Annotated in this window: 41 protein-coding genes and 2 pseudogenes (2 of these 43 only partly in view); 20 read left to right on the forward strand and 23 right to left on the reverse strand. The window is 48.6% G+C overall.

The features are described 5' to 3' along the window. The 3 genes and pseudogenes from BFO_RS14010 to BFO_RS04210 all read left to right on the forward strand — a co-directional run. A pseudogene (locus BFO_RS14010) lies at window positions 1-92 on the forward strand (biopolymer transporter ExbD) (it extends 501 nt beyond the left edge of the window). Between the two features lie 15 nt (window positions 93-107). Further along, window positions 108-575 (forward strand): ExbD/TolR family protein, encoded by a 468-nt coding sequence (locus tag BFO_RS04205; RefSeq protein ID WP_014224382.1) that lies wholly within the window; start codon window positions 108-110, stop codon window positions 573-575. Between the two features lie 180 nt (window positions 576-755). Beyond that, window positions 756-1,250 carry an Lrp/AsnC family transcriptional regulator gene (locus tag BFO_RS04210; protein WP_041591112.1) on the forward strand — a complete coding sequence of 165 codons (495 nt, stop codon included), beginning with the start codon at window positions 756-758 and terminating at the stop codon, window positions 1,248-1,250. 243 nt (window positions 1,251-1,493) lie between these two features. On the opposite strand, the gene BFO_RS04215 is transcribed toward BFO_RS04210, so the two are convergent. The 6 genes from BFO_RS04215 to pyrH form a co-directional block, all read right to left on the reverse strand. Continuing rightward, complete coding sequence (locus BFO_RS04215; RefSeq protein ID WP_014224384.1) at window positions 1,494-2,657, reverse strand: sodium ion-translocating decarboxylase subunit beta; 1,164 nt, start codon at window positions 2,655-2,657, stop codon at window positions 1,494-1,496. 8 nt (window positions 2,658-2,665) lie between these two features. Next, window positions 2,666-3,097, reverse strand: coding sequence for an acetyl-CoA carboxylase biotin carboxyl carrier protein (locus BFO_RS04220; RefSeq protein ID WP_014224385.1), 432 nt, complete (start codon window positions 3,095-3,097; stop codon window positions 2,666-2,668). 46 nt (window positions 3,098-3,143) lie between these two features. Further along, the gene (locus tag BFO_RS04225) at window positions 3,144-4,028 is read right to left on the reverse strand and encodes a lamin tail domain-containing protein (protein ID WP_014224386.1); all 885 of its coding nucleotides are present in this window, start codon (window positions 4,026-4,028) and stop codon (window positions 3,144-3,146) included. 21 nt (window positions 4,029-4,049) lie between these two features. Beyond that, entirely contained in the window at window positions 4,050-5,603 is a 1,554-nt protein-coding gene (locus BFO_RS04230; RefSeq protein WP_014224387.1) for an acyl-CoA carboxylase subunit beta, read from the reverse strand. Window positions 5,604-5,639: 36 nt separating this feature from the next. Then, window positions 5,640-6,041 (reverse strand): methylmalonyl-CoA epimerase, encoded by a 402-nt coding sequence (gene mce / locus BFO_RS04235; protein WP_014224388.1) that lies wholly within the window; start codon window positions 6,039-6,041, stop codon window positions 5,640-5,642. A 184-nt stretch (window positions 6,042-6,225) separates the two neighbouring features. Next, the gene (gene pyrH, locus BFO_RS04240) at window positions 6,226-6,936 is read right to left on the reverse strand and encodes a UMP kinase (RefSeq protein ID WP_041590666.1); all 711 of its coding nucleotides are present in this window, start codon (window positions 6,934-6,936) and stop codon (window positions 6,226-6,228) included. Between the two features lie 276 nt (window positions 6,937-7,212). Here pyrH and BFO_RS04245 point away from each other — a divergent pair, with 276 nt between their 5' ends. From BFO_RS04245 to BFO_RS04265, 5 genes are all read left to right on the forward strand, one after another. Next, window positions 7,213-7,749 carry an RNA polymerase sigma factor gene (locus tag BFO_RS04245; RefSeq protein WP_014224390.1) on the forward strand — a complete coding sequence of 179 codons (537 nt, stop codon included), beginning with the start codon at window positions 7,213-7,215 and terminating at the stop codon, window positions 7,747-7,749. Window positions 7,750-7,849: 100 nt separating this feature from the next. Next, window positions 7,850-9,043: a FecR family protein gene (locus BFO_RS04250; protein ID WP_014224391.1), complete on the forward strand. Its 1,194-nt coding sequence runs from the start codon at window positions 7,850-7,852 to the stop codon at window positions 9,041-9,043. A gap of 132 nt (window positions 9,044-9,175) precedes the next feature. Continuing rightward, complete coding sequence (locus BFO_RS04255) at window positions 9,176-12,622, forward strand: TonB-dependent receptor (RefSeq protein ID WP_014224392.1); 3,447 nt, start codon at window positions 9,176-9,178, stop codon at window positions 12,620-12,622. Between the two features lie 27 nt (window positions 12,623-12,649). Further along, entirely contained in the window at window positions 12,650-14,539 is a 1,890-nt protein-coding gene (locus BFO_RS04260; RefSeq protein ID WP_014224393.1) for a RagB/SusD family nutrient uptake outer membrane protein, read from the forward strand. Between the two features lie 22 nt (window positions 14,540-14,561). Continuing rightward, window positions 14,562-15,476 (forward strand): DUF4959 domain-containing protein, encoded by a 915-nt coding sequence (locus BFO_RS04265; protein ID WP_014224394.1) that lies wholly within the window; start codon window positions 14,562-14,564, stop codon window positions 15,474-15,476. Window positions 15,477-15,585: 109 nt separating this feature from the next. On the opposite strand, the gene BFO_RS04270 is transcribed toward BFO_RS04265, so the two are convergent. From BFO_RS04270 to BFO_RS14855, 3 genes and pseudogenes are all read right to left on the reverse strand, one after another. Beyond that, a complete protein-coding gene (locus BFO_RS04270) occupies window positions 15,586-16,560 on the reverse strand; it encodes a type I phosphomannose isomerase catalytic subunit (protein ID WP_041590667.1) in 975 nt (324 codons plus the stop codon). Between the two features lie 80 nt (window positions 16,561-16,640). Then, window positions 16,641-18,743: an alpha amylase C-terminal domain-containing protein gene (locus BFO_RS04275; RefSeq protein ID WP_014224396.1), complete on the reverse strand. Its 2,103-nt coding sequence runs from the start codon at window positions 18,741-18,743 to the stop codon at window positions 16,641-16,643. Between the two features lie 630 nt (window positions 18,744-19,373). Continuing rightward, window positions 19,374-20,132 (reverse strand): annotated as a pseudogene (locus tag BFO_RS14855) (hypothetical protein). A gap of 219 nt (window positions 20,133-20,351) precedes the next feature. Here BFO_RS14855 and BFO_RS14370 point away from each other — a divergent pair. From BFO_RS14370 to BFO_RS04305, 4 genes are all read left to right on the forward strand, one after another. Continuing rightward, window positions 20,352-21,521: a leucine-rich repeat domain-containing protein gene (locus BFO_RS14370; RefSeq protein WP_014224397.1), complete on the forward strand. Its 1,170-nt coding sequence runs from the start codon at window positions 20,352-20,354 to the stop codon at window positions 21,519-21,521. Between the two features lie 1,099 nt (window positions 21,522-22,620). Further along, a complete protein-coding gene (locus BFO_RS04295) occupies window positions 22,621-26,010 on the forward strand; it encodes a TonB-dependent receptor (RefSeq protein ID WP_157755290.1) in 3,390 nt (1,129 codons plus the stop codon). Between the two features lie 2 nt (window positions 26,011-26,012). Further along, a complete protein-coding gene (locus tag BFO_RS04300; protein ID WP_014224402.1) occupies window positions 26,013-27,800 on the forward strand; it encodes a RagB/SusD family nutrient uptake outer membrane protein in 1,788 nt (595 codons plus the stop codon). 37 nt (window positions 27,801-27,837) lie between these two features. After that, complete coding sequence (locus BFO_RS04305) at window positions 27,838-28,200, forward strand: BACON domain-containing protein (protein ID WP_014224403.1); 363 nt, start codon at window positions 27,838-27,840, stop codon at window positions 28,198-28,200. 599 nt (window positions 28,201-28,799) lie between these two features. Here BFO_RS04305 and BFO_RS04310 read toward each other — a convergent pair. Together BFO_RS04310 and BFO_RS15515 are read right to left on the reverse strand one after the other, a co-directional pair. Beyond that, a complete protein-coding gene (locus BFO_RS04310) occupies window positions 28,800-29,129 on the reverse strand; it encodes a heavy-metal-associated domain-containing protein (protein WP_041591116.1) in 330 nt (109 codons plus the stop codon). Between the two features lie 36 nt (window positions 29,130-29,165). After that, window positions 29,166-29,372, reverse strand: coding sequence for a hypothetical protein (locus BFO_RS15515; protein ID WP_141729104.1), 207 nt, complete (start codon window positions 29,370-29,372; stop codon window positions 29,166-29,168). Window positions 29,373-29,783: 411 nt separating this feature from the next. Here BFO_RS15515 and BFO_RS04320 point away from each other — a divergent pair, with 411 nt between their 5' ends. The 4 genes from BFO_RS04320 to BFO_RS04335 all read left to right on the forward strand — a co-directional run bounded on the left by BFO_RS04320 (window position 29,784) and on the right by BFO_RS04335 (window position 37,302). Next, a complete protein-coding gene (locus BFO_RS04320) occupies window positions 29,784-31,844 on the forward strand; it encodes an acetate--CoA ligase family protein (RefSeq protein WP_014224407.1) in 2,061 nt (686 codons plus the stop codon). Window positions 31,845-31,858: 14 nt separating this feature from the next. Further along, the gene (locus tag BFO_RS04325) at window positions 31,859-33,049 is read left to right on the forward strand and encodes an exonuclease SbcCD subunit D (RefSeq protein WP_080561841.1); all 1,191 of its coding nucleotides are present in this window, start codon (window positions 31,859-31,861) and stop codon (window positions 33,047-33,049) included. Window positions 33,050-33,111: 62 nt separating this feature from the next. Beyond that, window positions 33,112-36,207 (forward strand): AAA family ATPase, encoded by a 3,096-nt coding sequence (locus tag BFO_RS04330; RefSeq protein ID WP_014224409.1) that lies wholly within the window; start codon window positions 33,112-33,114, stop codon window positions 36,205-36,207. 123 nt (window positions 36,208-36,330) lie between these two features. Further along, window positions 36,331-37,302, forward strand: coding sequence for an ROK family protein (locus BFO_RS04335; RefSeq protein WP_014224410.1), 972 nt, complete (start codon window positions 36,331-36,333; stop codon window positions 37,300-37,302). 156 nt (window positions 37,303-37,458) lie between these two features. Here BFO_RS04335 and meaB read toward each other — a convergent pair whose 3' ends face one another. The 8 genes from meaB to polA all read right to left on the reverse strand — a co-directional run bounded on the left by meaB (window position 37,459) and on the right by polA (window position 46,796). Continuing rightward, window positions 37,459-38,547, reverse strand: coding sequence for a methylmalonyl Co-A mutase-associated GTPase MeaB (gene meaB, locus BFO_RS04340; protein ID WP_014224411.1), 1,089 nt, complete (start codon window positions 38,545-38,547; stop codon window positions 37,459-37,461). A 73-nt stretch (window positions 38,548-38,620) separates the two neighbouring features. Further along, on the reverse strand, window positions 38,621-40,069 hold the full coding sequence (locus BFO_RS04345; RefSeq protein ID WP_167536501.1) for a DUF1573 domain-containing protein: 1,449 nt from the start codon (window positions 40,067-40,069) through the stop codon (window positions 38,621-38,623). Window positions 40,070-40,073: 4 nt separating this feature from the next. After that, window positions 40,074-40,475: a DUF1573 domain-containing protein gene (locus BFO_RS04350; protein WP_041591118.1), complete on the reverse strand. Its 402-nt coding sequence runs from the start codon at window positions 40,473-40,475 to the stop codon at window positions 40,074-40,076. A gap of 73 nt (window positions 40,476-40,548) precedes the next feature. Further along, on the reverse strand, window positions 40,549-41,040 hold the full coding sequence (locus BFO_RS04355; protein ID WP_014224415.1) for a dihydrofolate reductase: 492 nt from the start codon (window positions 41,038-41,040) through the stop codon (window positions 40,549-40,551). Between the two features lie 21 nt (window positions 41,041-41,061). Further along, entirely contained in the window at window positions 41,062-41,856 is a 795-nt protein-coding gene (locus tag BFO_RS04360) for a thymidylate synthase (RefSeq protein ID WP_014224416.1), read from the reverse strand. Between the two features lie 112 nt (window positions 41,857-41,968). Further along, entirely contained in the window at window positions 41,969-43,255 is a 1,287-nt protein-coding gene (gene uraA / locus BFO_RS04365; RefSeq protein ID WP_014224418.1) for a uracil permease, read from the reverse strand. Between the two features lie 25 nt (window positions 43,256-43,280). Next, window positions 43,281-43,910 (reverse strand): uracil phosphoribosyltransferase, encoded by a 630-nt coding sequence (gene upp, locus BFO_RS04370; protein WP_014224419.1) that lies wholly within the window; start codon window positions 43,908-43,910, stop codon window positions 43,281-43,283. Window positions 43,911-43,991: 81 nt separating this feature from the next. Further along, window positions 43,992-46,796 carry a DNA polymerase I gene (gene polA / locus BFO_RS04375; RefSeq protein ID WP_014224420.1) on the reverse strand — a complete coding sequence of 935 codons (2,805 nt, stop codon included), beginning with the start codon at window positions 46,794-46,796 and terminating at the stop codon, window positions 43,992-43,994. Between the two features lie 90 nt (window positions 46,797-46,886). Here polA and BFO_RS04380 point away from each other — a divergent pair, with 90 nt between their 5' ends. After that, window positions 46,887-47,861, forward strand: coding sequence for a polyprenyl synthetase family protein (locus BFO_RS04380; protein WP_041591119.1), 975 nt, complete (start codon window positions 46,887-46,889; stop codon window positions 47,859-47,861). Window positions 47,862-47,935: 74 nt separating this feature from the next. Here BFO_RS04380 and BFO_RS04385 read toward each other — a convergent pair whose 3' ends face one another. After that, a complete protein-coding gene (locus BFO_RS04385) occupies window positions 47,936-48,421 on the reverse strand; it encodes a VanZ family protein (protein ID WP_046472578.1) in 486 nt (161 codons plus the stop codon). 164 nt (window positions 48,422-48,585) lie between these two features. Between BFO_RS04385 and BFO_RS04390 the strand changes: the two genes are divergently transcribed. The 3 genes from BFO_RS04390 to BFO_RS04400 all read left to right on the forward strand — a co-directional run bounded on the left by BFO_RS04390 (window position 48,586) and on the right by BFO_RS04400 (window position 53,957). After that, the gene (locus tag BFO_RS04390) at window positions 48,586-49,926 is read left to right on the forward strand and encodes an IS1380 family transposase (protein ID WP_014223539.1); all 1,341 of its coding nucleotides are present in this window, start codon (window positions 48,586-48,588) and stop codon (window positions 49,924-49,926) included. A gap of 146 nt (window positions 49,927-50,072) precedes the next feature. Further along, window positions 50,073-53,336 (forward strand): protein O-mannosyl-transferase family, encoded by a 3,264-nt coding sequence (locus tag BFO_RS04395; protein WP_014224423.1) that lies wholly within the window; start codon window positions 50,073-50,075, stop codon window positions 53,334-53,336. A 6-nt stretch (window positions 53,337-53,342) separates the two neighbouring features. Continuing rightward, a complete protein-coding gene (locus tag BFO_RS04400) occupies window positions 53,343-53,957 on the forward strand; it encodes a polysaccharide deacetylase family protein (RefSeq protein WP_014224424.1) in 615 nt (204 codons plus the stop codon). Window positions 53,958-54,087: 130 nt separating this feature from the next. Here the strand turns inward: BFO_RS04400 and BFO_RS04405 are convergent, their stop codons facing one another. The 3 genes in view from BFO_RS04405 to BFO_RS04415 are tightly spaced (at most 30 nt apart) and all read right to left on the reverse strand, a layout consistent with a single transcriptional unit that may run on beyond the window. Further along, window positions 54,088-56,265 carry a S9 family peptidase gene (locus tag BFO_RS04405; RefSeq protein ID WP_014224425.1) on the reverse strand — a complete coding sequence of 726 codons (2,178 nt, stop codon included), beginning with the start codon at window positions 56,263-56,265 and terminating at the stop codon, window positions 54,088-54,090. Between the two features lie 30 nt (window positions 56,266-56,295). Then, the gene (locus BFO_RS04410; protein WP_014224426.1) at window positions 56,296-57,633 is read right to left on the reverse strand and encodes a THUMP domain-containing class I SAM-dependent RNA methyltransferase; all 1,338 of its coding nucleotides are present in this window, start codon (window positions 57,631-57,633) and stop codon (window positions 56,296-56,298) included. A gap of 4 nt (window positions 57,634-57,637) precedes the next feature. Beyond that, a protein-coding gene (locus BFO_RS04415) for a hypothetical protein (RefSeq protein WP_014224427.1) crosses the window boundary here: on the reverse strand, window positions 57,638-57,671 show its end. 434 nt of this gene lie beyond the right edge of the window; 34 of the gene's 468 nt are visible here — the last part of the coding sequence; its start codon lies off the right edge, out of view; the stop codon is at window positions 57,638-57,640.

The raw sequence follows: 57,671 nt of genomic DNA on the forward strand, positions 1-57,671 counted from the left end.
ATCCGGAGCAGCAAAAGGCTGTTCAGACCATCTATCCGCAGAAGATATCGGAGGCAGAGCCGAAGAATTACGGTGAGAAAAAAACAAATTAAAAAAGGAGGAATATAATGGGAAAGTTTAATAAATCGGGAGGACGTGAGATGCCCGAATTGAACACGGCGTCATTGCCCGACTTGGTATTCGCCTTTCTGTTTTTCATCATGATGGTAACGACAATGCGTGAGGTGACGTTGAAAGTTCAGTTTCGTGCGCCACAGGCTACTGAGCTTCAGAAGCTGGAGAAAAAATCGTTGGTGACATTTATCTATGTCGGAAAGCCGATGCCGGAATATCAGGCTAAGATGGGTTCGGAAAGTCGCCTTCAGTTGAACGATGCATTTGCGGAAGTTTCTGAGGTAGGAAGTTATATTGGTCAGGAGAAATCGAGTATGAAGGAAGAAGATCAACCTTTCATGACCGTTTCTATTAAAGCCGACTATGACACGAAGATGGGACTTGTTACAGACCTGAAGCAGGCTCTTCGTGAGGCATACGCACTCAAGATCAGTTATTCGGCACGCAAGAAAGTCGATTGATCATGAATATTTGAGAGTGATTCGACAAAGGGTTGAACATCTTCTGTAAAAGGAGAATTTCAGCCCTTTGCCTATTTCTTCTCAAACGAATGACATAAAAAATGGGGAGATAAAATTAAATCGATAAAAAGATTCGCACTGTACTAAAGCATCATGCAAAACTCTAATATTGAAAAAACGATGGCATCATACGAATTAGACAAATTAGATGAAAAAATCCTTAAACTTATCATAGGAGATGCACGTAAACCGTTTCTTGAGGTTGCGCGGGTATGTAATGTTTCCGGAGCTGCAATTCATCAACGGGTGCAGAAATTGATCCATACAGGAGTGATTAGAGGCTCCGAATTTATGCTTGACTATCGTATGGTCGGGTATAAAACATGTGCTTATATGGGGCTTTTTCTTCAGGAACCGGGACAATTCACTTCGATCGTTGAGGCGTTAAAGGATATTCCGGAAGTTGTCGAGTGCTATTATACGACAGGTAAGTACGATCTTTTTATTAAAATCTATGCGCGAGATAACGAACATCTGCTTAAGGTTATTCATGACAGACTCCAACCGCTCGGACTAGCTCGTACGGAGACGTTGATTTCACTTAAAGAAGGGTTTCGCAGGCATTTGCCGATCGATTTTAACAGAGAAAACAGTAAAGAAAAAAAGGTAAAGTGAAAAGCTTGGCTGGGCATGTTGTAGCGATTAACGAGGTCCCCCAAAATACGGCTTTTTTCTTATCAATGAGGCATGTTGGCTAAATGATTATTTCCGGGACAGCCTGTTTTTAGCTAATCGCTGTTGATAACAATTTAAACGGTGGTGCATTGTATGTCGAAAAGCAGTTGTCATTCAAATAAAAGACCGTGGTCGAGCAGAATCGGCTACGGTCTTTTTTAGGATGAGGAAACAAGCAATCGATTATCCGCCGAGGAATCCCAGCAGGATACCGGCTGCAACAGCCGAACCGATAACGCCTGCCACATTCGGACCCATGGCGTGCATCAGCAAGTAGTTGCTCGGATCATACTCCAACCCGACGGTTTGCGAGATACGCGCCGAGTCCGGTACGGCCGATACCCCGGAGTTTCCGATCAAGGGGTTAATCTTGTTACCCTCTTTCAGGAAAATATTGAAGAACTTCACGAACAGGATTCCTGCACACGTAGCAATCACGAATGATAAGGCTCCCAGCATAAAAATCTTAATCGAGTCCAAAGTAAGGAATTGGGTCGCTTGTGTAGAGGCGCCGACTGTCACTCCCAACAGAATCGTAATCGTATCGATTAGCGGCCCGCGGGCGGTCTCTGCCAAACGACGAGTTACTCCGCTTTCTTTTAGCAAATTGCCAAAGAAGAGCATTCCCAAGAGCGGTAAGCCCGAAGGAACGAGAAAGCACGTGAGCAAGAGGCCGATGATCGGGAAGATAATCTTTTCGGTCTGTGATACGGCCCGCGGAGGTTTCATCCGGATCAGCCGCTCCTTTTTCGTTGTTAATATACGCATAAAAGGAGGTTGAATGATGGGTACGAGTGCCATATACGAATAGGCTGACACCGCGATGGCTCCCATCAGGTTAGGGGCTAACTTGGATGAGAGGAAGATGGCCGTGGGGCCGTCTGCGCCGCCGATGATGCCGATAGCTCCTGCCTGACTCGGTTCGAATCCCATTTGCAATGCAATGATATAGGCGCCGAAAATACCGAATTGAGCAGCTGCTCCGATCAACATCAGCTTTGGATTCGAGATCAATGCCGAGAAGTCCGTCATCGCGCCAATACCTAAAAAGATAAGCGGGGGATACCATCCTTTCACCACGCCCTGATACAAGATGTTGAGTACGGATCCTTCTTCGTAAATGCCCACCTGCAATCCCGCATCTTTGAACGGAATGTTTCCGATCAGGATACCGAATCCGATCGGGATCAGCAGCATGGGTTCGAACTCATATCTGATTGCCAAGAAGATAAACAGGAGTCCGACCAGAATCATGATCAGGTGTCCCCCGGTTGCATTGGCGAATCCTGTATAGGAGAGAAACGTCTGCATGTTCTCTCCCAAAAATGATAAGAAGCTTTCCTGCATGACTTTTCTTATTTAAGAATGATCAAATCGGTACCTTCCAGTACAGAATCGCCTTTGTTTACTTTAATTTCGGCAACTTCTCCGTCGCGGTCGGCCTGAATGGTATTTTCCATCTTCATCGCTTCGAGAACGAGCAATTTCTGACCTTTCTTAACGGTATCACCCGCCTTGCAGTCGATGCTCAGGATTACTCCCGGTAGCGGTGATTTAATAGCCCCTTTTCCTCCGCCGCTTGACGGACGCGCTACGACCGGTGCGCCGGTTGATGTCGTGGGGGCTTGTGCCGGGCGTTTAACGGCGGCTACCGTCTTTTTCGCCGGTTTGTCCATCACTACCTTGTACGGCGTACCATTCACTTCCACTTCTGCGATGTCATCTTCTACGCGGTTTACCGTCACGTTATAGAGGTTGCCGTTGATTGTATATTTAAATTGTTTCATTGATTTAATTGTTAGTAATTGTATAAAATAAGACCTTTTTTCTCGTTCACTTTTTATCCGGCAAACTGCGTAATCCGTAGATTTTAGAACTCCATGGCGAATAATTTCGTGTGACCCTGTGAATCGTCAGTACCGTATTCTCAAAGTCATGCGCATCTTCAGCCACCTCGTAGAGTGCCGTTGCTATGGCGGCAAATACGGCTCCGGGTTCGTTGGTGTTGTGGGTTACCGAACGTCCCCCGCTGACTTTCTCCGCTCTGCGGCGACTCATCTTAATCGCACTGCGTCCCACCTGTTTGAATATGAGGTAGAGCAAGAGCAAGCCGAGGAATACGACGGTCATAGCCGTGAGTGTCATGCCGACTCCGAACGAGTCGTTACGCTGAAAGTTTTCGATTTTTTCGTTCGAATCGAGCGTTTTGTTATTCGTGTCGGGAGTGACTTTCGAAAGTGCTTCCCAAGTGCCCACTCCGTCGAGGGTCAGACCGTAACTGACGTCGGGCTGCTGACCGGTAGGAATGGTAACCTGATCAATCAGGGTCTTTCCATCCGAGTCGAAGAAAAAGAGACGGTTCTCTTTTTGGGGATCGAGTACAAAGTTCAAATGAAACGTTCCGTGAAACGGTCTGTTATCAGCCCAGAATAACACATGCTGACGGGGAGGGATTTTGGTTTTCACGTCTCCTTTCGGGATCATGTATTTTTTGGGATCGCTCGGATCGTTCGAGATGTAACATCCTCTGATGTCGACTGTTCCGGGCGAGTTGTTGTACAATTCAATCCATCCGCTTCGTGAACCGTATTCGTCGACGAAATTATCGACATTGATGACAAGCACTTCGTTCAGGCGTATGGATGAGGTTGACTGCCCGTTGGCATAGAAACCGCCGATCAGCATCAGTATGGCTAAAAATATTCCTGTTTTCTTCATTTTTCAAATTCTGATAATAAATTACAAAGGAATATTTCCGTGTTTCTTTGCCGGGTTCGTCAGCTTTTTCGTATGAAGTTGCTGCAATGCGCGAATGATGCGGAAACGGGTGTTACGCGGTTCGATCACATCGTCGATATAGCCGTATTTCGCTGCGTTATACGGGTTGGTGAAGAGTTTATTGTATTCCTCTACTTTTTCGGTCATCAAGGTCGCGGGATCAGCCGCTTCTTTCAGTTCTTTGGCATACAGTACTTCGGCTGCACCCGATCCGCCCATGACGGCGATTTCGGCTGTCGGCCATGCGTAGTTCATGTCACCGCGCAGCTGTTTACAGCTCATCACAATATGCGATCCGCCATACGATTTGCGCAACGTAACGGTAACTTTGGGTACGGTTGCTTCACCGTATGCGTAAAGCAGCTTGGCTCCGTGCAGGATGACCGCATTGTATTCCTGCCCTGTTCCGGGAAGGAAGCCGGGTACGTCGACGAGTGTGACGATCGGGATGTTAAAAGCATCGCAGAAACGTACGAAGCGTGCGCCTTTGCGTGATGCGTTGCAATCCAGTACTCCTGCCAGAAATTTGGGCTGGTTGGCTACGATGCCGACGGACTGGCCGTTGAATCGAGCAAAGCCAATGATGATATTTTTGGCGTAGCTGGGCTGTATTTCAAAGAATTCGTTATTATCAACGATGGTCCGGATCACTTCGTACATATCGTAGGCCTGGTTGGCGCTGTCGGGGATGATCTCGTTCAGGTTGTCGTCGAGACGGTCAATCGGGTCATTGCATTCCGTATAGGGAGCTTCTTCCAGATTGTTCTGCGGGATATAGCTGAGCAACTGGCGAATCATGGCAAGTCCTTCTTCTTCGGTAGCTGCCGTAAAGTGGGTAACCCCCGATTTCGTAGAGTGAACGCTTGCTCCACCCAGATTTTCCTGGGTCACATCCTCCCCTGTTACGGTTTTCACCACTTTCGGCCCGGTGAGGAACATGTACGATGTGCCTTCGGTCATCAGGGTGAAGTCGGTCAATGCCGGCGAGTAAACCGCTCCGCCGGCACACGGTCCGAAGATTCCCGAAATTTGCGGGATCACACCCGATGCGAGAATATTACGCTGGAAGATTTCCGAATAGCCGGCCAAGGCGTTGATACCTTCTTGAATACGGGCGCCTCCCGAGTCATTGATCCCGATACAGGGGGCTCCCATCTTCATGGCCATATCCATGACTTTGCATATTTTTTGCGACATCGTTTCCGACAGAGAGCCACCGAACACGGTGAAATCCTGTGCAAAAACGTAGACAAGCCGTCCGCCGATCGTACCGCATCCGGTCACCACCCCGTCGCCGAGAATTTTCTTCTTATCTTGTCCGAAGTTCACACAGCGGTGTTCGACAAACATATCCATTTCTTCAAAGCTCCCTTCATCCAGCAGCATGTTAATACGTTCACGAGCTGTATATTTCCCTCTTTCGTGCTGTTTCTCGATCGCTTTTTCACCGCCGCCCAAGCGTGCTTTCTCACGCAGGGCAATCAGTTCTTTTATCTTCTCAAGTTGATTACTCATTATTTTTGATGTTAGTAGTTAATATTTGCAGCATAATTATTTCATGCACAGCTCGGTGAGTACGCCTCGTGTCGATTTGGGGTGCAGGAAAGCAATCTGAAGTCCTTCGGCACCGGGACGTGGGGCTTTGTCGATGAGCTGTATGCCCTTCGAGGCAACTTCATCAAGCGACTGCTGTACGTCGGGAACGGCAAATGCGATGTGATGAATCCCTTCACCTCGCTTTTCGATAAATTTTGCGATGGTACTGTCCGGGCTGGTAGGCTCCAGTAATTCGATTTTCGTCTGTCCGACTTTGAAAAACGCTGTTTTCACTTTTTGGTCGGGCACTTCTTCAATGCTGTAGCATGTAAGTCCTAATACCTGTTCATAGTAGGGACGATGTTCCTCAATGCTGTTAACGGCAATGCCAAGATGCTCAATGTGCGAAATTTCCATAGTAAATCTTTATTTATATGTTCGTAATTATCGCACAAAGGTATGAAATAAAATTGAGAAATGGGGTGAAAGGAAGGGGTACGAAATATCTATTTTTTTTACATCTTGTCAGGAGGAGGGAAAGCATACTGCTTCCTGCCGATCATCCGGCATATAGGATTGAGAAGACCTTTCAGCTCGGCCGTCAGTCGTGTACACGGGTGCCGATCGGTTCACCGAGCATCACTTTCTTCAGGTTTCCGACGGTATCCATATCGAATACGATGAGCGGAAGGCCGTTTTCTTTGCACATCGTCGTGGCCGTCAGGTCCATCACCTTCAGGTTGCGACGATAAATTTCGTCGAACGTAATTTCGTCGAATTTGACGGCCGACGGGTCTTTCTCCGGGTCGGCCGTATAGATTCCGTCTACACGTGTACCCTTGAGCATCACGTCGGCTTCCACTTCGATGCTGCGCAGCGAGGAGGCCGTGTCGGTAGTGAAGAACGGATTGCCCGTGCCGCCGGCGATAATCACGACCTGTCCGGCTTCGAGACGTTCGACTGCCCGTGTCTTGCTGTAATATTCGCCGATCGGTTCCATGCGAATGGCGGTCATAACGTAAGCCTTGATCCCCACGCCCTGAAGTGCCGAGCTTAGTGCCAAACTGTTGATGACTGTGGCCAGCATCCCCATTTGATCGCCTTTGACGCGATCGAAGCCCTTCGTTGTACCGCTCAGTCCGCGGAAAATGTTCCCCCCGCCGATGACGATCGCGATCTGAATCCCCATATCGGCAACCTCTTTGATCTGGGTTGCATATTCTGTGAGGCGCACCTCGTCAATACCGTATCCTGTGCTACCCATCAACGACTCGCCACTTAATTTCAGTAAAATCCGTTTGTATCTCATCATGATCGATTCTTGTCTTGAATTGCGGCAAACATACATAAAATCTTTGGAATATACGCCAGTTTAATCAAAAAGCAGAGACTTCAATCCAAAAAGCATCGAAGAATCATCCATAATCATTGATTGTCAGCCGATTGAAGTTTAGAGCATCCCTATACGATTTATCATTTAACCGCTGAAATGGCTTTCAGACTCCCTTTAAAAATAAAAATAAACGTTCGACTTAAACTTTTTCATTTATTTTTGCACTCGCGTCTCTGATAGGAAGTCACGGATGAAATGAAAAAGATAAATGACATCGCCTCTCTCTATAATCTCTATGTAGACCATCTGTATACGTATGCCCTTTATTTGGGCTTCGATAAAGAGACAATCATGGATGCCATTCACGATGTGTTCTGCAAATTAGCTGCCGACCAAAAAAAACTTCACGATGTATCGAATATAAAATTATACCTTTTCAGAGCCCTAAAAAACAGACTGTACGACATCTTTAAGACTCGACGCGAATATGTCGGGCTATCCATCATCGAATCACAAGAGATGCCCTTCGATATACAGATAACCATTGAAGATCCGCTCATCGACAGAGAAGAGCAGCAGCAAATAGAACATTCTGTAACAGAGATGCTCCGTAGTCTGACCGAACGCCAGCGAGAGATCGTTTATCTGCGTTATATTCAGGAATACGACTATGAACAGATTGCCGAATTGTTGCATATCAGCGTGCATGGTTGCCGGAAGCTGCTTTCCAAAGCGATGCAGAAGTTACGCGATACGTATGGATTTAAGTCTATGCTTTTTCTTCTTCTCTGAAACTTTTGCATTAAATTTTTGATATTTTTCAAAAGAAGGGGATAAAAAATAAGTTCTGTCGTCTTTATAAAGAAAACAGGATTCAAATACATTGTTACATATGCCAAGTTATTCACATTATACGGACTTTTTGAAAGACGAACAGTTTATCCGGTGGCAATTGTTGCCGGATGAAGAGCTGAATGCTCGATGGCAGGATTTTATGGAGAAACATCCGCATCTGGATGAAGAGATTCGGCAGGCCATCCATTATTTGAAGACAACAGGCCTTAATAAGAACAGATTGAACGAAGAAGATCGCAGGCAACTTTTTCGGAGAATACAATCCACTATCGAACGAAACTCGAGAGCGATAAAAGTACGCCGTATGATACGGTATGCAGTAGCTTCATGTGCCGCCATCGCATTGGCCATTGCAGGATTGCAATTGTTCAGGTTCATTCATCCGGAAGAAAGATCGGTAATGCCATTTGGTACGGAGCGGATTGTCGGTAATTTGTTGAACCATGAGGACATTCAACTTATTTCGGGCAAAGAGTCGCGATCCTTCCAAAACAATATTAAATTAAATATCAGTGATAAAGGGGATATTACCGTTATGCAAGAAAATGAAAGAGAAGAGATGATTGATATGGACAAGGCCTCGATCAATCGACTCGTTGTTCCATACGGGAAGCGAACACAGTTAACTTTGTCTGATGGTAGTAAAGTTTGGTTGAACTCAGGTACGGTGCTGGAGTTTCCGGCAGAATTTTCGGCCCAAAATCGTGAAATAAACTTGATGTCCGGAGAGATATACGCCGAAGTGGCTCCTGATAAAACAAAATCATTTTATGTGCATACGTCTGATTTTCATGTAAAGGTGTACGGTACCAAGTTTAATATTTCACACTATTCCGATTCTCCCCAATCTGTAACGTTAGTAGAAGGAAGCGTAGCCCTTCGATCGGGAACTGACAGCGAATGGTTCTTATCGCCCAATGAACAGGCAGTCTACAAGAAGAATGGAATGTTTGACAAACAAGCAGTAGATGTAAATAGCATCATCAGCTGGAAAGACGGGTATTTGACATTGGACAGGACTCCTGTGTCTGAGGTGTTGAAACAGATCGGACGGTATTATAACCTTGCGTTCGATTACAAAGCAGATGTGAACTTGCAGAAACGGACGTGCACGGGGAAGATTTATCTGTCGGATAACCTTGACTATGTAATGACAACCGTAGCCTTGTTGTCGTCGACCGGATATGAGAAACAAGGAAACAGGATATATATCATAAACGAACCGAATTAAAAACCGATGATGCCTATGAGAAAGTTTAAATGACCTTTATAAAAAAAGAGAGCCGGGCAGATACCGCAAATATCGCCCGGCCGAAGTGAAATTAATTATCAGGAATATTAATAATTAAAATCGTACAAATATATGAATAAACAATATATTGGGGAAAAAGCATCTCCCAATAAATTTAAATGTAGTTTAAAAATTAAAAGCATAAGAATCTTCACCTTTTGTGTGCTGTTTTTTTCGGCGATGAACAGCTATTCGCAGCAATTTACCTTCAAACAGAAATCGATTACCCTTAAAGATATCTGCAATAAAATAGAGAAGGAAAGCGATTTTATCTTTGTTTTTTCGGATCATAGTGAAACCAAAATCAGTAAGAAAATTGATATTGATGTTCATGCAAAAAACGTAACGGATGTTTTGGATATCATCTTCTCCGGTACGGGGCTTGCTTACAGGATACTGGATAAACAGATTGTCGTTTATGAGAAAAAGAGTATGCCGACGGAGGAGAGGCCCAGGCAGAGGAATGTGATTATCGGAGCGGTTGTAGATGCGAAGACCGGCGATCCGCTGGCCGGTGCCTCGATCCTCGTGAAGAACTCCGATCCTCCGCGCGGAGCTACGGCCGATGCGGACGGAAAATTTGAACTTACAGCGACCTCGGGCGATGTTCTCGTCGTGAGTTTTATCGGATATGTTACCAAAGACGTTCATATCGGGAATCAAAAGATTCTGAGTATTCCGCTCTCGGAAGATGCGCAGGCATTAGGCGAGGTCGTGGTGTCGGCCTTTAATACGGGACAGAAGAAAGCGACCATGACAGGCTCGATACAAACCTTGCGTCCGAGTGATCTGAAAGTTCCGGCCACGAATCTGTCGACGGCTTTTGCCGGGCGTCTGGCCGGAGTAATCGCCTATCAGCGCAGCGGGGAGCCGGGGAGTAACGGTGCCGATTTCTTTATACGCGGTATCTCGACGATGAGCGGTGTGAACAGCCCGTTGATTATTCTTGACGGGGTAGAAGTCTCGAAGGCAGACTTAGACGCCTTAGACCCCGAAGTGATCGACGCATTTTCCGTATTAAAGGATGCAACGGCTTCTGCCATGTACGGTACACGCGGAGCGAACGGGGTGCTTATCATTAAGACGAAAAACGGAGCCGATCTGGATAAACCGGTTATAGGTGTACGTATGGAGTCGTATGTAAACACGCCGATCAACGTACCTCAAGTAACCGATCCCATTACGTTTATGCGCATGTTCAACGAGGCTGTCACCAATCAGGGTACCGATGCACTCTTGTATTCACGGGAGAAAATGGAGGGGACTTTGAAAGGACTCGATCCTTATTTGTATCCGAATGTTGATTGGTATAAAGAACTGTTTAATTCCGCCACGTTTAATCAGAAAGCGAATTTTAATGTGCGGGGTGGTACGAGTAAGATTACCTACTTCATGAATGTGAACGGTGTACACGAGAGCGGTATGCTTAGAGGGCGCAGCAAGGATTTCTTCTCGTTCGACAATAACATTAACTATATGAAGTATGCTTTTCAGAACAATATCGACTTCAACCTGTCCAAGCGGTCTAAGATCGGGCTTAACCTGAATGTGCAGCTTAACAGCCTGCATGGCCCCATTACGGCCAGTAACGGAGGAGGAGGGATCGGCAACATCTTCAATGCCATTATGCAGAATAACCCGGTGGACTTTCCGATTATGTATCCGCAAGGGACTGATCCGTGGTATCATTGGGGAGGGACGCGTATCGGTTCTACGCCGATCGAGAATCCGATGATTGTGGCCACTGCGGGTTATAAGGACATGTTCGAGAGTACGGTTGTAGCCATTCTCAATTACAGTCAAAAACTGGACTTTATCACCAAAGGCCTTGGCTTTAAAGCGCTCTTCTCATTCAAGAATTGGAGTCGAACGACGAATTTCCGTTATCAGGGATACAATAAGTATTTCCTTGAAGGAGTGACAACCGGCCCGGACGGTAAGACCGTCTATAAGCAGGTTTCGGAAAGCGGATCGCCTTCCAAGCCGAATTTGAATGCCGGATCAGGAGTGAGCGGAGACCGAAGCTACTATTTCCAGAGCTACTTGGATTATAACCGGTCGTTCAACGATCATAATGTTTCTGCCATGCTGCTCTATAACATGAGCGAATATAATAACAATGTGATCGGAAACAATAATCTCATCGGGTCGCTGCCCAAGCGTAAGATAGGTTTTGCCGGACGTGTTACCTATGATTATGCTCACCGATATATGTTTGAAGTCAATGCTGGATACAATGGCTCGGAAAACTTTGCAGCGGGACACCGCTTCGGTTTCTTTCCGTCCGTCGCTGCCGGATGGAATATCAGTGAAGAAAAATTCTGGAAATCGCTCAAGCCGATCGTGTCGAATTTTAAAATACGCTCTTCGTACGGTTTGGTAGGGAATGACCAGATTGGCGGCGAACGATTTATCTACATGGGGATTGTTACGCTGAATAATACGCCGGGGTATACGACCGGATACGATGGTTCGACGATAGAGCACAAGGGCCCCACTTATTCGCGACTTCAAAACGATAACATCACTTGGGAAATAGGACGGAAGTTCAATTTGGGCGTGGATCTGCAGTTGTTCGATGCGCTGAATCTCACGATCGATATGTTTAGCGAAATACGCAGTAATATCTTCCAGCAAAAACAATCGATCCCGAACTCGTTCGGTACGGCCAACACAAAGATATTCGGGAATTATGCCAAAGTGAAGAACCGGGGATTCGATGCTGCGATAGATTACGGCAAGCGGATTAACAAAGACTTTTCACTGCAATTCCGAGGTTCTTTTACTTTTGCCCGCAATCAGGTGCTCGAATATGATGAAGCGCCGGGCTTGCGTCCCGCACTTCGCAGAGTCGGTCGCCGGTTGAATACCTATATGGGATATGTGGCCAACGGACTGTATATTGATCAGGCTGATATTGAGAACAATCCCAAGTCTACATTGGGAAACATTACGATTGCTCCGGGCGATATAAAATATGTAGACCAGCCCGATGCCGACGGAAAGTACGACGGACAGATTACGTCGGACGACCGGGTTGAGATCGGCTATCCCCATATCCCCGAAATTATTTACGGCTTTGGCCCTTCCATGAAGTATCGCCATGTGGATCTGTCGTTCTTCTTTCAGGGGCAGTCGAATGTGTCGCTTATGATGAATGGTTTTCATCCCTTCGGCACACAGGAACGGCGGAATGTACTGCAATGGATAGCCGACGACTATTGGAGTAAGGACAATCAGAACGTCCATGCTCGCTATCCGCGTCTGACGCATCATTATAACGATCATAACCGACAATATTCCACGTATTGGCTGCGTGACGCATCATTCTTGAAGCTGAAAAATCTGGAGATCGGTTACACGTACAAATCCGTACGTATCTATGCCAGTGCAACGAATCTGTTCACCCTCTCCAAATTTAAACTTTGGGACCCTGAACTGGGAGGAGGAAGCGGCATGAGCTACCCCTTGCAGCGCACATATAATCTGGGACTGCAAATTAAATTCAACGATAAATAGTGTTTGTTCGATTAATATATAAAGATCATGAAGATAGGATATAAAATACTTGTTTTAGTACTGATTGTGGCAGGCTTTGCTTCCTGCAACTTTTTGGATGTCGTACCTGATGAACGGACTACGGATACCGACACGTATGCCGGACGCAACAACGGGATCGATTATCTGTACTCGTGTTACGCCTACCTGCCTAACCCCGCCAATACGCCGGGAGGACTTGACCTCCTTACGGGTGATGAGGTGATCACCGCTTTCGAGCACGAAACATTCGCTGCTTTCCCGAAGGGAAACTATTCGGCATCGGCACCCGTAATTTCGTATTGGAACACGTTCTTTCAAGGGCTTCGGCAATGTTACATGTTTATGGAAAGAATCGACAAATTTCCCGATACGACCATCGATGAGAAGAAAGATTATCGAGCTCAGGCCAAATTCCTGATCGCATATTATCATTTTTTGCTTGCGCGTGCTTACGGGCCGATTTTGCTCATTAAAGAAACTCCTTCGACCGATATTCTTGCCGCTGACTATCCGGGTCGGGAACCTTTCGACGAATGTGTGAACTGGATTTGCGATCTGCTCGACGAAGCTGCGAAAGACCTTCCTCCCAAACGTGATATCAAGACGCAATACGGTTTGGCAACCAGCGTGATGGCCAAAGCCGTGAAAGCCAAAATGCGACTTTATGCCGCTTCGCCGCTTTTCAACGGAAACAGTATGTATGCCGATTTCAAAGACAGGCAAGGGAGGCTACTCATGCCCGCTGCGTATGATCCGCAGAAATGGGTGAAGGCGCGTGAAGCGATCAAAGAAGCCATCGATCTGGCCGAAACCAGCGGACATGCGCTGTATGCGAATGATGCCTATCGTAACGGCGATAACTCGGCCAATCGATTTCCCGAAGTCGGAGTGGTACGGCGCATGCGTACATTGACGCTCGACTGGAAAGGAGCTGCCAATCCGGAAGTCCTGTTTGCCGATACGCGGGGCGAAGGATATTATGATCTGCAACTCAAATCCATGGCAAGAACATCGGCCGATAACGGAGCAAATGGCGTTTCTCTCACTTGGGCTATGCTCAACCGCTTTTATACGAAGAATGGTCTTCCGTGGGATGAAGATCCGGCATTTAAGTCGGAAAATAAACTTGCGGTCGTCAGTATCGATGCCGCACACGCCGCTTACGGAAAAGAGGGAGAAAAGACAATCGCTTTCAACCTGAATCGTGAACCGCGCTTCTATGCATGGGTCGGTTTTCAGGGCGGTTACTTTGAAATACTGAACGGCGATGACAACGCCTATCCCATTCCTGCGTATATGACGGAGCGAGGACGTGTCATACTGAGTTTTTTTAAGAATGGGAATCAGGGGCGAAAGAACCGTACCAATAACTATTCGCCCGCCGGATACCTGAATAAGAAAGGGACGGACCCGAACATGATCATGAAAAAGTCGGGGTTCACCCGTTTAGTCTATCCGTGGCCGGTGATTCGTCTGGCCGATCTGTATCTGGCTTATGCCGAAGCATGCGTAGAAACGGACGATTTGGAGACGGCCAAGACCTACCTGAATCGTGTACGGGTGCGTGCCGGAATCCCTACGGTAGAGACTGCCTGGAATGGCATCGCCGTACTTGATCAGGCCAAACTCCGCCAAATTGTACGTCAGGAACGTCAGATTGAGTTTTATCTTGAGAATCAAAACTTCTGGGATATGCGTCGCTGGCTGCTGGCAGAAAAGGCTTTCGGCAAAAAAGCACAGGGTTTGAATATCGAGGCGAACAATATCGACGACTTCGCGCAACTCAAAGAAATCGCGTTTGAACGCAAGTTTGAGTCTCCGAAAAACTATCTGTTGCCTATCCCGAGTGCGGATATCAACCGAAATCCCAAACTTGTCAATAATCCCGGTTACTAACATCTAACAATTTATACGGACTATGAGAAAGATATTTTTATATGCTTGCGCAGGCGCTTTGATATTGTTTGCGTATACCGGATGCCAGAAAGAGGATTCAGGTCCTTTGCCTGTTAATATCGATGCATCTTCGTTAGCGGTCGAATCGCAGGAAGGCGCCGTTAAGATAAGTTGGAAGATTCCCGAAGCAGCCAATTATCACTATATTCGGGTAACCTACCAACACCCCGGCACTGGAAAAGAACACCGTCGTTTAGCCAGTATGTATGCCGATCATATCGTGATTGACAACTTGTTGAAACGCTATGGCCCCATCGAGTTCAAATTAGTGCCCGTAACCGAACGCGGACGTGAAGGTGAAGTACGTACCGTGACGGCCGAGGCACAAGCCTTGCCTAAAATAAGGAAAGTAGTTTCCGAATCGAAAAAGCAGATGACCGTAGACCCGACGCAGATTTGGGCCAGTAATCCTCAAAACGATCAGGAAGGGCAGGTAGCCAGTCTGGTCGATAATGATTACAAAACGATTCTTCATTTCAGTTGGAGCAATCCCAAGCCTTTTCCGCATTATATTGTGATGAAGATGCCCGATCCGGTCCAAACGTTGAGTTTCTTTCTGAAAAATCGCACGCATGCCAACAACAATAATCGCCCCAAGAGTATGAACCTTTGGGTGAGTGCTGCCTTCGACGGAACAACTTTCCGTCCGTCCGATTTCTCGGCACACAAAGTGGCCGAATTCAGAGGAATGCCGGAAGGTAGCGGTACGGAAGTCGTCTCTCCGGGATATCTTCTCCCTTCTCCGATGCAGTATGTCTGGTTTGAAGTACTCGAGCCTCACGGAAGTCAACAATGGTTTTCTGTGGCGGAAATAAAACTTTACCGGTATAAAATAGAAATATATGATCCGGAAACGGGAGAAACGACGGTATTATAATTCACTTATCTTATTGTCTCGGAAAGCACCCTCGCCTTTCCCTTACCTGTAGAGGGTGCTTTCCCTTATGTGCAAAGCCTCTCTTTGCTTAAGCGCCGGTCACTCTTGCTTACGCGATATAAGTTTCCAACAATTTGGCCTGTGGTGCAGGCTTTAGGGTAACCGACTGTGTTGTTGCGGGAAAGAGCACGGTCTGTCCCTGCGAAACAGTCAGTTCGTTGCCGTTATCATCACGTAACTCAACGGAGCCGGCCATGCAGATATAAACAACAAACGAATCGAGCGTGGCATAATCGCGCATCATAGGTGTTTCCGTCTCCAGCAAGCGAGTGGTGAAGTACGGGCACTGCACCAGCTCGACGGCGGCGCCCGGTTGTGGCGTATAATGCGTCCGATAGTCGCTCTGAAACGTATAGTCGATCGCGTCTTTGGCCAGTTCGGTATGCAACTCGCGTCCCTTGCCGTCGGCACCTTTGCGGTTATAGTCGTAGATGCGGTACGTGATATTGCTGGTCTGCTGGATCTCGGCGATGAAGCATCCCGCGCCGATGGCATGCACTCGTCCGGCAGGCAGGAAGAAAACGTCGCCCGCTGTCACGTCGTAACGCTTAAGCACCTCCATAATACTGTTGTCTTCAACTCGTCGCACGTATTCATCCGCATCGATGGGCTGCGAAAAGCCGCAATACAACGCAGCGTCGGGGGTAGCCTTGATTACGTACCACATCTCCGTTTTTCCGAATGAGTGATGACGTTTCTCGGCCAGCACATCGTCGGGGTGTACCTGAATGGAAAGATCGTCCCGGGCATCGATAAACTTGATGAGTAACGGAAAGCGTGTTCCGAACCGCTTCATCACCTCACTGCCCAGCAGACTTTCACCGTACTCGCGAATCAATTCGTCGATCGTTTTTCCTTTATCGGCACCATACGCTACAACGGAAAAATCGCCGTCTACATGCGACAGTTCCCAGCTCTCTCCTATCTTTTCCTGTGTAGGAGTCATGCCCTTAAACGGACGGATATCCGTCCCTCCCCAGATGATTTCCTTTAAAATCGGTTGAAATAAATATGGATACATTATTTTATTTGTTGTTTGACTGTTTGTTCTGCTTTGTTTGTTTTCATTGATCGTACATGTTTAAGTAGATGATTCATCTCTTTTTACATGACGTTATTCTTTCCTTTTGCGTGGCATCGTTTTTTCCGTACCCGTCTTTTCTCCATCTCTCCTTGTTCGACCGATAATGAACGAACTTCAGGTAGCCGTTTCAATACCATAGCCGTGCGCGCCGGGAGATACAGTTTCAGCCAGCCTTTATATTCTTTTTCGTAAAGCGGATCGTATTGCGTCAGATGCTCGATGGCATCGTCGGTTAATCCGTTCCCTCCGAAACGCGGGTCATCCGTATTTAGTACTGTACGGTAAGTGCCCGGAGGAGTCAGGAGACCATAATCGGTAAACGACTGCGCAGGACTGAAATTAAAGACGAACACATATTCTCCACGCATGTAGGCCAGCACCTGGTCGCCGTCGTTATCCCACACCTTCTGCACGGGTAGCGCTTGAAAATCTTTTACGCTGCGGATCAACGCAAGCATCTCACGGTCAAAATCGCCCAGAAAGCGATATTTCAGGTTCGGAGCATCGACCAGACTCCACTGTCGGCGAGCATACTTGTACGACCAGCCGTTACCTTCGCGCGGGAAATCGATCCATTCGGGATGTCCGAACTCGTTCCCCATAAAATTCAGATAACCGCCGTTGATCGTCGTGGCCGTCACGAGCCGGATCATTTTATGAAGCGCCAGTCCGCGCTCTACCATAAAGTGTCGGTCGTCCGCCTGCATGTGCCAGTACATATCGGCATCGATAAGACGGAAGATGATCGTTTTATCTCCTACCAACGCCTGATCGTGACTCTCGGCATAGCTGATGGTCTTCTCATCGGCCCGCCGGTTCGTTGTCTCCCACCAGATGGCCGAAGGATGCCAGTCTTCATCTTTCTTCTCCTTCAGTATTTTGATCCAGAAATCCGGGATATTCATCGCCATGCGGTAATCGAACCCATAGCCACCATCGGCTACTTTAACCGCCAGCCCCGGCATACCGCTGACTTCCTCCGCAATCGTCACGGCATGCGGATTAACCTCGTGTATCAGTTTGTTAGCCAGCGTCAGGTATGTTATCGCGTCATCGTCCTGATGACCGTTGTAATAGTCACCGTAGCTTAAGAAATCTTCGCCCAGTCCATGGCTGTAATAAAGCATCGAGGTGACACCGTCGAAACGAAAACCGTCGAAGCGATACTCATCCAGCCAGTATTTGCAGTTCGACAGCAGAAAATGCAACACCTCGTCCTTTCCGTAATCGAAGCAGAGAGAGTCCCATGCCTGATGTTCACGCCGGGTACCGGTATGGAAATACTGATGATACGAACCGTCGAAACGTCCGAGCCCCTCTGTTTCATTTTTCACGGCATGACTGTGCACAATATCCATGATCACCGTCAGCCCCATTCGATGGGCATCGTCGATGAGACGCTTCAACTCGTCGGGCGTACCGAACCGTGACGAAGGTGCGAAAAAGCTGCTCACATGATACCCGAACGAGCCGTAATACGGATGCTCCTGTATTGCCATGATTTGTACGGCATTATAGCCGTCCTTCACGATACGCGGCAAAACGTGTGTACGGAATTCCTCATACGTACCTGTCTTCTCCTCTTCTGAAGCCATACCGATATGGCACTCGTAAATCAGCAGTGGCGACGTATCCGGCCGGAATGTCTTTACTTCAAACTGATACGGATTTTCGGGCGCCCAGACTTGCGCGGAGAAGATTTTGGTCTGCTCGTCCTGCACCACCCGACGGCACCATGCAGGGATACGCTCTCCACAGCCCCCTTCCCATTCGATGAGTAACTTGTATAAATCTTCGTGATGGAGGGCAGCAGCCGGTAAAACGATCTCCCAGTTGCCGTTGTCGAGAGGTTGCAGACAATAACTCTCGTTCTTTTCCCAGCTGTTGAACGTCCCTATCAGATAGATAGCTGTGGCATGCGGCGCCCATTCACGGAACACCCATCCATCCTCCGTCCGGTGCAATCCGAAATACAGATAACCCGATGCGAATTCGGCAAGGGTTTGTTTCCCGCCACAGGTTAATGTTTTCTCTTTTTCTATCACACGGTGATAACGTCCTTCGATAGCGTCCGAATAAGGTTTCAGCCAAGGATCATTCTGAATTAGAGTCAATTTTTCCATCTTCCGTTCTTATTTATGTTTATTCCAGAGACCATATCAGCAACGAAGCATCTTATCTTAAACCCATGCTTTACGGTTTTTTGCCGTATGTACGCCCATCTTCGCAACCGATGCAAAGCTACAAGATAAATTTCAATTCACCCACAGGCTGCGTTTAAATTTTATTTTTTGATTCAATGAAGCAGAATTCTAAATCATGGTCAGTTGGAGAAAGGCAATGCTACATCCATTTAAAACTTCGTAGTCTTTCACCAAACTTCTACTGAAATTGAAAACCACCCCAATATTCTTTCTACAATCTATTTTGGACTCTGTCTTGCATATGGGCAGAATGTATTATATTGCCCCCCATAAACACACAAATATCCAGACAGTTATCAAAAATCCAATTCGCAGAATACCGTTTATATGTTGTATAACATATAAAAATAATGATTCTAAAAAGATCCTTAATTCCGCAACTTTATTATAATCCTTGATATAGTAAAGCACTAATTAAATTTCATAGTATTTTATCAATTTCCTTGTATGATAAATCGCTCATTTATTTGCAGACGCCATAGCTTCCCCTTACCCCACCAAGCGTTTAGGGGGAGGGCTGCGCATGATATTCCCACAAAAACTGAAGGCTTATCCAAAATCAAACTTGAAGATAGAGGCGTATGCGTGTTGGCTTGTGTATATGTTCAGCATATTTTGCCTTGCTGTCTTTATCCTTTTAGCAGGTACTGTGATGAATTTGAATACGAAGGTCTTAATCCTGCTTGTATGCTTCAATCCAAACGCCTTGATGTCCTCGTCCTGCATGAGAAGTTTGTAGAAGTTTCGTATCATGGCGGTAAGAATCAGGAAGACGGCGTTTTCTGCCATGAAGGACTTAGGCAGATGGTTCCAACAAATGTTGGTGGTTCGTTTGGCATCAAACTTTTCTGCTTCAAGAAACTCATGGTCAAAATCTATAATATAGTCCGTATTGGTATCTAATTGTCCCGATTGTAATAATGTATCCAGAGGAGAGGCTCATTTACTTTCTCTGCGGAATTAAAATTATAAGACTTGTTCAAAGAGTGGACTCATAGGTAATATTGTCTGTCTTGAGCTCATCTATCGCCCTGAGTATAGTATCGGAAGAGCAAGTTCGCAAGGAAGGATGAAGTGAGAGATGGCTGAGAAGATGATTGGATATATCCTCTATACAATTGCCACCACAGAAATAAACCGCCATCAAGGAACGGAAAATTTCGCTATATCGATAGCCATACGAAGCACATCTCTGAGTCCAAGGATTCTATCTATAACCGGACTCATAACATGCTCAAACTTATCCATTACAGAAAATATACCTCCGAAGGGAGTGAGCTTCTCGGATTTTATTTGTATCTTTGGCATGTCGGTCGATAAATGATTTATTTTGCTTTGCAACACTAAGATAAGTGATTTTTTCGACATGACAAAATCCTGAGCAACAAAAAAGTTGCTCAGGTGTTTATAATTATACTAAAATCATGATGTTGCGGATTTAAGGATGAATATGAATGTTTATTTGTCGATGACTGCACGCTGAATACCGGATGCGAATAAATAACTGATTTCAAAAAACACAAAACTATGAAAACGAATATTTTTACCTTATGGATGATGGGGCTTTTATTAGTGCCCCTCAGTGCACAAGCACAGACAAGCGGTACCACCGGGCCGCTTCAGTGGAACTACCATGCTGACACCAAAACCCTTGCCGTCACCGGAACGGGAGTCATGCCGGACTATACCTCTAAAGATGATCAGCCCTGGAAGGCTTTCCGTGCCGAAATCGAAAAGATAACTGTTGCGGACGGTGTTAAAACGGTTGGAAAAAGGGCCTTCTACGAATGCTCGAAACTGACAAGTATCACCCTGCCAGCCTCTGTTACCGAGTTGGGTTACCAAGCCTTCTCCAAGTGTACGGCACTGAAAAACATTGCACTTCCCTCCGGGATAAAAACGATCAGGAGCCAAGCATTTGTCAACTGCACGGCCTTGACAACCTTCGATGTAGATGCCGGCAATATGCATTTTGCTTCCGCAGACGGTGTGCTCTATGACAAAGCCAAGACCAAGCTGATCTACTATCCTGCAGGGAAGATGGAGACAACCTTTAACGTCTCTGCCGGTGTTCACGATATCGGGAGCTACAGTTTTTCCAATTGTACAACGTTGCAAAGCGTCACGCTCCCAACCGGCGCAAAGACAATCGGAAGCCGGGCCTTTGAGGGTTGCACAGCCCTGCAAAGTATCCATCTGCCGAACAGCATTAGCACCATCGGAGGCTACGCTTTCTCTTCTTGTAAAGCGCTGTCAAGCATCACGTTTTCGGCAAATATTACGAAAATAGGTAGCCACGCCTTTGCCGATTGTACAGGACTGAAAGAAGTAACGGCACAGTGGACTGTTCCGCTTATCGTCGAGGAGAATCTTTTTAAAAAGGTCGCCCTCTCGAGCCTTACGCTGAAGGTTCCTGCCGGCAAGGTGCAGGCTTACAAGTCGACTCCCGTATGGAAAGAGTTTGCGTATATTGCAGAGGTGGCCAATCAGGAAAGGATCGATGGCCTGCGTATCTATGTCGCCCACGGTATCCTGTATCTTACCCTGCCTGCACCACAGACCGTGCAAATCTACAATGTAAACGGTATGGCAGTGAAAATACTGACACTCGGGCCTGGCGAACATATCGAACCGTTAGCCCAAGGAATCTACCTTGTACGCATAGGTGATACGGTAGAGAAAATCTTGGTTAAATAAAAAGTGATCCCTCCCTCATTCTTCGTTTATCACTCTGTCTTCTCGGATATTTACGAGCAGAAACGATACGTTCATGTATTATAATGGATATTCGGACCCTGAATTTCCGAATATATCGGAATACGATTCGTAACGTATAATAACGTAAAAAATGGGGCTGTCTCATAACGATTCGGCCTCTTTTTTTGTTTATGCAGCCAGTCCGTACATTTCTTCGGCAAAAATTTTGGTTTTGCAAATATTGTATTCCTTCACGGATAAAACACTAAAAACAGTTATTGCTGCCCGATAAGAATATTTGTTATGTAAAGAAAAATCAGGGCTGACTCTTTTTTTGGGGAAATCAGCCCTTTTGTTTAACTTTATTTTTTTGACCAAACATCGTCAAACTATGCCCCAAAGTAGTCATTTTATCGGACAGCAATAATAAAGAATCAACTTGTTGTATAATCTCTCCGAAAATCGGCGATGTTTTTTATTCGGGCTTTGCCCCGAAATCAGAAACGGCTGAATGAAAAGCAGACAAGGTTGTGCCGAAATCACCCGAGCGAGTGCTTCAAGAAACTCAAACACGTGTCGAAAACAGACGTAATCATCCAGAAGTCAGGCGATTATACACCCTGATCAGAGAAGCATATCTGAAAAAAGTACAAGTTTGCAGTAAAAAACGACAAAACGTCAGGGAAACCTTTCGGACGTTTGGTTGTTCATTCGTTCGATTGTTTGAATGTTTGTTGATGCAGGGGGGGATCACGTCAGGCGAAAGTTCGGAAAGGTTCGGCAGTGCCAACAAAGCAAAAAAAAGGTTAAAAATATTTAATTTTTAACCTTACATTAAAGGATTCCCTTTGTACTTTTGTACTCTTATTAGCCATAAGCGTTTGTGTGATTTGTGAAAGACTGTTTTTTCAACCTGTAGCTAAAGAATGAAAAAGGAAATTCCAATCACATAAGTTTAGGGAGAAAATGAAAAACAATTGTTAAACTGATTTGTATGGAGAAAAAGCTCTTTTTAAACAGATGTTCATTAACAAAGCCTGTCATCTTTTTGCTGCTCTTGTTTATGACGAGCACTGCTTTTGCGCAAATTACCGTGAATATGCAAAACAAGCCCTTACGAGAAGCACTGAAAGAGATTGAGAAAGTAAGCGATTACAAATTCTTTTACAACGAATCGCTACCCGGTTTAGAGAAAACCGTTTCTCTGCAACTTTCCAATTCCGGTATCGACGAAACCATGAAACAACTGCTTTCCGAAACGAATATCGAATACCGGAAAGGCGAGAAGAACATTATCGCACTGATCGAAAAGAATGTGGAAGAGCAACAGCATCCGGTTTCCGCACAAAGACGCAAGACTTCGATCGGAGGACGTATTGTCGATGCCTCGGGTGAGCCTGTGATCGGAGCAACCATCGTCGAGAAAGGAAATACCTCGAATGGTACGATTACCGATGTAGACGGCCAGTTTACGATCGAGACGCCGTCGGATGCCGTATTACAGATTTCGTACATCGGTTATCGCGATCAGGAAATTTCAATCCGTGGAAAAACATCATTCGATATCGTGATGCACGAAGACACGAAGCAACTCGAAGAAGTGGTAGTCGTTGGTTACGGTGTGCAGAAGAAAGTGAACCTCACCGGCTCGGTAGCCACGGTCGAAGGGGAGGATTTGGCAAAGCGCCCGGTCGTCAACGTCACGCAAAGTCTGCAAGGTATTGTTCCCGGACTTACGGCATCCATACCCGGATCGGGAGGTACACCGGGACAAAGTTATTCGCTTAACATTCGCGGACAGGGTAACTTGAGCAAAAGCGATGCCCCTTATGTACTCGTCGACGGGGTAGAGATGAATCTGGCCGATATAAATCCGAATGACGTAGCCAGCATCTCGGTGCTGAAAGATGCGGCAGCCGCTTCGATCTACGGTGCACGTGCAGCCTACGGAGTCATTCTGGTTACAACCCGGAAAGGGCAAGATGGAAAGATGTGCGTCTCATATCAGGGAACAACCGGCTGGTCACAAGCGCTGAATTTGCCGGAGATGGCTAACGGATACGAATTTGCCACGTTTTTTAATGATGGAAACAAGAATGCAGGAGTAACTCCTCAATATTCCGAGGCGCAACTGGAAATGCTGAAACGTTATGTGGAGAATCCTGCCGACATTAACAGCTGGCCGGGAGTAAAAGCGAACAACAGCATGAGTACCATGTTTGAGAACAATTCGCGAGGCGTAGGCAGCACCGACTGGTTTAAGTTCCATTACCGGAATTACGCCTTCAAGCAAAATCACAACATCAGTTTTACCGGAGGAAGCAAGGTTGCTCAATATTACGTATCCGGAGGGTATTACGGCGAAGAAGGCCTGTTGCGGTATGCCGACATCAACTACAAACGTTACAACCTCAACGCCAGCCTGTCATCGCAGCTTACCGACCGGCTCAAATTCAAAATCAATACGAAGTATGCCCAAGGAAATAAAAAGTCTCCTTTCGGAGATGGCGCCATCAACGAGAAAATGTTTTACCATGGTTTGGCACGTTTCCGGGCTACGGTATCACCTTACGATCTGAACGGCAACTTCTCCGAACTCTCACAAGTCCCTTATCTGCAATCGGGCACATATACAAATACCATTCATAACAATTGGATAATAACAGCCGGTTTTGAGTTAGAGCCCATCAAGAACTGGCGTATTTTTATGGATTACACTTACAAAAAAGGAACAACCGATTACGATGCTCTTGCCACACCGGCCACTTTTATCGGAATCGACGAAACGTCGTACAAGCAAAATACCCGCTCCGAGTTAGGTATCCCCGATGCCGGCTCATACTTGCGCTCCATGAGCGCATCGCAATATCAAGCCATCAGTATTTACAGCAATTATTCGTTTACGCTGAACAAGAATAACAATTTTAACGTGATGGCAGGTTATCAGGAAGAAGATAACGCATTCAAGATGCTACATACGAAGGTTGTCGGGCTGATCAGCTCTACCAATCCGGGAATCAATCTGGCCACCGGCGATAAAACACCGACCGAAAATCGTAACGGCTGGGCTACGCGGGGATTCTTCGGACGTATCAATTATGATTATGACGGAAAATACTTGCTCGAATTAAATGGCCGTTACGACGGTTCGTCCCGGTTTGCGTCTTCTAACCGTTGGGGATGGTTCCCTTCCGTCTCCGTAGGATGGAATGTTACACACGAGCATTTCATGGAGTCTGTTACCGACGTGCTAAACACAATTAAACTGAGAGCCTCGTATGGAAACCTGGGCAATCAGAGTGGCGCCGGCCTTTATACATTCACCGAAACGATGGGGATTGTAAATCAGGGGAACTGGTATTTTGCCGACGGACGTGATATGTACATTCAAGGACCTAAACCAACCATTGCCCACGTAACATGGGAAAAAGTTGAGAGTAAAAATGCCGGTATCGATTTCGGTCTCTTTAACAACCGCCTTACAGGTACTTTCGATATCTTTGAACGCATTACCAGAGATATGTTAGGTCCCAGCGAAGACGTGGCCGATATGTTTGGAGCCGCACCTCCGAATGCCAACAATGCCGTGATGCGCAGCCGTGGATGGGAACTGAGTCTTCATTATCGCGGAAAAATCGGCAAAGAAATTGATTACTCGGTGGGCGTCATGATCTCCGATGCACAATCTACCGTATTAACATATCGGAATCCAACGTTTTCCGATCCGGCAAGAAGATGGTACGAAGGACGCAATGTGGGCGAATATTGGGGCTACAAAGTTTCCGGGATTATTCAAACTCAAGCCGAAGCGGATGAGTATAATAAGACGATTAATGCCTCATATCTTACGGCACGGAAATTTGAACCCGGCGATTTGAAGTTTACCGACCTGAATCAAGACGGAAAAATCAACCGGGGAACAAACGTGCTGAACGATATGGGCGATATGAGTATCATCGGAAATTCGACACCGCGCTATCAATTTTCGCTGAACGGCCAGATCAGCTATAAAAACCTAACGGTCAGCATGCTGTTTCAGGGAGTCGGCAAACGTGATTACTCCCCCGCCGGTTCAAACTACTTCTCAGGTGCGGGACCATTCGCTCAAGTCACCGTATTTAAAGAACATCTCGATTATTGGCGTGAAGATAATCCCAATGCTTATTTTACGAAACCCTACATTTCGGGAGCAGGAAATAACGGTACCTTTAATGCCAAAACCATCAATACCGTATCCGATTACTACATGCAGGACGCTTCGTATATCCGGTTGAAGAATCTGACCGTAAGCTACGACTTGCCACAACATTGGATACGGAAAGCACGTCTGAGCAAAGCACAACTCTTTGTTTCGGGCGAAAATCTGTTTACGCTCACCCGTATGATTGGGTTCTTCGATCCCGAACTGGTCTTTGTTTCGGGTGCCGGCGGTAAAAACTATCCGCTCAACAGAGTTTATTCGGTCGGTTTAATTCTTAATTTACAATAGAGATGAAAAAGATTCACTATATACCCGTACTTATTTCTTTCGGAATCGCAATCACGCTTTCCGGATGTTTCGATTTGGATAAATCTCCGGAAGGAATGCTCTCATCAGCCAACGCGTTGAGTTCGTCTTCCGAGATGCAGAAATACCTCAATCAGTTTTACGAAAGCGGCGTGAAAATCCATCCCGGAGGACTGGGTGCTGGCGGAATCGCTTTCGGCGATATGTGCAGTGACAATATGGTGGGTGCATCGCCTCAGGTACGGCTGTCGGGGTTGATGACTTTAAGTAACGCCTCAAACTTGTCGAATTACAATCATATTCGCAACCTCAACTTTATGCTTGCCAATGCGGGGAATAATAAAGAAGAGAGTGCAGAAAAGAGACAATGCCTTGGCGAAGCGTATTACTTCCGTGCATGGTATTACTTTCAGCTAGTCAGAGACTACGGCGATGTCGCATGGGTAGAAGACATGCTGGAGATGAGTGAGGCTAACGTGCCGCGCAATTCGAGGTTAGTGGTTGTCGATCACATTCTGGCCGATCTGAATCAAGCCATTGCCCATCTGAGCGAGCAAAATTCCAATGCTACGATGCGGGTACATCGCGACGTAGCCCGTGCACTTAAATCCGAAATCGCATTATTCGAAGCAACTTGGCAAAAATACCACAAAGCCAAAAACGATGCCTTCTACAGCAAAGAGGTGACGGATGACAAAATAAAGAATTATTTTGAACAGGCACGCGATGCCGCAAAAGCCATCATCGACCGGGGTGTGTGGGCGATTTATTCAACAGGCGATAAACCTTACCAGAATCTTTTTGTCACCCTTGATCTGTCAGCAAACAGGGAAGTGCTCTGGTGGAAGAAATACAACGCAGCCGAGAACATCGGACACAGTGTGACGCGCTACATTAACGAAGGAGGCGGACAAACCGGTATCTCCCGTTCGCTGATCGACGACTATCTGACCGCAGAAGGGAAAATCTTTACGGCCTCGGAGCGTGCCGTTGCACAAAAAACCTACGGGAACGAGCTGTCACCTTCCGTGCGCGATCCGCGTCTGTCACAAACTGTCTGTACACCCGGAACACAGATGAAACCTGACGGATTAGTCTATCAATTCCCGCCATTGCATGTAACGACATATCATCAGAACACAACGGGATATTCATTGCTTAAATTCAACGAATACAACACGTCCTATGCAGCCTCTGTGACGGGAGAACACAAAGCGCAGGCGCCTGCCATTCAGCGCCGGTATGCCGAAGTCTTGTTAATGTATGCCGAAGCATTGGCAGAACTGGACGGTGCCGCGAATGAACATCTGATCAAAGCAGCACTTAAACCTCTGCGTGACCGTGTGAAGATGCCCGAAATCGACTTCGATCGAGAATACAATACCGATCCGGCTTATCCGTTCCATCACCTGAATAAGTACATCCAAGTCGTTCGACGCGAACGGCGCATAGAACTGGCTTGTGAAGGCCTCCGTTTCGACGATATCCTTCGTTGGGCAGCAGCCGATGAACTGATTGTCGGGAAGCGTCCGTCAGGCGCTCTTTTCACGGGCAGTACCTTACAGGAGCAAAACACTTCCAACGGGTATTATAAAGGAGTTTTAGTCCCCGGAAAAAATATTCAGATCAACGATCAGGGATATATTGACCCGTACAAGGTCATATTACCTGCCGGATTCGGATTTAAGACAAACCGAGATTATCTGTTGCCAATTCAGGAACGCATGATAAGCCTTACCGAAGGACTATGGAAACAAAACCCGGGATGGTAAACAAAAAAAATAATCAAACAGTCAAAAACAGAAAAAAATGAAAAGAGTCATTTATATCATAGCTATCATTTGGGTAGGAATAGCGGTAATTCCCTCATGCGACAAAAATGAAGGAGCATATTATCCGGTTCCTTCTGCATTCTCGGTAACCCCTCAAACAGTACAGTCCGTATCGAAGGATGGCGGAAACATTGAGTTGGTCATTGCGGCCGGTAATTTAGGCTGGTGGGTTGAATCCTCAGCGACGTGGTGCAAGGTATCGAAGAAATATGGATCGGGAGACGGGAAAGTAACGCTGACTATCGACAAGAACAATTCCGGGACATCACGAAAAGCCGAAATCACCGTTTACCCGACATTTAAACAACCCTCCGTTCTGATTACCATCAATCAGCAGTAAGCTCATACTTGTGGAGTTGTTAACATTGCTGTCTGATAAAACTTTTTATTTCTTGTAAAAAGTTTTATCGGATAACAATGATTGTTATGTGTTAGTCAGCAAACAATCGAACCAATCAACAACCAAACGTCCGAAAGGTTTCCCTGACATTTTGTCGTTTTTTACGGCAAAGTTACGCTTTTTTCAGAGACGCAACTCTGCTTTCCGATCAATACATGTCTGTTTTCGGGACAACATCGGCTGATTTCAGGACAATGAAGTCTGATTTCAGTGCACGATCGAACTTCGATAAGCTCAGAAATGACCAATTTCAAGACAATCTTGTCTGCTTTTCATTCAGCCGTTTCTGATTTCGGTGCAAAGCCCGAATAAAAAACATCGCCGATGCCATTCGTTTATCCTCCGGTATCGATCAGTGGGGTATCAGTGAGGTTTTCGTTCGTGTGAAAGAGTTGCCTACACCTTTTGTCAATGTATATCTGGATGACAATCTCCTCTTATGGGTTGCAGCAATCCGTCGACTGCAAAAAACACAGTTGTATCTGAAACCGTAAAACTCGCGGCGCTCACTTGAACAGTCCGGATTGCTTCTGCTTCTTTCAGTTGTCTTTTTTCAAAGGGACTTCTTCAATCGGAGTGGCTTCTTTCCCGATCTTCTTAAATGCCTCAATCAGTTTTTCGGGATTCGTCTTCCGGGGATTATAAATCACCGTTACCTTCTGATTTTCGGAGTCGATTTTCAGGTTTTTCACGCCTTTCTCGTAAGCGATATTCTTTTTTTTAATGTTTTTGATGCAATTATCGCACATGATTTCTACGGCAAACGTCGTCTGCGCTTCCTTTTTCTTCGCCTCTTTCTGTGCTACCGCATCACTCCCGATCAGCAGCATCAAACAGCACATCATCCATTGAATTGTTTTTGTTTTCATTTTCATTTTTCTTCTTTTTATATGGTTAATACATGATTATAAATTCCACCGCAGACCACCGTAGATTTTCCGCCCATACACAGGTCCCCAGACCATGGTTGCATCGAAATCGTCTCTCCACGGATCGGATGAGGCAACGATCGGGTGCGGTTGCGTGAAGTCAAACAGGTTTTCCACCCCCACATACAACGGACAGCTTCTTAAACCGCTTCGTGATCTGCGCGCCGACGAGCGTATAAGCATCGTAGGTTTTCTCCCACAATGGGTTTTTTGCATCGGGAATCGGTAACGTGCCGGGCCCGTTGAACTGCGCCGTCGCATCGAACTGCCACCGGTAAACGGGCGTCCGATATCCGAGCGTAATCAGTCGCTACCGTACGCGACTGCAACAGATGCAACGTCGCACCCGCCGCTTTGTCAGCACCCTCAAAAAGCACCGTACCTTTCACGGTAAATTGGGCCATATATCCCACTACTCGTGATCAGCGCACAGAAAGTACATATATGCCTGAAAAACATATCAAATTATTATTTCAATGATGTTTGTTTCGTTTGTCTCTTTGCAAAGAAAGAAATTTTCTACGGGAAAATCGGGTATTAAATATTTTTTTGTACTTTTGTCCGACTTATAACTCATTAAAAAAGAGAACAGACATGATTACACAGCAATTGATAAACCCGCAATCTATCGCCGTTGTTGGCGGTTCGAATAACATCAACAAGCCGGGAGGGCAAATGGTAAAGAATATCCTGACCGGAGGATTTGCAGGGAAGCTCTACATCGTTAACCCCAAAGAGACAAAGATTCAAGGCATCAAAGTGACACCTTCCGTTCACGATCTTCCACAGGTGGATATGGGTGTATTGGCCGTTGCTTCATCATTTTGTAAAGAAACGGTCGATGTATTGGTACATCAGAAAGGAGCCAAAGCCATCATCATCATCTCATCAGGTTTCAGTGAAGAGACACCCGAGGGCGGGGTGATTGAAAAAGAAATCCAGCGCATCTGTTCGCAGGCGGGTGTCTCACTCATCGGCCCCAACTGCATAGGGCTGGCCAACCGTTATCATCACAGCGTATTCACAGCTCCTGTTCCGGAATTCCACCCAAATGGTGCCGATCTGATCTCGGCCTCCGGCGGCGTTGCTCTGTTTATCATGGAATGTGCTATCCCGAAGGGTCTTCGGTTCAATTCGATCTGGTCGGTAGGGAATGCCTCGCAAATCGGCATCGAAGCGGTTCTGGAGTATATGGACGAACATTTCAACCCGGAAGAAGACTCTAAGATCAAGTTATTATATATCGAAAACATCAAAGACCCTGATAAATTGCTTTATCATGCATCGTCCCTGATACGCAAGGGATGCAAGATTGCAGCCATTAAGAGCGGCTGCTCGGAAAGCGGCATGAGAGCGGCCTCATCCCACACGGGCGCTTTGGCATCGAGCGATTCGGCGGTGGAGGCATTATTCCGAAAAGCCGGTATTGTGCGTTGTTACAGCCGCGAAGAGCTGGCTACTGTAGCCTGTGTCTTCACCTTGAAAGATATCCATGGCAAGAATTTCGCTGTCGTTACCCATGCCGGTGGCCCGGCGGTGATTCTTACTGATGCCCTCTCGCGCGGTGGTTTGGGTGTTCCGGCCTATCAGGGCAAGAGGGCCGAAGAACTGAAATCACGCTTGTTGCCCGGCTCGTCCGTATCCAATCCGATCGATATCCTGGGAACAGGCTCTGCGGCCGATCTGGGGCTGGCCATCGACTATGCGGATCAGCATTTTCCCGAAACGGATGCCATCGCTACCATCTTCGGGAGCACAGGATTGGGAAAAATCTCGGATGCGTTGGAAATGATCCGCCAAAAGTCGGAAACATGCACTAAACCGGTGTTTCCTATTCTTCCGTCGATTGTCAATTCATCCAAAGAAGTCGAAGATTTTATTCGTGCAGGTGGGGTAAACTTCTCCGACGAAGTAGCCTTGGCAAGCGCCGTATCGCGTGTAGTGAATACGCCTAAACCGACGGCAGGACAAATCGAATTGCAGGGAGTCGATATCCCTCTGATCCGCCGCACGATCGACCGGATCGACGAGAACGGGTACCTGCAACCTTCCGACATGCAAATCCTGCTGAAGGCGGCGGGGTTGGCCATGGTCGAAGAATGTGTGTCGACAAGCGAGGAAGAAGTGTTGGCTTTCGCACGTCAGACAGGTTTTCCGGTTGTTGCCAAAGTAGTCGGCCCCGTACACAAAACCGATATCGGCGGAGTGGCGCTAAACATCAAAACGGAGGAACATCTTTCGTTGGAGTTCAGGCGTATGATGAAGTTGCCGGGTGTCAGAGCTGTGATGATTCAGCCCATGCTGAAAGGAACGGAGCTGTTTATCGGCGCCAAGTACGAAGACCGGTTCGGACATATCGTATTGTGCGGTCTGGGAGGTATCTTTGTGGAAGTACTGGGCGATGTGGCTTCGGGGCTCGCACCCCTCGAATACGAAGAAGCTTATTCGATGATCCGCTCGTTGAGAGCTTATAAGATATTCAAAGGCACCCGCGGACAGAAAGGCGTAAACGAACATCAATTTGCTGAATTTATCGTGCGCCTCTCTACTTTGCTTCGTTTCGCAACCGAGATCAAGGAGCTTGATCTTAATCCGCTGCTGGCTACGGAGAAAGGCATCATCGCAGTCGATGCACGTATCCGAGTAGAGAAATGAGCGGGAAACGGCAGATTCGGATCATTCACACTGCAGACTGGCACCTCGGACAACATTTCTTTGAATACGACCGCCGGACTGAACACGCACGTTTCCTGGCATGGCTCAAAAACGTGCTGAAAGACCGACAAGTTGACGTGCTGCTGATTGCGGGCGATGTGTTCGACAGTCCGAACCCGTCGGCCGACTCGCAAAAGATGTACTATACATTTCTGCGCGAAGTAACGCACGAAAATCCCGAACTGCAGATGATCATCATTGCCGGAAACCACGACTCGGCAGCACGTCTTGAGGCTCCCAGCCCATTGTTCGAGGAGATGCATATCGATGTGCGCGGCACGGTGCGACGGACGCCGGAAGGCGACATCGATTATGCCCGTCTGATCGTACCACTCAAAAAAGGAGGATCTTGCCTTGCCGTGCCCTACCTGCGGCAAGGCGACTATCCCGATGCGGAAAATTATTCGCAGGCTGTGCGGACGATGTACGAAAAGCTGTATGATCTCGTCCCTGATAAACATCTTCCGGTGATTGCCATGGGACATTTACAGGCGACCGGTTCGGAGATTTCGGAAAATGACCGTTCGGAACGCACCGTCATCGGAGGGTTGGAATGCGTCTCTCCCGATGCTTTCGGCCCCGGAATAACATATACCGCATTGGGTCACCTGCATCGCGCCCAGCGTGTTTCCGGACGCGAAAATGTGCGTTATGCGGGCGCTCCGATTCCCATGTCGTTCGCTGAAAAGAACAACAGACAAGGGGTCGTTTTTATCGAGATAGACGATACAGTCAAGATCGAACACATCGAGTTCGAAGATACGGTCAGGCTGATCACCCTTCCTCGCGAAGCCCGCGCTTTGCCCGAAGTACTGGAAGAGATCGGGCGGTTACCGGCAGGAGAAGCGGACGAACATTCTCCCTATCTGGAAATCAAGATACGGATCACGGAACCGGAGCCTTCCCTTCGGCACCAGATCGAAGAGGCACTGAAAGACAAGTCCGTCCGACTGACACGCATCGAAGCCGTAACGGCCGCGCGAAAAGATAGCGACCTTCTTTCCGGCCCGGAAGATTTGCAGACTATCGATCCGATGGATCTGGCCATGAACGTCTTTAAACGTCAATATGGCGATGAACCGATGCCTGAAGCCATGCAGAAACTTTTGCGACAGACCCTCCGAGAAGTCGAAGGATCGCTCTAACTGTATACCTCTCTCGGCTTTTTTACGTATGTTTGTAGATCCGAACGAAAAAAGAAAAAACAATGAAAATTCTGGCTATCCGAGGGAAAAATCTGGCCTCACTCGAAAAAGCTTTCGAAATCGATTTCACCGCAGAACCGCTCAAATCGGCCGGTATTTTTGCCATTACGGGAAGTACCGGATCGGGTAAGTCTACCCTGCTCGACGCCTTATGTCTGGCGTTGTTCGACCAGACGCCACGCACGAGCCATGCCTCAGAAAATATCCTGATCCGCGACGTGGGCGACAAGACTCTCAGTCAACGCGATTGTCGTAATATCCTGCGCCGTGGTACGAGCGAAGGCTATGCCGAAGTCGATTTCGTATCGCTCAGCCGAGAGACATTTCGGGCACGTTGGTCGGTCAAACGGGCTTATAACAAGGCCGAAGGATCGATGCAAAGCAGTGAGATACGCCTCCGCAATTTATCCACAGGACATGAAGAGCCGGGACGAAAGACGGAACTGCTCGCACGCATCGTCGATCTGATCGGGCTTACGTTCGATCAGTTTACCCGTTCGGTGTTGTTGGCACAAGGCGATTTCGCCACATTCCTCAAAGCGCGTCAGCCGGAGAAGGCTGAGCTGCTCGAGAAATTGACGGGCACGGATATCTATTCGCGCCTCTCGATCGCCATTTATGAGAAGTCAAAGAACGCCGGCGCGGAGCTGGAAGCCGTCACGCGGCACATTGAAAGTATCGAACGACTTTCGGAAGAGCAACGAAGGGCGTATGAGACGGAAAAGTCGGAGGTAACACACGAACTGACGGAACTGAAAAAGACGATCGACCGATTGACGGCACAGCTGAAATGGCAGACCGAACACACCCGTTTGTGCGACGAACAAAAACAGGCCGAACATCGTCTGGCGCAAGCCCGGCAAGCCATCGCGGAAGCACGTGAGCGTTACGACTACATCGTGCAAATCGACCGTGTACAGGAGATACGTGACACATTCAAACATCTGGAAAACCTCCGCCACACATTGTCCGAGTCACAGGCCGATCTGCAAACAGCCGTCCGCCGACAAGCCGAAAACGAGCCGTTGCTTACCGAAGCCATACACGCCGTAACCGACTGTGAGCAGGAACAAACGCAGCTCATGGATAAGCAACAGCAGATTGCCCCTCAAATCGTCCGCGCCCGCGAATTGGATGTCTTAATTTCAAAGGCGAAGAAAGACCTTGAAGAGGTCCGAAGAGAGCTTAAAGATGCTCAAGAAAGAAAAGTAAAAACCGAAGAGGACATCCGCTGCATACAGGAGACGCTGGCACAGACGCAAACAGAACTCATCACACGAGAGGAATGGTTTAAAACGCATCGCGACTTTGAGCTGATCGCCGCACGAATGGATCTCCTTCTCTCCCTGATTGCCGAAGCGCAGACCGTACACAAGCAAAAGCAACGTAACGAACAAACATTGGAGAGAAGTAAGCAAATCCTGTCCGACCGGGAGAAGAAAATGGAACGACTCAGGCAGGAGGCGGAACGGCTGAACAAGATGATGCCTGCCGAAATCGCGACGCTCCGCGCACAGCTGAAGGAAGGGATGCCTTGTCCGGTGTGCGGCAGCCTCCATCACCCGGTTGCAAGTCTCGCAGAGACGCAACGTATGAAAGAACAGGAGCTGGAACAGGCGAAGGCTGACAATGCCCGGCAAACGGAGGAGGTCACCAGTGATCTCGAAATACGCAAAGATGAGATCACGAAACTTTCCGCACTGATCGAGAATTACACGGCGCAGTATACGGCCACATACCGCAAGTTAGAGGAACATCTCATCACTCTCCCCGGCTGGCAAACCTTTTTCGAACGTGCTACACTGGCCGAACACCTGATCACCCGCAAGACGGAGTGGGACAATGCAAGCACAGCCCTGACCGAAGCGCAGGAACAACTCAAACGACTCAAAATCGATCTTGAGAACGGGCGGGTGCGCATACAGGAGACCGACCGAATATGGAAAGTCACGACCGGGAAGAATGAACACTGTCGGAACATATTGGAACAATGGCAGGCCGAACGACAAACTGTGCTGCGCGGGAAACCGGCCGATGCTGCCGAGAAATACTTTACCGACAACTTGTCTCTTATCACATCGAAAATAAAAAAACTGAATGAGAAAAGAAACCTGCTGTCGGCCGAGCAGAAAAGCCTGAGCGATCACATCGCCCAACGCCGGCAAGACTTGGCTAAGTTCGTTGCCGAAGAGGAAACGCTACAAAAAGCCGTCGAAACATGGATGGCCGGAAAAGATGGCATCACCCGCGAACGCCTCCCGGAGCTGCTCTCGAAAAGTAATGCGTGGATTCAGGCTGAAAAAAAGGCGCTGAACTCCCTGACTGAAGCTGAGACAACCGCCCGCGCCACCTTAGCCGAACGAAATAAGAACCTGACATTGCATTACGAGTCCAATGACCGGCCGACAGATCAGAACACCACGAACGAAGCGCTGCAAGCCTGTCTGCAAGAGAGAAAGCTGCAGACCGAAGAACGTACCCGGCGACAGACCGAACTCGAAGTAGTACTGACTACAAACGCTCGTAACGAAAAGCAGGTTGAAACATTGGAGAAAGAACGGCAGGCGAAATATACACACGCCGAGAACTGGCAAAAGTTGAATACCCTGCTCGGATCGGCCTCCGGCAATAAGTTCAAAGAGATCGCTCAGGGATATACCCTCGACACGCTACTCGGCTACGCGAACAGGCATCTTCGGGAACTCACGTCGCGCTATAAGCTGCAACGAGTACCCGGATCACTCGCTCTGCAAGTCGTCGATCTCGATATGCTCAACGAGGTACGCACGGTACACTCGCTCTCGGGGGGCGAATCGTTCCTGATCTCGCTCGCACTTGCCCTCGGCCTCTCATCCCTGTCGTCGAATCGCATGAACGTGGAGTCCCTCTTTATCGACGAAGGATTCGGATCGCTGGACAACGACACGCTGGGTGTCGCTATGGATGCACTTGAACGTTTACAGACCCAAGGACGCAAGATCGGCGTTATCTCACATGTCTCGGAGATGACCGAACGCATCGCCGTACGGATCAGCCTCACAAAAACATCGAACGGAAAAAGTGAGATCAAGATCAGAGCAACCGAACCGAAAGGTTAAACAAGCGCTCTTTTGTGCCTTTTAAAACATTTTTTTCAGAAAAAAATTGTTTTCTTTCACGAAAGCCTATATATTTGCTCACTGATACAAAAAATAATCATTTAATAAAAAAACACAGAACTCATGGAGAAGCCTTATGTAATTGGAATTGATATAGGGGGTACGAATACCGTATTCGGCGTAGTAGATGCCCGAGGAACCATTTTGTATAGCGGTTCGATTAAGACAGGGCATTATGATGACATTAACGACTATGTAAAAGCCCTTGGCGACGGGTTACAGAATGTGATCAACTCGGCCGGAGGCAAAGACAAGATCAAAGGCATCGGGGTAGGAGCGCCTAACGGCAACTATTTCAACGGTTGCATTGAATTTGCACCCAACTTACCGTGGAAAGGAAAAATTCCTTTGGCACAGATGATCAGCGATCAGACGGGAGGCATTCCGGTCACTTTGACAAACGACGCCAATGCGGCGGCTATCGGTGAGATGACGTATGGTGCGGCTCGCGGTTTGAAAGATTTTATCGTCATCACACTGGGTACAGGCGTGGGCAGCGGAATCGTCATCGGCGGCAATCTGGTATACGGTCACGACGGGTTTGCCGGTGAGTTGGGACACGTGATCGTGCGCCGCGAGAACGGGCGTCTGTGCGGATGCGGCCGTCACGGGTGTTTAGAGGCCTATGCTTCGGCCACAGGTGTAGCCCGTACGGCTTGCGAACTGCTGATGACACGTACCGAAGAGAGCCTGTTACGTGAGTTGGAACCGGACAAAATCACCTCAAAAGATGTGTATGATGCGGCTGTTAAAGGCGACAAACTCTCCCAAGAAATCTTCGAAACAACCGGAGCAATTTTAGGGGAAGCCTTTGCCGACTTCGTGGCTTTCTCAAGCCCGGAAGCAATCATTCTTTTCGGCGGCCTGACGAAAGCGGGACAGCTTCTTATGGAGCCGGTGAAACGCTCTATGGAAGCTCATATGCTGAAGGTATTCCAAAACAAGACCCGTCTGCTGTTCTCACAGCTGAAAGAAAGCGATGCCGCCGTATTAGGCGCCAGCGCACTCGGCTGGGAAGTGAAAGAAGAGCTATAGAAGTACCTTTATATTTATCCCAAAGAGGGGGTGCCAAAACGCAATGTTGGGTACACCCTCCTTTTTCTTTTTTAGCCTATGAAAATACTCTCGGATATCATTGCCACACTCTTGAAGTGCCCGGACCAAAAAGAATCTTTTGTGATCTGCTTTCGCTTATTTCTTCAGGAACAAGTCCATCATTTCACGGGCTGCGACAAACGAGCTGACCTCGTTGTTCAGCACCTGTTTTTCGATGACGGGCAGCCGCTCCTCTATGCGCGGATGATGATAGAACGCATCGTTCAGCATGTCGTGGATGCTTTCGTACATCCAATATTTGGCTTGCTCGTTACGTTTCCGATCAAAATAGCCATTCGCCTTCGTAAACGCCATATATTCCTCGATCATATTCCAGACTTCCTCTATGCCCAGATTGTAATATCCCGAATATGTCAACACCTTAGGGAACCATCCCGAAGCGGCAGGCGGAAAAAGATGAAGTGCGTTGCGGAAGTGTCCGGCCGCCATCTTGGCGCGTTCGATATTATCCCCGTCGGCTTTATTGATTACGATTCCGTCCGCCATCTCCATAATGCCTCGCTTGATCCCTTGAAGCTCATCGCCCGTACCGGCCAACTGAATAAGCAGAAAAAAGTCGACCATCGAATGTACGGCCGTTTCGCTCTGTCCGACACCGACCGTCTCGACGAAGACGGTATCAAATCCGGCCGCTTCGCAGAGGATAATCGTTTCGCGTGTTTTACGGGCTACTCCTCCCAACGAGCCGGCTGTAGGAGAAGGACGAATAAACGCGTTACGCTCACGCGAGAGCAGCTCCATGCGCGTCTTATCGCCGAGGATACTCCCTTTCGAGCGCTCGCTACTGGGGTCAATCGCCAGCACCGCCAGCTTATGTCCCCTGCGTACCATGTACATCCCGAATGCATCGATCGACGTACTTTTTCCGGCACCGGGCACCCCCGTAATCCCGACGCGGACAGACTGCCCTGTATGAGGCAAGCATTTCTCGATAATCTCCTGCGCCTGTTGCTGGTGTTCGTGCCGGGAGCTCTCGACCAGCGTCACCGCCTGACTAAGCACCGAGGTATCTCCGCGCAAGATGCCTTCGACAAACTCATGCGTCGTGAACGAGCGCGTTCGTTTACGCATTTGCTGCAGATAAGGGCTGACAGTCGGTGCAACCGCCACCCCACTTGTCACTTTCAGTCCTTTATATTTTTCGTCGTTTTCGGGATGATCCATTGCTTTATCTATCGTTTAAAAAGCAAGAGGGAAATCGTTTCATCTCCCTCTTGCACCATCATTCAATTCTTTTTTATTCTGCTGTGATTTTCACTTGACGAACCGGTCCTCGAGGATCGTTGCAGACCACATAAAGCATGGTCTCCATCGGCGCCATCACTTCTTTAGGCCGAATAAGGAGTGTCAAGGTGACTGACTCACCGGGGCCAAGCATCTTGCGGTTGAATCCGGTAACGTGTACCCGCCGGTCGTCGCACGATACGCTATGCAGTTCGAGCAGCTCTTTGCCTTCGTTCGTAAGGGTCACCTGCTTCGAGGCTCGCTTGCTACCGATACCGAAGAGTCCACCTCGCTTCATTCGCCCGAACTCCAAAAGGGTTGTCGAGAGCTTGATACCTGCACCATACGTTTTCTGCATGGGCGAAAGCGTGCTGAAATCATCGATAAAGTTGACGGAAACAGGGATTTCATGCGAGACCGTTTCTCCGGAGGCGGCGCTACGCGCCATCCATGTAAACCCGCCAAGCATCCGTCCTTTCGTCGTAACTTTCGTACCGTCAACGGTTACTTTCAACCGTTCGGCCTTACCGGGTGCCAATTCGGCAGGAGCTTCTACTTGAACATATGCCGGCATCTGAACGAACGAAAGTGTTTGATTGGCATCGGAAAAGTTACGAATCCATATCTCCTGCGTCGCAATCTCTTTCGGACGGATGGTATGGAACATAAATGTTTTACTCTCTAACTGCACCGTTCCGATCGTATCCTGATATACGACCGACAATTCACTCGGTTTGGGTATTACTTCGCCCGTAATGGAGAGACGCTTCCTCCCTCCTTTCGCATTCGTGTAGACAGTGATATGCTTTTTAAACGGACCCGGACGGTTCTTCGCCGAATAGGTGATCACCACATCGCCTACTTCACCCGGAGCGATCGGATCGGCCGTCCATTCCGGCTCGGCACATCCGCAGGAAGACTGCACATGCGAGATGATCAACGGTGCCTTGCCGGTATTCGTAATCTGAAAGATATGGGTATAGTAATTCTGCTCCTCATCAATCTTACCAAAATCGTATGTCCACGTGTCGGGCGTAAACTCGGGCTCTCCGGCCACAGCAGTCCCCGGCACAGCGTGCACATCTCCCTTGACCGTAAGGACAAGCGGAGCTTCCGAACCGTTACTGAAAACCTGTACCTCATGTTTGAAAGTTCCGGATTGCCCCACAGGGTTATACGTCACTTCAAGTTGTGCCGTCCGACCCGGCTCCACCGTTTTCTCCGACCATTCGACAACGATACAACGACACGAAGAAGAAATACGAATCAGTTCCAAGGTCGCCACGCCTTCGTTCTTGATCGCAAAGACATGCTTCACCGACCCATTTGCGCTTTCAATCCGGCCGAAGTCATGAACGGTTTCGGGTATAACAATTTTAGCCTCTTCCCGGGCAAACAAACATGGCACCGAAAAGAGGCAGAAAAATAGGAATATACCGACTACGCAGATTCTTCCGCTCATCGATTCATGAGTTCTTCTGTACGACATTTCCGCGGATCGTCAGGACATAATTCCCATCAGCCTTGCCGTTGCTGTACACGGAAATCGTTTTAACAAATTTACCCGGGCGGCCGGCCGGATTATATGTGACCTTGATTTCGCCCGTTTTTCCCGGAGCAATCGGTTCTTTCGTCCAGTCAGGCGTCGTACATCCGCAAGAAGCCACAACGCGAGAGATGACCAACGGCATTTCTCCGTTATTCATCACCGTGAAAACGTGACTTGCAGGACCTGACGTCTCAACGATATCTCCAAAATCATACGTTGCACTGCCGGTTACCGTAATCGAAGCACTTTTTTCCTGTGCGCGAACTACACCTGCCGTCATCATCAAGATGGCTGCTAAGACAAATAAGATACGTTTCATTTTCACTATGCTTTTATAAGTTAATAACGCAGCAAAGGTAATATATTTATCAGGAACAAGATGCGGCATGGGGTTATTTTTTTCGAACGTACGTTAAAAAACTGTGCGGGTAAGGATTTTTTTCGTCTGTCGGCACATCTGTTCGGGATACTTCTTCCCACACTTTCGGATCGACGGGTGGAAAAAACGTGTCAGCCTCCGGAAAGGTATGATGCACAAGCGTAAGATAGAGTTTATCGGCTACCTCCAACGCCTGTTTGTAAACATTTCCTCCGCCGATGACAAAAACTTCCTCCTCCTCTTCGGTATCCATAAGCGCACCCCATAACGTATTATACACCAAACAATTATTAAAATGAGCGCCCCATTCGGTTGTAAGAACCATATTCCGGCGATTGGGCAAGGCGCCATGGGGCAAAGACTCGAACGTTCGCCGCCCCATGACGACGGTATGCCCGACGGTCAGTTCACGAAAATGTTTCATATCGTTCGGGAGACGCCAGAGCAAGCTGTTGTCTTTGCCTATCGCTCCGCGTTGGTCTGTGGCTACTATAATCGATATCATTGGGGTTTTGGCGTTAGGAAGTTATACGGAAACCGTTCCCGGAATATGCGGGTGAGGATCATATCCGAGCAGTTCGAAGTCTTCATAGCGGAAGTCGAAGATGTTACGTACTTCCGGATTGAGTTTCATTTGCGGGAGGGGACGAGGATCGCGCGTCAACTGCAGTTTCACCTGCTCGAGATGATTGTGATAGATATGCGCATCGCCAAGGGTATGGATGAACTCACCGGTTTTGAGACCGGTAACATGTGCAACCATCTGGAGCAACAGCGCATAAGAGGCGATGTTGAACGGTACCCCAAGGAATATGTCTGCACTTCGTTGGTAGAGTTGGAGGCTGAGCCGCCCCTGGGCAACGTAGAACTGAAAAAAAGCATGGCAGGGTGGCAGGCTCATGTTTCGCAAATCCCCGACATTCCATGCGCTGACGATGATGCGGCGCGAATCCGGATGGTGGCGGATCATGTCGATCGCCTCACTGATCTGATCGATCGTCCCACCTTCATAGTCAGCCCACGAGCGCCACTGATGGCCGTAGACAGGCCCCAGATTACCTTCCGCATCCGCCCATTCGTTCCAGATACGTACGCCATGTTCTTGCAGGTAACGTACATTCGTGTCGCCTTTCAAAAACCATAACAACTCGTATAAGATTGATTTGAGATGCAGTTTCTTGGTTGTAAGCAGCGGGAATCCTTCCCTCAGATCGAATCGCATCTGATACCCGAATACGCTCGTCGTTCCCGTCCCTGTACGGTCTTCCCTTGCCGTACCGGAACGGAGCACATGCCTTAGCAAATCTACATATTGCTTCATAAACAGGTTTTTTACCTTTTAAACCTCGCAAAAGTAAGCAAAAAAGTCGACTTTATGCACCTCTCCGCTTCGAAAAACATGCAGACCTTCCGGACATCATCATAATAAGGAATTAACCATGATCCGGCTCATCCGTATCATTGGCGATGCCCAGACGGTCAATCACATAGAAGAGTCCGCCGAGGAATATGCCCGTGAGTGTAGCCAGACACATGCCCGTCAGCTTCACATTGCCGATCCGGATATAGACGCCCGACAGTCCGACGACGAAGACGAGTGCCGTCATTGCAAGGTTACGTCCTTTGGCATAGTTCACCTTGCGGTCTACCATCAAGCGGATGCCCGAGGCACCGATCATCCCGTAGAGCAGGAAGCTGATACCGCCCATCACCGGGGCGGGGATAGAATTGATGAGCGCCGATGCCGGGGCGAAGAACGCCAGCAGGATGGAAAAGACAGCCGCTCCGCCGATCACCCGGACACTGAATACTTTCGTGATGGCCATCACGCCGATATTTTCGCCGTATGTTGTCGTCGGCACAGAACCAAAGCATCCAGAGAGGACTGTCGAAACCCCATCGGAGAAAAGCGTGCGATGCAATCCCGGGTCCTTCAGCAGGTCACGTCCAACGATCTCACTCGTCACGACCTGATGTCCGATATGTTCGGAGATCACCACCAAAGAAGCCGGAATAACGATAAAGATCGCTTCCGGACTGAATCGGGGGAACACGAAATTCGGCCATGCAAACAGCCCGGCCTGCATCACTCCCGAAAAGTCGACCAGCCCGGCGAAGAACGCGACAAGGTAGCCCGAAACGATGGCGATCAGAATCGATATGGCGGCGGCGAAGCCACGGAACAGCACTTGTCCCAGCACGGCAACGGCAATTGTCACCACAAAAACGACGACAAACAGGGGGTTGATTCCGGTGTACGTCTCGCTCGGTACAAGTCCGCCGTTTTGTGCGGCCGTTCCGGCCAGTTCGAGCCCGATAAGCGCCACCACAGGCCCCATGGCGGCGGGTGGCAACACGGTATCGATCCATTTCGTACCCGCAAATTTGATAAGGATCGCCACGGCACAGAAGATCAGTCCGGTGACGACGAACCCGCCTAAAGCATAAGGATAGCCGAAGTCGGGATTACTGATAAGTAGCAGAGTGGGAGAAATAAAAGCAAAACTCGAACCAAGGTAAGCAGGCGATTTCCCTTTCGTTATGACAATAAAGATCAGCGTACCGATTCCGTTCATCAACAGCACAATGGCTGCGTTGATACCAAAGAGCCACGGCACTAATACCGAGGCGCTGAACATGGCAAACGTATGTTGAATACTTAGCGGGATACCTTTGAGTAAAGGCACTCGCTCCTCTACCTGAATGATTCTTCCAGCCATAAAGGCATCTTGTGTTGCGGTGGAATTATTTGGTTCCGAAAATACGGTCGCCAGCATCGCCGAGGCCCGGCAGAATATAAGCGTTGTCGTTCAGGCGCTCATCGAGCGAAGCCGTATAGATATCCACGTCGGGATGATCGGTCTGCACACGCCGTATTCCTTCGGGGGCAGCCACGAGGCACATCAGGCGGATGTTCGTACAACCTTTCTCTTTCAGCATCTTGATCGCGTCGGACGCGCTTCCTCCCGTAGCCAGCATCGGATCGGTGATGATGACCATGCGGTGGTCGATGTCTTCGGGCAGTTTGCAGTAGTAGAAAACGGGGTTGTGCGTTTCGTGATCGCGGTAGAGACCGATATGTCCGACCTTGGCCACCGGAAGAAGGTTCAACAACCCGTCGACCAAGCCCAACCCGGCGCGCAGGATCGGCACGATGGCCAGTTTTTTGCCCGATATTTCATACGCCTTTGTGCGCATCATAGGTGTCTCGATTTCGATCTCGGTCAGCGGAAGATCGCGAGTCACCTCATAGCCCATCAACATGGCGATCTCTTTGAGCAGATCGCGAAAATCTTTTGCACCCGTGTTGATATCCCGTATTCTCGTCAACTTATGCTGAATCATGGGATGATCGATAATATGCAGCTTGCTCATGTTTGTATCGTTTTTTGAAAACTGAGGCAAAGGTACGATTTTTTTTCATTCCCCATCGTGCGTTACGTATGGAATCGTGTCCTATCCGTGTGCTTCGAGCCAGTTTTTTCCGGTGCCGCAATCGGCAACGAGCGGCACACGCAGTTGCATAACACCCTCCATCTCTCGCAGCACGATTTCGCGTACACGATCAAGTTCATCGTGACACACGTTGAAGTTCAATTCGTCATGTACCTGAAGGATCATCTTGCTCCGTAGCCCTTCCTCCTCAAACCAGTGAAAAATCCGTACCATGGCCATTTTGATGATGTCGGCAGCGCTGCCCTGTATCGGCGCATTGATCGCGTTGCGTTCAGCGTACCCGCGCACCACGGCATTGTGTGAATGGATGTCGGGGAGGAAACGTTTCCTTCCGCATATCGTGGTGACGTAGCCACGTTCCTTAGCCAAGCGGACGCTCTCGTCCATGTAGGCGCGCACATCGGGATACGTTTTGAAATAGCCTTCGATGAGCTCTTTCGCTTCGGCGCGCCCGATGTTCAGCCGTTCGGCCAGTCCAAACACCGAGATGCCGTAGATGATGCCGAAGTTGGCTGTTTTGGCCTTGCGACGCATCTCGGAGGTCACCTCCTCGTCCGCTACGCCATAGATTTTTGCGGCAGTGGCCGAATGAATGTCGGCGCCGCTGCAGAACGCTTCGATCATGTGCTTGTCACCGCTCAGATGGGCCATGATACGCAACTCGATCTGCGAATAATCGGCCGAGAAGAACAGTCCGTCAGCCTGATCGGCAATAAAAGCTTTGCGAATGTCGCGCCCCAGCGCTTCGCGGATGGGGATGTTTTGCAGGTTCGGGTTCGACGAGCTAAGCCGACCAGTCGAGGCGACCGTCTGATTGAACGAAGTATGGATTTTGCCCGTCTCGGGATTGATCAGCTCGGGCAAGGCGTCGATATACGTGCTCAGCAGCTTTTTCAGGCCGCGGTAGTCAAGGAGTTTCCCGACGATCGGATGACGGTTACGCAGTTTCTCCAGAATACTTTCGTTCGTACTGTAACTGCCGATCTTTGTCTTTTTCGCTTTCTCTTCAATATGGAGGCGGTCGAATAAAATCTCTCCGACCTGCTTGGCCGAATTGATATTAAACGCCGTTCCGGCCAGTTCATGGATTTCCTTTTCCAATCGACCGAGCGCTTCGGTAAGTTCCTCGGACGATTGCTTCAAGGCTTTCGTGTCGAGAGTGACACCGCTCAGCTCCATATCGGCCAGTACATAGATCAGCGGCATCTCGATATCGCGGAACAGCACATCGAACCCGCCGTCCGAGAGTTGCGGAGCGAAGAGGTTCTTCAGGCGCAGCGTGACATCGGCGTCCTCGGCAGCATATTCGCTGACCTTCTCCACCGGTACGTCGCGCATCGACAACTGTCCTTTACCGCGTGCGCCGATCAGGTGCTCGATCGGAATCGGACGATAACGCAGATACGTCTCGGCCAGATAGTCCATGTTGTGCCGCAACTCGGGATTGAGCAAGTAATGGGCGATCATCGTATCGAACAGGGGGCCTGCTACCTGTATGCCGTAACGCCTGAGCATCAACAGGTCGAACTTGATATTTTGCCCCACCTTCTCGATAGCGGGATGCTGCAAGGCCTCGGCAAACGGAGCGATGATCCGCTTCGTTTCCTCCATATCGGCAGGCAAAGGCACGTACCATGCTTCGTATTCGCGGACGGCGAACGACATCCCGACAAGGTGTGCCGTCAACGGATTGATACCGTCCGTTTCCGTGTCGAATGCGAACGACGGTTGAGAGAAGAGCAGTTGTGCCAGATTGTTTCGTTGTTCCTCCGTATCGGCCGTGAAGTATGCGTGGGGCGTAGTCGTCAGATCGGCCAGATCGGAGGCCCTTGCTTCTTCCGATCCCGGCGACATGCCTATCGGCGATCTTTGCCCTGCATCGTTACCGAAGAGGGAGAGCTGTTGCATGGCAGGAGCACCTTTCTCGGTGTGTTCTGCTGCAGAGACATCGTTCAGTTTCTTTAGAAAAGAACGAAACTCCAGTTCGATGTAAAGTTCGCGAAGATGCTCCCTGTCGACCTCTTTACGTATGCAGGTCGCTGCATCGAAAGAGATCGGAACGTCAGTGACGATCGTGGCCAGGAACTTCGAGAAACGGATTTGTTCCGCATTTTGTTCTATTTTCGTTTTCAAGGCACCTTTCAGCCGGTCAGTGCCTGCCAGTAACGCCTCGACGGACCCGAACTCGGCGAGTAATTTTTGCGCGGTCTTTTCGCCTACACCCGGACAGCCGGGAATGTTATCTGAACTGTCACCCATCAGCCCGAGCAGATCAATCATTTGCCCGACGGATGTCAGACCGTACTTCGTCAGCACTTCGGGCACTCCTAATGTTTCATAATCGCCTCCGAATTTCGGGCGATACTGGAAGATATGCTCCGAGACAAGCTGCCCGTAATCCTTGTCGGACGTCATCATCAACACCTTGAACCCTTCCTGTTCGGCCTGCTTGGCAATTGTACCGATGACATCGTCCGCCTCGTAATGCGGCATCTCCAACACCGGAATACGGTATGCCGCGATGATTTTGCGAATGTAAGGGATGGCAATGCGGATATCTTCAGGCGTTTCTTCCCGCTGCGCTTTGTAGGCTTCATAAGCCTCGTGACGAAACGTCGGACCGGGCGGATCGAAACCGAAAGCGATATGCGTCGGGGTCTCGCGCCGAAGGACATCTTCGAGCGTATTGATGAAACCGAAGGTTGCCGACGTGTTCATCCCTTTCGAGTTCATTCGGGGGGTTTTGATGAAAGCGTAATAAGAACGGTAAATGAGCGCGTAAGCGTCGATTAAAAGCAATTTCATAAGAAGTATGCCGTTTTTGGGGGGTAAATGTACGAAAAAACTTTTTCAGTCGGCACTTTTTCTTACTTTTGCATTCGGAAAGCAGGATTTATGATAGATAAAAGAGACATAGAAAAACCTGTCGCGGAGGAGTTCGGAATCTTCCGCGAGAGATTTACGGAAGCGCTTCACAGTGATGTCACGACCATACGCAAAGCCATCGAAACGGTATATCACTCGAACGGCAAGCACATCCGCCCACTTCTGGTGTTGCTGACAGCCAGGGCCTGCGGGGATGTCACACCGGACTCGATCCATGCAGCCGTGTTTCTCGAATTATTACATACGGCGTCACTTCTTCACGATGATGTGGTGGATGACACCCGTCAGCGGCGGGGACTTCCCTCAATCAATGCCCTCTTCGACAATCGGGTGGCTGTCCTGGTGGGTGATTTTATTCTCTCCGAAGCGCTCGTGCGGGCGGCACAGACGGAACAGATGCAGATCGTTTCGATCATTGCATCGCTCAGCCGTCAAATGGCCGAAGGCGAAATTAAGCAACTCGAGAATGCGAAAGAGCAGATATTGAAAGAGAATGACTACCTGATCGCGATTGAAAAGAAAACCTCCATGTTACTCTCGGCATGTACCGAGATCGGTGCGATCACGGCGAAAGCAACCTCGGAGATACAATGCCGATGCCGGGAATTCGGGCGGCTGCTCGGCTATTGTTTCCAGATACGCGACGACATTTTCGACTACTTCGATGACCCCACCGTCGGCAAGCCCAGCGGCAACGACATCCGCGAAGGGAAAGTGACCCTGCCCCTGCTTTACGCCCTCGAATCGACGGACGAATCGACGAAAGTACCTTACCTGGACATGCTCCGCAAGCGAGACTTTTCGCCCGAAAATATCGCGACACTGATCGGCTTCGCGAAAGAGCACGGAGGGGTCGAATATGCCATGTCACGTATGGTTTACTATAAAGAAAAAGCGACGAATATCATCTGTTCATTGCCCCACAACGAAGCGCGTGACAGCCTGTTACTCCTCGCCGACTATGTGATTGAACGCAAGAAATAATTCCTCGCGAAAAGGCCCCCTCCTTTTTCACGAATAATCTTCATCGGATATGTATGACCCGTTCTGAACCGTTTCTACCTCCGATGTTTGCGCACCGGCTTGGGGAGACGGCGTACCGGACGCATAAGAAAAAGAGCGATACAGAGTCCGATGACAAATCCGGCAAAATCGATCCAGACATCGTGCAACGAAGGTCCGCGACCGCGACCGAAGAGTTGGATGGTCTCGTCGCAGACAGCCGTGAACAGTCCTGCAAATAACGGCCACGAGATATGCGGCATCAGACTCCGGGTGTACACACGCAATGTCAAAGTAAGGAAAAGCCCGAGCAGCATAAATTCGGTCAAGTGCGCAAGTTTCCGTACGGCATACACCGTGAACCGATAATCAATCCCCAGATAGCCGATCAGCCGGTTCAGCCACTCGGTAACCATAACGCTGCGCAGTCCGGATGCTTCGCCACCCTGTAGCGAGTTCGTAAAGATAAAAACCGTTACTCCGACCGTCAATAACGTATATACCCAGCGAAACAACTGTCTATGCTTACTATTCTTATTCATCACTCAATAAAAAACAGCCGCAAAGAAAAGAAATAAAAACGACCGGGTGAAATGATTTTCTTTAAGAAGTCGTAAAATGCGATGAAGAAAACGTGCCGGCAGCGAAACAATGAACCCAGATTCCGCGATAGAAAAAATCTTATCTTTGCATTTTATAATTTCTAATGCGTAGCGATAGACACAAAGCCGGTATGAAGTTTGAGTTATCCTTTACCAATAAAGAGATTACGCCTTGGGGCGGAATGGTATTTTTGAAGCAAATGTTAGACAAAATCGGGTTTAAAGAACAGGTGTTTTCTTGCCATTCTTTACCTACCCAAAACTCTAATCGTGCTTATGATGTGGACGTAATTTTAGAGTCTTTTATAACCAGTATTTGGTGTGGTGCCAACCGCTTTTTGCATACCGAGGTTACTCGGGCAGATAAGGCATTGGGACACATCTTCGGTTGGAAACATACCCCTGCACAAGACGTTTACAAGCGATATTTTTCCAAATTCAATGCCAAAACCAATTTGGAAGTTGCTCGTCATTTCTTTAGTTGGTTTTTCAAGAGTTTGAATATTAACTTTTTTACACTCGATATTGACTCTTCGGTAATTACTCGTTATGGGGAACAGGATGGCGCTACAAAAGGCTATAATCCTAAGAAAAAGGGCAGAAAAAGTCATCATCCCCTCATTGCATTTGTCAACGATATAAAAATGGTTGCCAATTTTTGGCTTCGTAGCGGAAACACGAATGCTTCCCATAATTTCATTGGTTTTTTGGAAGAGACTTTAGCCATGTTTGGCAACAAAAAAGTCGGCTTGGTACGACTTGACAGCGGTTTTTGCCAGGGAAATATATTTGACTGTTTGGAGGAAAAATCTTTACCTTACATTGTTGCAGCCCGATTTACACACCCCATTCAACACCTGATAGACAAACAGGATTTTTGGGTAAAAGTAGATGACGGTATAGAGATTTGCGACAAAACCTATCAGGCACAATCTTGGCAAAAACCAAGAAGAATCGTTATTGTAAGGCAAAAAATAGAGAAAAGACCTCAAGCGGGCGGAAAACAGTTGAGCCTTTTCCCCGAAGATGAAATCCATCGTAATTACCGATACTCTGCCTATTTTACGAATCAAACCTGCTCAATGGTCGATGTTTGGAGAACCTACCGTATGCGGGGAGATGCTGAGAACAGAATAAAAGAGTTGAAGCAGGATTTTGGGGCTGAAAGTTTTAATCTAAAAGACTTTTATGCAACCGAAGCTGCCTTGATTTTTTCGATGACAGCCTACAATTTAATGTCTCTGTTCCGTCTATTTGTTCTTCAAGAAAAAACGCAAAAAACACTATCTACACTGCGTTACAGAACCTTTGCTATAGGGGCATATTTTGAAAGGACCGGCGATACGCTCAAACTAAAAATAGCACTTACTAAAAAACGACGAAAATGGTTCATCGGACTATGGGATTACCCCATAAATCTGAACCAAAAAATTCCTATTGCGTAATCTGGGATGAAAAGAAATGCACTTTTTCTTACGATTTTTTCGTAACACAAACAATATATGTAATGAGATAGCGTTATGTTGTCAGCAGATTTTTATATCTTTGCGGCCGAATATATCAAAAATAAACGCTTACCATATCCTCGATTATGAAGCAATATAAGCTAATCAACAACGTTTTGGGATGGATCGTCTTCCTGATTGCGTCGTATACGTATCTATCGACCATCGAGCCGACCGGAAGTTTCTGGGACTGCGGCGAATTTATTGCATCTGCCTATAAACTGGAAGTGGGGCATCCGCCCGGAGCACCTTTTTTCATGCTGATGGGCAATCTGTTTACGCAACTCACATCCGATACGGCGGAAGTGGCGAAGATGGTCAATTGTATGTCTGCCCTGTTCAGTGCACTTACGATTTTGTTTCTCTTCTGGAGTATCACGCACATGGCTCGGCGCATCATCCTGAAAGAAGGGAAACGCGAACTTACTTTGACACACACCATCATGGTGATGGGTTGCGGACTCGTCGGAGCGTTGGTTTATACCTTCAGCGATACGTTTTGGTTCAGTGCCGTTGAAGGTGAAGTCTACGCCAGCTCATCGCTGTTTACGGCCCTCGTATTTTGGTTAATTCTGAAATGGGAAGAAGCAGCCGATCGGCCGCATGCCGATCGATGGATTGTGTTGATCGCCTACTTCATGGGGCTAAGCATCGGTGTCCATCTGCTAAACCTGCTTTGTATTCCTGCCATTGTACTCGTTTATTACTACCGGAAATTCCCGAGCCCGACGTTCAAAGGGACGTTGATCGCTCTATTCGTATCATTTGCAATCATCGGATTGATCATGTATGGTGTCGTGCAAGGTCTGGTCGAAACTTGCGGCTGGTTCGAACTGCTGTTTGTGAACGTTTTCGGTATGCCGTATAATTCGGGCGTTTATGCCTATGTGGTGATCATTGCGGGCATGTTGGGCTGGTCAATCTGGGAAACGATGCGCAAAGACATCTCTCCGATGCGCGTCAGAATTTCTTTCGTCCTGACCATCGCTCTGCTCGGTATTCCCTTCCTGGGAAACGGCTATGTACTCGGTATCTTGTTGTTGATTGCCTTAACAGCCGTCCTGTTCCGCTTCAAAAATATCAATGTCCGTGCACTGAATACGATTTTGGTTTCGCTGATGGTGATCGTGGTGGGATACTCATCTTACGCACTGATCCTTATCCGTTCGACAGCCGATACGCCGATGAACCAGAATGCCCCGAAGGATATCTTCACCCTGCGCAGTTATCTGGCGCGTGAACAGTATGGCGACACGCCTCTTATCTACGGCAAGACCTACGTGTCGGTGCCGGAGCGCAAGAGCGACGGAACACCTGTTTCGAGTAAAGGACCCAAGATATGGAGTCGTGTGATAAAAAAAGATAAAAACGAAAAAGATCACTATTTTATTTCGGATACGGTACGTGAGTACAAATACGTCAGCGAAACGATGATGCTTTTCCCGCGTATGCACAGCCCCGAAGCGCGTCACGTAGCAGGGTACAAATCGTGGGCGAAGGTAAAAGGAACACCGGTAAAAGTCATCGATATGGGCGAGACAAAAAGTGTCATGAAACCGACTTTTGCCGAAAATATCAAATTTTTCGTTCGTTATCAGCTGAACTTTATGTACTGGCGATATTTTATGTGGAACTTTTCCGGTCGTCAAAACGATATTCAAGGGCATGGTGAGATTATGAATGGGAACTGGATCACCGGAATCAAACCAATCGATACGTTCCTCGTCGGGCCGCAGGATGATATGCCGTTCGATATTGCCAACAACAAGGGGCATAATGTGTATTATATGCTGCCTCTCCTACTCGGACTGCTGGGGATCTTCTACCAGCTGTTCAGCGGAAAAAAAGGGATGCAGTCTTTTTGGGTGACGTTCTTCCTGTTCTTTATGACGGGAATTGCGATCGTGCTTTATCTGAATCAGCCCCCTTTCCAGCCTCGCGAACGGGATTATGCGTATGCCGGGTCATTCTATGCATATTGTATTTGGATCGGATTGGGTGTCGGGGCCGTAGCGCGAGCGCTGGAGAAGTTCGGTAAGTTGCCGGGACTTGTGGCCGGTACGGTCGCGACGCTTGCATGCGTACTCGTTCCGATCCAGATGGCCGGACAAAACTGGGACGACCACGACCGTTCGGGACGTTACATGTGCCGCGACTTCGGTTCCAACTATCTCGAATCGTGCGAACCGAATGCCGTCATTTTTACGAATGGCGACAACGATACGTTCCCGCTCTGGTATGCGCAGGAGGTGGAAGGTATCCGTACCGATGTGCGCGTATGCAATACAAGCTATTTGCAAACCGACTGGTACATCGATCAGATGAAACGTCAAGCCTACGAATCCGCGCCACTGCCGATCACATGGGATCACAGCCAGTATATTCAGGGAAAACGGGATATGACATACGTCATCCAACGTATGGACAAAGTCGATTTGGGAAAAGCTTTGGAGTTCCTGCGCAGCGATGATCCACGCACGAAAAAAATTCCGGGTTACCGACGTGATATTCCGCATATCCCATCGGATGTGCTGACGTTGGAAGTCGATTCGGCCACGGTGATGAAACACGGTGCCATCAGCCCGCAGGACGCATCGCAGATGGTCAAGGAAATGACCATTAACCTCTCGGGCAAGGAAGTGCTGGGCAAAGAAGCCGTAACGATCCTCGACATGCTTCACACAAACAACTGGGAACGTCCGATCTATTTTGCCATCACGGTAGACCCGAACCAGTTCGTACGCCTCGATCCGTATTTCCAAAAAACGGGGATGGCCTATCGCATCGTGCCTTATATGACGAAAGGAGCGAATGCTCGCGCCATCGATACGGAAAAGATGTACGATAACGTGATGAACAAGTTCCGGTGGGGCGGTGCCGATAAGCCCGGAATATACATCGACGAGAACACGATGCGTATGTGCAAAAGCTACCGGATGTATATCTTCGGTGAGTTGGCTCAAGCATTGCTGGAAGAAGGTAAATCCGACAAAGCACAGGCTGTTCTGGATCGATGCATGGAAGTTCTCCCCGTCGAAAATGTACCGCTGGATTACAGTGCACTGATGATTGGCGATACGTATATGGCGATCGGCCAAAAAGAGAAGGGAGCTTCGATTCTCGACGGTATCATCGAAAACTCGTTACGGAACATCCGCTGGTATATGCGTCTGAACGCACGCGATAGGGCCGGTATTCGGGAGGATTGGCAGCGTGATCTGGCCATCGTGCAGAACGCGTTGGGAATGGGTATGCAATATGACCGTACATACGGAGCCAAGTACCGCGAAGAGTTCCAGAAATATCACATGGCTTTTCAGGGAACGCAAGACGGAGGCCGCAACCGGTAACCGACGATGTTTATCGAACAACCGCCCTGGCTTTACCGAGCGATTTTCCGCGGAGGCGTTTGGCGACTACCCCGGAAGGAGAAATGTGTCTACCTGACATTTGACGACGGTCCGATTCCCGAGATTACGCCATGGGTGCTTGACCTGCTCGACCGTTACGAGATTAAAGCCACGTTCTTTTGCGTCGGCGACAATGTGCGTAAGCATCCGAATATTTACCGCATGGTACTTGAACGCGGTCACGGAGTGGGCAACCATACGTTCAATCATATTCAGGGAGTCCGTTCGCGAACGTCTCGTTACATGGACAATGTAGAGAAGGCGGCAGAGCTGATCGGCAGTCGCCTCTTTCGTCCTCCGCACGGACATATGCGCCTTCCGCAACTGGCAAGACTGCGCAAAAAATACAAGGTGATCATGTGGGATGTCGTCACTCGCGATTACAGTCCTCACATGACCTCACAGGGAGTTTTTAACGTCGTAAAACGATATACGCGCAACGGCTCCATCATCGTCTTTCACGATTCACTCAAAGCCGGCGACCGTATGAAAGCTGCTCTTCCCTGGTCTATCGAATGGCTCAAAGAACAAGGCTACCGGTTCGAACTCTTCGAACCGTAGCCATCGTTCGTGAATGAGGAGAGTGAGAAACGAAGAACGAAAAGTGAAATATGCGTTTATTTGCGTCATTTGCGTTACTCGCGTTCGAATCGAACATCGCAATTCGTAATTCGACATTCGTAATTCATTCTTAAAGATGATCTTCGAAATACCGTGTTATCTTCTCGTAGAGATGCGGGCGGTCTTTGCCGATGACGTTGTGCGGATGACCGGGGTAGACGAAGTAGTCAGGGAATGTACCGGCATCGATACAGGCTTTCAGGAAGAGTTGGCTATGCTGCCAAACAACTACCGGGTCTATCGTACCGTGAATAAGCAGCAGACGTCCTTTTAAGTGGCCGGCCTTGAGTAACAGGTTGGCTTTTTTATATCCTTCGGGATTCTCTTTCGGATGATCCATATATCGCTCACCATACATGATTTCGTAGCGGTGCCAGTCGATCACCGGACCTCCGGCCACGCCTGCTTTGAACACGTCGGGATGCGTCAGCATCAGGTTGGTCGTCATGAATCCGCCGTAGCTCCAGCCGTGTACACCGAGACGCTCGCTGTCTACATAGGGTAACGATTTGAGCAGTTCGACCCCTTTCATCTGGTCGGCCATCTCCGCCTCGCCGAGGTTCCGGTGAATGACGCTCTCGAACTCGAAGCCACGATTAGCCGATCCGCGTCCGTCGATCGTGAGCATCACGTATCCTTTACGCGCCATATAAAGATCCCAACCGCCGACGCCGTTCATCCATCCGCCGGTGACGAGCTGCGCGTGAGGGCCTCCGTAGACGTAGATAATGGCCGGGTGCTTTTTCGTCTCGTCCAGACCCGGAGGCGTCACGAGGCGGTAATGCAGTGGAGTCTTACCGTCGGCCGCCGTGAGCGTACCGATACGGATGGTCGGCATATCGTAACTTGCGAACGGATTTTGGGCTGACAGGAGGGATTTCACCGTCCGACCGTCATTGATGCGCACAAGGTCGATGTCGCGCGGTATCTGCGGCGACGAAACCCGGTCGATCAAATAAGTATACGTTGCGTTGGCCGAAATATCGTGCACGCCTCTTTTCTCGGTCAGGCAATAGCGTCTGCCGGTTTTCATCTGTAATCGCCATGCATAGGTTTCAAGTGCACTGCCGTCTTTCGGTGAATGAGCGTCATGCGGTGCCGTAGCGGTAAAGAACAGATTTTCGCCTTTGGCATCGAAACCGAGGACTTCTTTTATGAGCCACCGTCCGGAAGTCAATTGCCTAACCAACTTACCATCGGTATCGTAAAGATAAAGGTGATTAAATCCGTCCCGCTGACTTTGCCAGACGAACTGACGCGGGTTACCGGGACGAAACAGCACCGACGCTTGCGGCTCGACGTAACGTGCGTTCGTTTCGACAAAAAGCTCCGCCTCACGTTGTCCGGTACGGGCGTCGTATCGTACCAGCCGGCAGGTATCCTGTCCGCGGTTCAGTTCGGCCAGATAAATGCTTTTTGCGTCGGGACTCCAGGCGATATTCGTCAGGTATTTCTCTTTCGGCAAGCCGGTTTTCAGCCAGACGATCTGTTTCGTAGAGAGATAATAGATGCCGACCGTTACCTCGTGACTTTTCATCCCGGCCATCGGATATTTGAACGGCTCGGCTCGGGCGATGCGTGCATCGACATGTACGATCGGGTAATCCGCAACCATGGTTTCGTCCATGCGATAGAAAGCCAGCGCCGCACCGTCGGGCGACCAGAAGAGCCCTTTGTGAATACCGAACTCGTTTTGGTGCACGGCTGTGCCGCAAACGATGCCTTTATCCGTCTCATTCGTCACCGTTTCGGTTGTGCCGTCGGGCGAAAGAATACAGACATTGTTTTCGCGTGTGAATGCGATGCGTCCGTTTACCTTGTCGTATTCCCAACGACTGCCTGCCGGATCCGGTGTATACTTTGCCGCGACGTGTCCGTTCCGCAGGTCGTAATGCACCCGATTCCCCTTGTACCGGAAAGCGATCACAGGCACGGAAACATCCGGCACGAAGAACGCCGGCATGGACGAAATTTCGGGCAGACCGGCTGCAACGAGCCGATCGCTTAGCCGGGCACGTGTGAAAGCGACTTGCTCGGAGCCGTCTGTCGGTTTGGCCATCAGCAGGCTGTCCCCCTTTACATACGTATAAAAATCACCGCACCATTGAAGTTGCCGGATGTTTTTCGGCACGAATCGATGGTTATTTCTACCGCCCGGTATCAGGTCTTGAAATGTCAATGTCTTTTCCTGTGCACTCATTTGCGTTGCGAATAATACAAGACAAAGCAATACGTAAATCTTTTTCATCGGTTTGTTTTTTATGGTTAAGTATTGTCCTCAGGTTTTTGGCTGATGTCTCTTTTCGGTTTTTACGATCGATACATTTCGGTAGCTTTTCGGGTAACTGCCCGAAGGCCGTTTCCGGTCTGTTTTTCCTTTCCGGTAATTGCTCGAAGCCATTTCCTTTCGGTTTTGCTTTTCGGCGATTACCCGAGGGGCTGCTTTTTTTCTTTCGCCCTCAGCTTTCTTGTAGGCTTTATTCGTTCCGGCAAACAGCTCGTAGCATCGGTACTCGCATTCGAGGTCGCCATTCCTAAGCTTGATTTTATGCTTCGGACGTAATCCGATGCGATCGAAACACTCGTCTTTGTAGCTGAGTATCCATGCGCCGTATCCGGTGAATACGTGCTTCAGCCGTTCGCCGATCATACTGTACAATTCGCTGATGTTATTGGGCGTGATGCGTTCGCCATAAGGCGGATTCGTAATGAGGATACCCGGTCGCGGCGCTTCGGTGAATTGCTGAAAAGGCAGCGTTTGCAATTCGATGTATTTCGTCAGGCCTGCGCTTCGGATATTCTTTTCGGCTTTCTTGACGGTTAACGGCGAGATGTCCGACCCGTAACATTTGAACGAAAATTCGCGTTCGGAGGAGTCGTCGTTGTATATCTCGTCGAACAGGTCGCGGTCGAAGTCGGGCCATCGTTCGAAGGCAAAGCCCTTGCGGTAGATGCCCGGGGCGATGTTCAGGGCGATCATGGCTGCTTCGATCAGCAGGGTGCCCGATCCACACATGGGATCGACGAAATGCGACTCGCCCCGCCATCCTGTTTCCAGGATCATGCCGGCGGCAAGCACTTCATTGAGAGGAGCCTCACCCTGTGCCGTTCGATAACCGCGCTTGTGAAGGCTCTCGCCCGAACTGTCGATAGACAGCGTGCAGTCTTTGTGTGAGATATGAATGTTGATATACAGGTCGGGGTTGCTCAAACGCACCGACGGGCGATCGCCCACGCGCTCGCTGAAGTAGTCGGCAATCGCGTCTTTGGTGCGGTAGGCCACAAATTTGGAGTGGTGGAAGTCTTCGGAATAGATTACGGCATCGACTGAAAATGTTTTCTCGGGAGAGAGATATTTCTCCCATTCGATCCGTTTCACTTCCTGATATACCATATCGGCATTGTTCGCACGAAACCGGGCGATCGGCATCAGAATACGCAACGCCGTACGGCAATGAAAGTTTGCCTTGTAGAGCATGGCTTTATCGCCCGTGAACGATACCATGCGTCGCCCCGTCTTTACGTTTCCGGCGCCGAGCGCCGTTAATTCTTCAGCCAAGATATCTTCTAACCCGTAGAGCGTCTTGGCGATCATCTCGAATGAGCCGTCCGTCATCGTCTTACCAGTTCATGACGATGCGGAACGTGCATGTC

It is taken from the genome of Tannerella forsythia 92A2 (assembly GCF_000238215.1).
GTDB lineage: Bacteria > Bacteroidota > Bacteroidia > Bacteroidales > Tannerellaceae > Tannerella > Tannerella forsythia.

Coding starts and splice junctions, on each gene's coding strand:
- BFO_RS04395 (WP_014224423.1), top strand. CDS start 50,073: ATGAAGCAATATAAGCTAATCAACAACGTTTTGGGATGGATCGTCTTC.
- BFO_RS04245 (WP_014224390.1), top strand. CDS start 7,213: ATGAAAAAGATAAATGACATCGCCTCTCTCTATAATCTCTATGTAGAC.
- BFO_RS04345 (WP_167536501.1), bottom strand. CDS start 40,069: ATGAGCGGAAGAATCTGCGTAGTCGGTATATTCCTATTTTTCTGCCTC.
- BFO_RS04410 (WP_014224426.1), bottom strand. CDS start 57,633: ATGACGGACGGCTCATTCGAGATGATCGCCAAGACGCTCTACGGGTTA.
- BFO_RS04300 (WP_014224402.1), top strand. CDS start 26,013: ATGAAAAAGATTCACTATATACCCGTACTTATTTCTTTCGGAATCGCA.
- BFO_RS04220 (WP_014224385.1), bottom strand. CDS start 3,097: ATGAAACAATTTAAATATACAATCAACGGCAACCTCTATAACGTGACG.
- upp (WP_014224419.1), bottom strand. CDS start 43,910: ATGAGCAAGCTGCATATTATCGATCATCCCATGATTCAGCATAAGTTG.
- BFO_RS04350 (WP_041591118.1), bottom strand. CDS start 40,475: ATGAAACGTATCTTATTTGTCTTAGCAGCCATCTTGATGATGACGGCA.
- BFO_RS04275 (WP_014224396.1), bottom strand. CDS start 18,743: ATGGAAAAATTGACTCTAATTCAGAATGATCCTTGGCTGAAACCTTAT.
- BFO_RS04355 (WP_014224415.1), bottom strand. CDS start 41,040: ATGATATCGATTATAGTAGCCACAGACCAACGCGGAGCGATAGGCAAA.
- mce (WP_014224388.1), bottom strand. CDS start 6,041: ATGGAAATTTCGCACATTGAGCATCTTGGCATTGCCGTTAACAGCATT.
- BFO_RS04310 (WP_041591116.1), bottom strand. CDS start 29,129: ATGAAAACAAAAACAATTCAATGGATGATGTGCTGTTTGATGCTGCTG.
- BFO_RS04305 (WP_014224403.1), top strand. CDS start 27,838: ATGAAAAGAGTCATTTATATCATAGCTATCATTTGGGTAGGAATAGCG.
- BFO_RS04360 (WP_014224416.1), bottom strand. CDS start 41,856: ATGAAGCAATATGTAGATTTGCTAAGGCATGTGCTCCGTTCCGGTACG.
- BFO_RS04405 (WP_014224425.1), bottom strand. CDS start 56,265: ATGAAAAAGATTTACGTATTGCTTTGTCTTGTATTATTCGCAACGCAA.
- BFO_RS04225 (WP_014224386.1), bottom strand. CDS start 4,028: ATGAAGAAAACAGGAATATTTTTAGCCATACTGATGCTGATCGGCGGT.
- BFO_RS04265 (WP_014224394.1), top strand. CDS start 14,562: ATGAGAAAGATATTTTTATATGCTTGCGCAGGCGCTTTGATATTGTTT.
- BFO_RS04255 (WP_014224392.1), top strand. CDS start 9,176: ATGAATAAACAATATATTGGGGAAAAAGCATCTCCCAATAAATTTAAA.
- BFO_RS04210 (WP_041591112.1), top strand. CDS start 756: ATGGCATCATACGAATTAGACAAATTAGATGAAAAAATCCTTAAACTT.
- BFO_RS04230 (WP_014224387.1), bottom strand. CDS start 5,603: ATGAGTAATCAACTTGAGAAGATAAAAGAACTGATTGCCCTGCGTGAG.
- BFO_RS04295 (WP_157755290.1), top strand. CDS start 22,621: ATGCAAAACAAGCCCTTACGAGAAGCACTGAAAGAGATTGAGAAAGTA.
- BFO_RS04400 (WP_014224424.1), top strand. CDS start 53,343: ATGTTTATCGAACAACCGCCCTGGCTTTACCGAGCGATTTTCCGCGGA.
- meaB (WP_014224411.1), bottom strand. CDS start 38,547: ATGGATCATCCCGAAAACGACGAAAAATATAAAGGACTGAAAGTGACA.
- BFO_RS04215 (WP_014224384.1), bottom strand. CDS start 2,657: ATGCAGGAAAGCTTCTTATCATTTTTGGGAGAGAACATGCAGACGTTT.
- BFO_RS04385 (WP_046472578.1), bottom strand. CDS start 48,421: ATGAATAAGAATAGTAAGCATAGACAGTTGTTTCGCTGGGTATATACG.
- BFO_RS04260 (WP_014224393.1), top strand. CDS start 12,650: ATGAAGATAGGATATAAAATACTTGTTTTAGTACTGATTGTGGCAGGC.
- BFO_RS04250 (WP_014224391.1), top strand. CDS start 7,850: ATGCCAAGTTATTCACATTATACGGACTTTTTGAAAGACGAACAGTTT.
- BFO_RS15515 (WP_141729104.1), bottom strand. CDS start 29,372: ATGCTTATACGCTCGTCGGCGCGCAGATCACGAAGCGGTTTAAGAAGC.
- BFO_RS04335 (WP_014224410.1), top strand. CDS start 36,331: ATGGAGAAGCCTTATGTAATTGGAATTGATATAGGGGGTACGAATACC.
- BFO_RS04390 (WP_014223539.1), top strand. CDS start 48,586: ATGCGTAGCGATAGACACAAAGCCGGTATGAAGTTTGAGTTATCCTTT.
- BFO_RS14370 (WP_014224397.1), top strand. CDS start 20,352: ATGAAAACGAATATTTTTACCTTATGGATGATGGGGCTTTTATTAGTG.
- BFO_RS04320 (WP_014224407.1), top strand. CDS start 29,784: ATGATTACACAGCAATTGATAAACCCGCAATCTATCGCCGTTGTTGGC.
- BFO_RS04205 (WP_014224382.1), top strand. CDS start 108: ATGGGAAAGTTTAATAAATCGGGAGGACGTGAGATGCCCGAATTGAAC.
- pyrH (WP_041590666.1), bottom strand. CDS start 6,936: ATGATGAGATACAAACGGATTTTACTGAAATTAAGTGGCGAGTCGTTG.
- uraA (WP_014224418.1), bottom strand. CDS start 43,255: ATGGCTGGAAGAATCATTCAGGTAGAGGAGCGAGTGCCTTTACTCAAA.
- BFO_RS04380 (WP_041591119.1), top strand. CDS start 46,887: ATGATAGATAAAAGAGACATAGAAAAACCTGTCGCGGAGGAGTTCGGA.
- polA (WP_014224420.1), bottom strand. CDS start 46,796: ATGAAATTGCTTTTAATCGACGCTTACGCGCTCATTTACCGTTCTTAT.
- BFO_RS04330 (WP_014224409.1), top strand. CDS start 33,112: ATGAAAATTCTGGCTATCCGAGGGAAAAATCTGGCCTCACTCGAAAAA.